Raw genomic sequence first — 57,671 nt, 5'->3', positions numbered from 1 at the left:
CCTTCGCGGATCTTGGCCTCGGCCACCTTGGCGTAATGCTCGGACGGCCAGCGCTTGGATTCGCCGAACTCGGCACCGGGGCATAGGGCCAACACCGGGCGGTCCAGGGTCAGGCCGAACTTGGCCAGCGCCGCGTCGCGGCTGACCGGGTCGATCTCAAGGCTTGGGCGTGGATACGGCTGTGGCAATTCGGCGCCCGGCTCATAGGCCAGGGCCATGAAGCGCTCGATCATCAGCGGGTAGCGCGCCTTGTCCAGGGTGCGCACGTCGTTGAGCAGCACGTAGCGAAACTCACCACGCCAGCCGGTGCGCTTGGGGATGCCAGCAAAATACGGCACCAGCGCCGACTTGAGCGAGTTGGGCAGCAGGATCGCCTGGTCGTACTGGCCGGCCAGGGATTTGCCGATGCGACGGCGGGTCGCCAGCTCCAGCGCGCCATGGCCGAGCGGAAAGCTCAAGGCCTTGCGCACTTCGGGCATGCGCTCGAGGATCGGGCGGCTCCACTCCGGGGCAAGCACGTCGATCTGGCAGTCTGGATGGCGCAGGCGCAGGCACTGGAACAGTGTCTGTGCCATCACCATGTCACCGACCCAACTGGGCCCAACGATCAGAATATTCATGTAGTTTCCACAAACGATACGGGGAGGCTAATGCCTCCCCGCCTCGATAATTTCTGTAGGAGACGAACAACCTGCAGGAGCCGGCTTGCCGGCGATGACGTCCGAAAGATCACCATGGATGCCAAGGGCCTCAATCGCCGGCAAGCCGGCTCCTACAGTTGACTCAACTTAACCCCAGTTCTTTCCAGATCCGCATCACCTGGCGCCGTTCGTCGGCGAAATGATCCCCGGCGACCGTGCCGGCCTCGTTTTGCAAGGCCTGGCGATGCGCGGCGGAACGGTAGGCCTTGTACACCTCACGCAGCAAGTGGGCATCGGCGGCGGGCATCAGCCCGACCTGCTCCAGGCCTTCCAGGATGCGGATATTGTCGGTATAGCGCAGCAACGACGGATGTTGTGCAGACCACGCCAAAGCCGCGTATTGCACCATAAATTCAATATCGACGATACCTCCGGCGTCCTGCTTGAGGTCGAACACCGCCGTGGGCTCGAAGGCATTGGCGCCGGTGCCGGCCGCCGTGGTCTTGGTGCCCAAGTTGTCACGCATCTTGGCACGCATCTCACTGACTTCCTGGCGCAGCGTCTCCAGGTCGCGCTCACGCCCCAGTACGTTGGCCCGCACCTGCTCGAATGCGCGGCCCACATCCTGGCTGCCCACCAGCACCCGCGCACGGATCAAGGCCTGATGTTCCCAGGTCCAGGCTTCATTTTGTTGATAGCGATCAAACGCACCGAGCGAACTCACCAGCAAACCGGAGGCACCGGAAGGACGCAGGCGCATGTCCACTTCATAGAGCTGCCCGGAGTTGGTCTGGGTCGTCAGCAAATGGATGATCCGCTGGCCCAGGCGCGTAAAGAATTGCGCACCGTCGATCGGCTTGGCACCGTCGGTTTCAGCCTGCGGGTCACCGTCATGGATAAACACCAGGTCCAGGTCCGAACCATGCCCCAGTTCGATCCCGCCGACTTTCCCATAACCGACAATGATGAAGCCAGGATCGCACAACGTCCCGTCCAGCCGTTGCGGCGAGCCGTGGCGCGCCACGGTCTGGCGCCAGGCCAGCGCCAGCACTTGCTCAAGGATGGCTTCGGCGAGCCAGGTCAGGTAGTCGCTGACCTTCATCAATGGCAGGCTGCCGGCGATTTCCGACGCCGCGACGCGCAGGCGGTGGGCCAGCTTGAAGTGGCGCAGGGCCTCCATCTGCTGCTCAAGGTCATCCTCGGGGATGCGCGTGAGGCGTTCGCGCAGTTCGGCGGCGAGTTCCGGCGCCAAGGGCGGCTTGAACAGGCGGCCTTCGTTGAGCAATTCGTCCAGCAACAATGGGAAACGCGTGATCTGCTCGGCGATCCACGGGCTGGCGGCGCACAGGGTCAGCAGCCGGCGCAGGGCGTCGGGGTTTTCCGTGAGCAGCACCAGATAAGCGGAACGACGGGCGACGGCCTCGACCAGCGGCAGCACGCGCTCCAACACCAGGTCCGGGTTGGCATGCTCGACGGCCTGGGCCAATAAACGCGGGATAAACGCATCCAGTCGCTCTCGGCCCAGGCGCTGCATAGCGCGCAACTGCGGACTGCTGCGCAGGCTGGTCAGGGCTTTCAGGGCTTTGGGCGCGTCGGTGAAGCCACCCTCGGCCAATTGGCGACAGGCAGCGTCTTCATCTTGGGATTCTTCCCACAGCGGCAACCACTCACCGCCCACAACCAGCTCGCTTTCTTCGCCCTCTTCTTCATCCGGGTCGGCGATGACCTGGCGGAAATGCCAGTCAATGCGACCGCGCCAGTCCATCAGGCGCTCATGGAAGCTCGCCCAATCGGCAAACCCCAGCATAAAGGCAATGCGCGCCTGGTCTTCCGGGCTGTCGGGGAGCATCTGGGTCTGACGGTCGGCAATCGCCTGGATAGCGTGTTCGGTGTAGCGCAGGAACTCATAGCCATTGCGCAACTCGGCGATCACCGCCGGCGGCAGGTAGCCCTGGCCTTCCAGGGTGCCGAGCACCTTGAGCAACGGCCGTTGCTGCAGGCTGAGGTCGCGGCCGCCGTGGATCAGCTGGAACGCCTGGGCGATGAACTCCACCTCGCGAATGCCGCCCGCCCCCAGCTTGATGTTGTCGGCCATGCCCTTGCGCCGCACTTCCTGCTGGATCAGCTGCTTCATGGTGCGCAGCGCTTCGATGGCGGAAAAATCCAGGTAACGGCGGTAGACGAACGGCCGCAGCATGTCGAGCAGCTGCGCGCCGGCCACCTGATCACCGGCCACTACGCGCGCCTTGATCATGGCGTAGCGTTCCCAGTCGCGGCCCTGGTCCTGGTAGTACTGTTCCAGCGCATTGAAGCTGAGCACCAGAGCACCGGCCGAGCCGTAAGGGCGCAGGCGCATGTCGACACGGAATACAAAGCCGTCGACGGTCATCGGGTCGAGGGCCTTGATCAGTTTTTGACCCAGTCGAATGAAAAATTCCTGGTTGTCCAGGGCGCGCTTGACCCCCACGGTTTCGCCGCCTTCGGGGTAGGCGAAGATCAGGTCGATGTCGGAAGAGAGGTTCAGCTCCACGGCGCCGAGCTTGCCCATGCCGAGGATGACCATGTGCTGCGCCTCGCCGCTGCGCCGCCCGGTGGGCGTACCGAACTGCACGCAGTGGCGCTGGTACAGCCATTGGTAGGCCTGGTCGATGCTGGCGTCGGCCATGTCGGAGAGGTCACGGCAGGTTTGCACCAGATCGACCTGGCGCGTCAGGTCGCGCCAGATGATGCGCACCTGCTGGCGGGTGCGCTGGCGGCGCAGCACGCGGCCCAGCTCCTCTTCTGTTTCGGCCTGTTGCACGGCGGCGGCGATCTGCCCGCACAGTTCGTCGGGCGCAAAGCCGCGATCCAACTCGCCCCAGGCCACCAGCTCGAGCAACATCAAAGGGTCACGAAGGCTCTGTTCAATGACGAAATCACTGGCGGCGCATACGCGGGCGAAGTCGGCCCACCGTTGCGGCGTCCACGCAGAAAGTCCATGATCGTCGTCCAGCGCGGCCACTGCGTCACGAAATGACTGCTCGGCCCGCTGGGCAAAAGGCAAGAGAACGGCCGGCAGTTCGGCCAGCGTGGGAAGGCTCATGGTCTATCCTTGTTCGGCGCGTAAAAGGCGTGTTGCCGTGAAGGCAAGAACCACGCTTGGTGAAGGACTGTCGAACAAAGGTGAGAAATAGCTGAAATTAATTTCATTTTGGCAGCCAGCATCAAACTTTCACCTTTTCTTGTTCGCAAAAGATCAACAATAACGATTATGCTCACCAGCCAGACCGAGCCATACGCTCAGTCTTGTGTAGTTTTACTACTCGTATATACATTCGAAAGGCTGAAATGGCCGACGATTTGTAGTAAAACTACAGGACGCCGAAGCAACCTTCGGCCATCCAAGAATTTATGTCGTCTGCCCACAAGGCCAGTCGCAAACTCAGGCAACCGATTCTGGTAGCCTTTCCGCCCTGGAGCAAGCCATGCAAGACCTCGATCCCGTCGAAACCCAGGAATGGCTGGACGCCCTGGAATCGGTTCTCGACAAAGAAGGCGAAGACCGTGCTCACTACCTGATGACCCGTATGGGCGAACTCGCGACCCGCAGCGGCTCGCAACTGCCCTACGCCATCACCACGCCATACCGCAACACCATCCCCGTTACCCACGAAGCACGCATGCCTGGCGACCTGTTCATGGAACGCCGCATTCGCTCGCTGGTACGTTGGAACGCCATGGCGATGGTAATGCGCACGAACTTGAAAGATTCGGACCTGGGCGGTCACATCTCCAGCTTCGCTTCCAGCGCAACCCTGTATGACATCGGCTTCAACTACTTCTTCCAGGCCCCGACCGACGAACACGGCGGCGACCTGATCTACTTCCAGGGCCACACCTCCCCAGGCGTCTACGCCCGTGCGTTCATGGAAGGCCGCATCACCGAAGAACACATGAACAACTTCCGCCAGGAAGTGGACGGTAACGGCCTGTCGTCGTACCCGCACCCTTGGCTGATGCCTGATTTCTGGCAGTTCCCGACTGTATCCATGGGCCTGGGCCCGATCCAGGCGATCTACCAGGCTCGCTTCATGAAGTACCTGGAAGCCCGTGGCTTCATCCCTGAAGGCAAGCAGAAAGTCTGGTGCTTCCTGGGCGACGGCGAGTGCGACGAGCCGGAATCCCTGGGTGCCATCTCCCTGGCTGGCCGCGAGAAGCTGGACAACCTGATCTTCGTCATCAACTGCAACCTGCAGCGCCTCGACGGCCCGGTTCGCGGCAACGGCAAGATCATCCAGGAACTCGAAGGCGTGTTCCGCGGTGCTCAGTGGAACGTGACCAAAGTCATCTGGGGCCGTTTCTGGGACCCACTGCTGGCCAAGGACGTCGACGGCATCCTGCAACGTCGCATGGACGAAGTCATCGACGGCGAGTACCAGAACTACAAGGCCAAAGACGGCGCGTTCGTGCGCGAACACTTCTTCAACACGCCTGAACTCAAGGCGATGGTTGCAGACCTGTCCGACGACGAGATCTGGAAACTCAACCGTGGCGGCCACGACCCGTACAAGGTCTACGCGGCGTACCACGAAGCGGTGAACCACAAAGAACAACCGACCGTCATCCTGGCCAAGACCATCAAGGGTTATGGCACCGGTGCCGGCGAAGCGAAGAACACTGCGCACAACACCAAGAAAGTCGATGTCGACAGCCTGAAGTTGTTCCGCGACCGCTTCGACATCCCGGTCAAGGACGAAGAGCTGGAGAACCTGCCGTTCTTCAAGCCGGAGCCGAACAGCGCCGAAGCCCGTTACCTGGCCGAGCGCCGCGCCGCACTGGGTGGTTTCGTGCCACAGCGTCGCGCCAACAGCTTCAGCGTACCGACGCCAGACCTGAGCACCCTCAAGGCCATCCTCGACGGCTCGGGCGACCGTGAAATCTCCACCACCATGGCTTTCGTGCGCATCCTGGCGCAGCTGGTCAAGGACAAGGACATCGGCCCGCGCATCGTGCCGATCATCCCGGACGAAGCCCGTACCTTCGGTATGGAAGGCATGTTCCGTCAGTTGGGCATCTACTCCTCCGTCGGCCAGCTCTACGAGCCAGTCGATAAAGACCAGGTGATGTTCTACAAGGAAGACAAGAAGGGCCAGATCCTCGAAGAAGGCATCAACGAAGCGGGCGCCATGAGCTCCTTCATCGCTGCCGGTACTTCGTACTCCAGCCACAACCAGCCGATGCTGCCGTTCTACATCTTCTACTCGATGTTCGGCTTCCAGCGCATTGGCGACCTGGCGTGGGCAGCAGGCGACAGCCGCACCCGTGGCTTCCTGATCGGCGGTACCGCCGGCCGTACCACGCTGAACGGCGAAGGCCTGCAACACGAAGACGGTCACAGCCACATCCTGGCTGCCACCATCCCGAACTGCCGCACCTTTGATCCAACCTACGGCTATGAGCTGGCGGTGATCATCCAGGACGGCATGAAGAAGATGACCGAAGAGCAGCAGGACGTTTTCTACTACATCACCGTGATGAACGAGTCCTACCAGCAGCCTGCAATGCCGGCTGGCGTGGAAGAAGGCATCATCAAGGGCATGTACCTGCTCGAAGAAGACACCAAGGAAGCAGCGCACCACGTACAGCTGATGGGCTCCGGCACCATCCTGCGCGAAGTGCGTGAAGCGGCGAAGATCCTGCGTGAAGAGTTCAATGTCGGCGCTGACGTGTGGAGCGTAACCAGCTTCAACGAACTGCGTCGCGATGGCCTGGCCGTAGAGCGTCACAACCGCCTGCACCCTGGCCAGAAGCCACAGCGCACCTTCGTTGAAGAGTGCCTGACCGGCCGTAAAGGCCCGGTGATCGCTTCGACCGACTACATGAAACTGTTTGCTGAACAAATTCGCCAGTGGGTCCCGTCCAAGGAATTCAAAGTCCTGGGCACCGACGGTTTCGGCCGCAGTGACAGCCGCAAGAAGCTGCGTCACTTCTTCGAAGTTGACCGTCACTTCGTGGTGTTGGCAGCCCTGGAAGCCTTGGCTGACCGTGGTGAGATCGAACCCAAGGTGGTGGCAGACGCTATCGTCAAGTTCGGGATCAACCCGGAAAAACGCAACCCACTGGACTGCTGAGGAGACTTTTTGTGAGCGAACTCATTCGCGTACCTGACATCGGCAGCGGTGAAGGTGAAGTAATCGAGCTGTTTGTGAAGGTCGGCGACACCGTCGAAGCCGACCAGAGCATCCTGACCCTGGAGTCGGACAAGGCGAGCATGGAAATCCCTGCTCCCAAGGCCGGCGTGGTCAAGAGCCTGAAAGTGAAGCTGGGCGACCGCCTGAAAGAAGGCGACGAACTGCTTGAGCTGGAAATCGAAGGTGCCGCTGATGCGGCCCCTGCGGCGGCTCCTGCTGCCGCTGCTGCACCCGCGCCTGCTGAAAAACCTGCTGCCGCCGAGGCCCCTGCGGCCCCGGCTGCTGCGCCGGCTGCAGCCTCTGTCCAGGACATCCACGTCCCGGACATCGGTTCGTCGGGCAAGGCCAAGATCATCGAGTTGCTGGTCAAGGTCGGCGACACCGTCGAAGCCGATCAGTCGCTGATCACCCTGGAGTCCGACAAGGCCTCCATGGAAATCCCTTCGCCGGCTGCCGGCGTGGTGGAAAGCATCGCCGTCAAGCTGGAAGACGAAGTCGGCACTGGCGACTTCATCCTCAAGCTGAAAGTACAAGGCGCTGCACCGGCTGCGGCCCCTGCACCTGCCGCCGCGCCGGCTGCCAAGGCTGAAGCGGCTCCGGCCGCTGCCGCTCCTGCACCGGCTGCAAAAGCCGAGGCCGCACCGGCCCCTGCTGCTGCCGCACCTGCGCCAAGCGGTGCCAAGGTTCACGCCGGCCCTGCCGTGCGTCAGTTGGCCCGTGAGTTCGGCGTTGAGCTGAGTGCTGTCGCGGCCAGCGGTCCTCACGGCCGTGTGCTGAAGGAAGACGTGCAGGCTTACGTCAAAGCCATGATGCAGAAAGCCAAGGAAGCGCCAGCTGCTGGCGGCGCTACCGGTGGTTCGGGCATTCCGCCGATCCGCACCGTCGATTTCAGCCGCTTCGGTGAAATCGAAGAAGTGCCGATGACCCGCCTGATGCAAATCGGCGCGGCCGGCCTGCACGCCAGCTGGCTGAACATCCCGCACGTGACTCAGTTCGACCAGGCCGACATCACCGACCTGGAAGCTTTCCGCGTTGCGCAGAAAGCCGTGGCTGAAAAAGCCGGCGTGAAACTGACCGTGCTGCCTCTGCTGCTCAAGGCGTGCGCACACCTGCTCAAGGAACTGCCGGACTTCAACGCCTCGCTGGCACCAAGCGGCAAAGCGATCATCCGCAAGAAGTACGTGCACATCGGCTTTGCCGTCGACACCCCGGATGGCCTGCTGGTACCGGTCATCAAGAACGTCGACCAGAAGAGCCTGCTGCAACTTGCCGCTGAGGCCGCTGCACTGGCTGCCAAGGCCCGCGACAAGAAGCTCACCCCGGACGACATGCAGGGTGCCTGCTTCACCATCTCCAGCCTCGGTCACATTGGCGGCACTGGCTTCACGCCAATCGTCAACGCGCCGGAAGTGGCGATCCTGGGTGTGTCCAAGGCCACTATCCAGCCTGTCTGGGACGGTAAAGCGTTCCAGCCGAAGCTGATGTTGCCACTGTCGCTGTCCTACGATCACCGCGTGATCAACGGCGCCGCTGCTGCTCGCTTCACGCAGCGCCTGAGCCAGCTGCTCAACGACATCCGCACCATCTTGCTGTAAGCCACAACGGGCCTCCCCTTCACCGGGGAGGCCCTGTTGCACCGATTTCCGAGCGCCACGCTCGTACCTCAACCCCGCCACTTGGCGGGGCTTTTTTTGCCTGTTTATTGGACAAGAAAAACAGGCTTGTACACCTTCCATCACCCCGATTGCAGAAATCCCCCGAGCAGCCGATAACCCCCTTATAGCACTTAGCCTTCATCCTCTCTTGTCAGCCCGCGCCGCATGATGCAACCTTGCCGCAGGCAACAGAAAAGAGGGCGTGAGCCCGGCGCCGTGCGCGTAATTTCAAGTGAGTTCCCCCCATGAAAAGCCAACCCGATGTCGCCCGTATGGCGGCCGAGGTCGTGACGCAGTTACCGGTGCCTTCGCGCCTCGGTATGCTGCGTTTCGAGCGGCTTAATGAGGCGAGTTGGGCCCTGCTGTACCTCGACCCCAATTGCGAGCGCCAATTCGGCCTGCCGGCAGTCGAGCTCTGCGCCCTGATCGGCACCCCCTACGCCAGCCTGATGGAACCCCAGGCGCGGTATCAGTTGCACGACACCATCCAGCAACAACTGACCCAGAGCCCCCATTACCTGGTGCGCTACACCCTGCACACCAGCGACGGCCCCCTGAGCCTGCTGGAAATGGGCGAAGCCTACAAACAGCACAATCGTCACTTGTTGCGCGGTTACCTGATGGTGGTTGACGGCCTGTTCAGCGAAATGCCCTACGTGGCCCCGAGCGCCGACCTGGAAAACCAGAACAGCCGCCTGCAGATCGCCCTGGAGCTCAACCAGCGCGCCCAACAGGAACAGCTGCAGCACCTGGAGCGGGTGCGCGCCCAGCAAGAGTTGATCCTGCTGCTGGCCCGCCAGCGCTACACCACCAACAATTCGCTGCAAGAAGCCGCCGAGCTGATCACCCGCAGCGCCTGCGATATCTATGAGATTGACTGCGCCAGCATCTGGAACCTCGAAGGCCAGCGCCTGGTACCGATCTCGGCCTATCGCCAGGCCGACCAGCAGTACCATTTGCCCGAAGCCATCGACGCCAGCGGCTTCCCGGATTACCTCGAAGCCCTGCAGACCAGTCGTGCCATCGACGCCACCAATGCCCTGCGTGACCCGCGCACCCGGGAAATGGCCGAGAGCCTGCGCGACAAAGACATCCACGCGATGCTCGACGCCAGTATCCGTGTCGACGGCCAGGTCGTCGGCGTGCTGTGCCTGGAACAGGCCGGCAGCCCACGCGCCTGGCAGGCGGACGAAATCGCGTTTGCCGGCGAGCTGGCCGACCAGTTTGCGCTGGTGATCAACAACCACAACCGCCGCACCGCCACCAGCGCCCTGCACCTGTTCCAGCGGGCGGTGGAGCAAAGCGCCAACGCCTTTCTGCTGGTCAACTGCGACGGCGTGGTGGAGTACGTCAACCCGAGCTTTACCGCGATCACCCAGTACAGCGCCGAAGAAGTGCACGGCCACCGCCTGGCGCAACTGCCGGCGCTGGAGAACCTCAGCGAGCTGCTGTTCGATGCGCCGTCAAGCCTGGCCAAGAGCAACAGCTGGCAGGGTGAGTTCAAGAGCCGGCGCAAGAACCTGGAACCCTACTGGGGCCAGCTGTCGATTTCCAAGGTGTACGGCGACAACCGCGAGTTGACCCACTACATCGGTATCTACGAAGACATCACCCAGACCAAGTTGGCGCAACAGCGCATCGAACGCCTGGCCTATACCGACAACCTGACCAACCTGGGCAACCGCCCGGCGTTCATCCGCAACCTTGATGAACGCTTTGCCCGCGACAGCGACAGCCCGATCAGCCTGCTGCTGGTGGACATCGACAACTTCAAGCGGATCAACGACAGCCTCGGCCACCAGACCGGCGACAAGCTGCTGATCAGCCTGGCGCGTCGCTTGCGCAACAGCTTGAGCGCGGGCGGCAGCCTGGCGCGTTTCGCCAGTAACGAATTTGCCGTGCTGCTGGACGACACCGACCTGGAAAGCGGCCAGCAAGTCGCCAGCCAGCTGCTGACGACCCTCGACAAGCCGATGTTTGTCGACAACCAATTGATCAGCGTCACCGGCTCCGTGGGTCTGGCCTGTGCGCCGCTGCATGGCCGCGACCCGCAGACCCTGATGCGTAACGCGGGCCTGGCCCTGCACAAGGCCAAGGCCAACGGCAAACACCAGGTGCAGGTGTTTACCGAAGCGTTGAACGCCGAGGCCAGCTACAAGCTGTTCGTGGAAAACAACCTGCGCCGCGCCCTGACGCAAAACGAACTGGACGTGTTCTACCAACCCAAGCTGTGCCTGCGCAGCGGTCGCCTGCTGGGCATGGAAGCGCTGCTGCGCTGGAACCATCCGGAAAAGGGCATGATCCGCCCCGACCAGTTCATCAGCGTGGCCGAAGAGACCGGGCTGATCATCCCCATTGGCAAATGGATCGCGCGCCAGGCCTGCCGCATGAGCAAGCAACTGAGCGCCGGTGGCATGGGCAATCTGCAGGTGGCGATCAACCTGTCGCCCAAGCAGTTCTCCGACCCTGACCTGGTGGCCTCAATCGCCACGATCCTCAAGGAAGAACAACTGCCGGCCAGTCTGCTGGAACTGGAATTGACCGAAGGCCTGCTGCTGGAAGCCACCGAAGACACGCGCCTGCAGCTTGATCAATTGAAGAGCTTTGGCCTGACCCTGGCCATGGACGACTTCGGCACGGGTTACTCGTCGCTGAGCTACCTGAAAAAATTCCCCATCGACATCATCAAGATCGATCGCAGCTTTATCCACGAGATCCCGGACAACCAGGACGACATGGAAATCACCTCGGCGGTGATCGCCATGGCCCACAACCTCAAGCTCAAGGTGGTGGCCGAAGGTGTCGAAACCTCCGAGCAGCTGGCGTTCCTGCGCCGACACCGTTGCGACGTGGGCCAGGGCTACCTGTTCGATCGCCCGATCCCCGGTGCAGAGCTGCTGGAGAAGCTTAAACGCTACCCACGCGGGCCAATTGCCTGACAGCGCTGTAACACTCGGGCACACTGCCTGTCTGAATATTTACCGCTAACCCAACCTGACGAGAGGACTGATCATGGTCTTGCGCTCGGAAATTCTGGTGAACAAAAACGTGCTGCCTACTCAAGAACAAGCATTGCCTGGCCGTGAAACGCCGATGGCACTGCCAGAGACACACTTCGTCAACGGCAACCCACTGCTCGGTCCGTTCCTCGATGACGTCGGCTTTGCCATCTTCGGTCTGGGCTGCTTCTGGGGCGCCGAGCGGCGGTTCTGGCAGCGCGATGGCGTGGTCAGCACCGTGGTCGGTTATGCCGGCGGCTACACGCCGAACCCGACTTATGAAGAAGTCTGCTCGGGCCTGACCGGCCACAGCGAAGTGGTGCTGGTGGTGTACGACCAGGCCAAGGTGAAATACGAAGACCTGCTGAAGATGTTCTGGGAACTGCACAACCCGACCCAGGGCATGCGCCAGGGCAACGACATCGGCAGCCAGTACCGCTCGGTGATCTACGCGACCACACCGGAACAATTGGCGGCAGCGCAGGCCAGTGCCGAGGCGTATCAGGGTGAATTGACCAAGGCCGGCCTGGGTGTGATCACCACGGAAATCGAAGAAGCGCCGACGGTGTACTTCGCCGAGGCGTATCACCAGCAGTACCTGGCGAAGAACCCGCAGGGCTATTGCGGGATTGGCGGTACGGGCGTGACCTGCCCGATCTGAAGCCAAAAGCATCGCGGGCAAGCCCGCTCCCACCTTGGAATGCATTCCAAATGTGGGAGCGGGCTTGCCCGCGATAGCGCTTCTGACGGGTAACTGTTTACTCGGCGATCAGCCAATCCATCTGCCACCCACCCTGGGTCTGGCCCAGCTTCTTGGACAGCCACGGCAGCAGCTCGCGCAATTCCTCTTCCAGGCCCCACGGCGGGTTGGCAATCGCCAGGCCCGAGCCGGTCAGGGTGTTGGGCGTGTCCAGGGGATGCACCAGCAGTTCCACGCGCAACAACTTTGGCGCACCGGTACCGGCCAGGTCCTGGTAGAAACGACGCAACATGCGCTGGTCCTTCACCGGGTACCAGATCGCCGCGACGGTCTGGCGCATGCGGCCGACCGCTTCCTTGAGCGATGCCGCGCACCGCTGCATCTCGTCGAGCTTCTCGAACGGCGGATCGATCAGCATCAACGCGCGTTTTTCCGGCACCGGCAGTAAGGCACGCGGCACATGCCAGCCTTCGCCCAGGTGCACTTTGACGCGACGGTCGCCCTTCATGTTGTCCTTGAGCAACACGCCGTCGTCCGGGTGTTTCTCATTGAGCAGCACACGGTCCTGAGGGCGTGTCAGCCGACGCGCCAGCTCCGGCGAGCCCGGGTAGTAGCGCAACTGGCCATCCGGGTTCATCTCGTGCAGCACGCGCATGTAGTCGGCGGTCAGGGGCGGCAGGTCGCTTTCGCCCCACAGGCGCGCAATGCCTTCCAGGTACTCACCGGTGCGGTTGGCCTGGTCACCCTGCAGGTCATACAGGCCGATGCCGGCATGGGTGTCGAGGTAGGCGAACGGCTGCTCCTTGCGCGACATCAGGGCGATGAGGCGGGTCAAGGTCAGGTGTTTGAAGACATCGGCGTGATTGCCGGCGTGAAAGGCGTGACGATAATTCATGGTTGCTCCTGCGCAGGGGGCGAAGTTTACCTTCTACAAGGGCAAAGGTGCAGGGCTGCGTGTCGGGCGGGGCATATGCCGTAAACGGAGGCGGAATGCTTAAAACGGTCTAATCGGTTATGGGGGAGCGGGCTTGCCCGTGATGCGGGTGGCGGGGTATTACCTGCACACCGCGCTGATGCTATCGCCGGCAAGCCGGCTCCTACGGTGTAGGGGCGCCCATGGAATCCAAGGAGGTCAGTCACCATCATGAAAGACGCTACCATCGCCCTGCACCACGGCTTCACGTCGGACCCGACCACCAAGGCCGTCGCCGTACCGATCTACCAGAACGTGGCCTTCGAATTCGATAACGCCCAGCACGGCGCCGACCTGTTCAACCTCGACGTGCCCGGCAATATCTACACACGCATCATGAACCCCACCAACGACGTGCTGGAGCAGCGTCTCGCCGCCCTCGAAGGCGGTATCGCAGCACTGGCCGTGTCGGCCGGCAGCGCCGCGATTCACTACGCGATCCAGACCCTCACCCGCGCCGGCGACAACATCGTCACCACGCCACAACTGTATGGCGGGACCTACACGCTGTTCGCCCATTTGCTGCCCAGCTTTGGCGTCGACGTGCGCTTCGCCCGCAACGACTCCGCCGAAGCCATCGCCGAGCTGATCGACGACAACACCAAGCTGGTGTACTGCGAAAGCATCGGCAACCCGGCTGGCAATATCATCGACCTGGAAGCCCTGGCAACGGTGGCTCACGCCCGTGGCGTGCCTTTGGTTGTGGACAACACCGTGGCCACGCCGATCCTGTGCAAGCCCATTCAGTTTGGCGCCGACATCGTGGTGCACTCGGTCACCAAATACATTGGCGGCCACGGCAACTCCCTGGGCGGTGTCATCGTCGACAGCGGCACCTTCCCCTGGGCCGACTACCCGGAGAAATTCCCCGGCCTCAACAACCCCGAGCCGGCCTACCACGGCGTGGTCTACACCGAAAAATTCGGCCCCGCCGCCTTCATCGCCCGCGCCCGCACTGTGCCACTGCGAAATACCGGCGCAGCCCTCGCCCCGATGAACGCCTTCCTGTTGCTGCAAGGCCTGGAAACCCTGGCCCTGCGCATGGAGCGTCACACCGAAAACGCCCTGAAGGTCGCGCAGTTCCTGCAAGGCCACGCCGGTGTGGAATGGGTCAGCTACGCCGGCCTTCCAGACCACCCTCACCACGAACTGGCGCAGAAATACCTGCAAGGCAAACCGTCGGCGATCCTGTCGTTCGGCCTCAAAGGTGGCTATCAGGCCGGCGTGCGCTTCTACGACGCGTTGCAGATCTTCAAGCGCCTGGTGAACATCGGGGATGCCAAGTCCCTGGCCTGTCACCCCGCTTCCACCACCCATCGGCAGATGAACGAGGCAGAGCAGGCCAAGGCCGGTGTGAAACCGGAAATGATTCGCCTGTCAGTGGGCATCGAGGCCATCGAAGACTTGATCGAAGACCTGCAACAGGCGCTGACTTCAACTCAGCTCTGAAGTCAGGAAGTCGGCCAGCGCTTCATGGCTGATACCCGGCGAGCGCACGAAATAGGCGACCTTGTGCTGCAGGGTCGTCGGCGTGAAGGCCGTGTAGAGGTCGGGGCGCTGCTCTTCGAGCCATTGCAGCAGGTTGTCGATCAGGGTGCGCGGTGATTGCTCGGCCAGGTGCTCCAGTAACAGCGCAGGCACTGTCCACCAAGGGCTGGTTTTCGCAGCGGTGTCCGGGCCAGTCGTCGTAGTCAGCGACTGGCCATTGATCAGGTAGCGCTGGAAAACCGGCAATATTTCAGCCCCACATTGCTGAATGATCGGCAAAGTCTGGGCCCCATCCCAGAAACGCAGGAACACCTCCTGGCCGTCGGGCAGGTAGACCTTCGTGAGGCTTTGCAAATGCGCAGCCACGGTTTGCAACGAGCTGGACGATACCGCCAACCAACCCCAGTCGGTTGAACCGGTAGTGGCTATCCAATCGAGGAAGGGGCTGCCGGGCTCTACGGCGACGACATACGGCATCACCTCACGCCACTCGGCATAGGCCGTGCCCGCCCAGATCGATTCTGGTGCCATCCCCTCTGACACTGTTCGCCAGGCCTCCAGAGGCTTGGCGTTGCTGGCATTGCCCAGCACCGCAAAGAGTTGTTCCTCAGGTTGCAGAGGATGTTGTGCCAGCCAAGCGCGGGGAGCCAAAGGTTGATCCATGGGGGTAAATTCCTTTTCGAGTTGGGTGGTTTGCTGTGTCATGGGATATCGCACTGCCCGTTCCTGCAACGCTCGCACTCCTCGCAAAACGGCGCACTGCGCTTCAGGCTGGCCACTTGTACCGCGCTGAGCGGTGCGGGTATCACCGCAAGCAGTTTCTCCGTGAGTCCAGGCTTCAACGGCGAAGCGCCCACGGCGGGCACCCCGCCCAGCATGATCGGCACGCTGCTGAATATCCCTGCCGCCGACAACGTGATCGACTGCCCCCCGGCCTGAATCGTCACGATGGCGCCCGCGTCAATCACGACGCTTTGCCCTGCACCGATCTGGATGGTTCGCCCCGCACGCATCTGCTGCGAACCGCCGATCACCAAGTGGTCATCCTGCTTGAGCTCAGTCAGGCGATTACCGTGGGTAATGCGCTGCTCCTCGCCCTGCAATTCATGGTGCGACTCACCACCCACCTTCACCTGGCGCCGGTTATCCACCTGCACCTGCTGGTCATTCAGCACATGCTGGGTCCAGTCCCGCTGGGCGCGCAGGTAGATTTCCTCGGCGCCTTTGCGGTCTTCAATGCGCAGTTCGTTATAGCCACCACCGCCAGGGCTGCTGTGGCTGCGCCAGATACTGCGGGTCTTTTCTGCAGGCAGGTCGAGGGGCACCGGGGTCGCCGCGTTGGGCAGGCACCCCATCACCACTGGCATGTCCAGGTCGCCATTGACGAAGCCCACCAGCACTTCCATCCCAACCCGTGGGATGAGCACCGAGCCGTAGCGGTCATGCGCCCACCCGGTGGCCACTCTCAGCCAGCAACTGGAATGTTCGTTGTGCTCCCCAGCGCGATTCCAAGCCATTTGCACTTTGACCCGGCCGAACTCGTCACAGTGGATCTCGCTGTCACCAGGGCCGGTGACCACGGCATGTTGATATCCGGCTACAGCCGGTCGCGGTTGCTCGGGCATCGGAGGACGAAAGATCACATCCCAAGGCGCGGCAACAAATTTATTGCGATAACCCTGGCGAAAATCACTGCCCGCTACTTCAGTCACCGCTTCTTCCAGCACCTGAGGCTGCTTGCCGTCGTGAGTGACCTGCGTCACCAGCCACAAGTCATTCCACGCTTCACGCGGGTGGCCCGCAAGCTTCAGAAAACGCCCGCACAGCAAGGCCGGTTCATCACCCTCGCCGCGGGCCACTTGATAGTCACGGCGGTGACGTTCAAGGCCACGTTGCGCGAGGTACTTGCCATGGGCGCGGTCGCTGAAATAACCGGGATAGTCCTGGGTTTCGAGGCTGGGAAGCTGCTCGCCCGCCACAGCGCTTTCCAGTGCCAGGCGCGGCTTGCGGAAGTCATAGTCCCTCAGGTTCAGCGCCGTGGTACGGGTTTCCATTTGCACCGCAAAACGCTTGATCGCCGGTGTATCGGCCACCATCCCTGAACCGGGCATGTAGGGCGTGGTGTGATCGGCCTGGGCAAATACGGCCTGGTCATCACCGAACACCAGCAAGTGCCGTTCGGCTGAATGCTGGAAGTGATAGTGAATGCCCAGCTCGGCACACAACCGCTGGATGAAGGCCAGGTCAGTCTCACCGAACTGCACGCAGTATTCACGCTCCAGGTAGGTGCCACTCAGGCGGAACTCGAAGCGGTCGCTCTGAATACCCTGGCCCGTCAAGACCTGCGCAATAATCTGCGGCACGGTCTTGTGCTGGAAAATACGTTGGCGGCTGCTGTGGGCCAAGTACGCCAATTGCGGCACAAGGCTGATCTGGTAACGCGTAAGGCGACGCCCGGAGTCGCCTTGCGCCACCCGGTAAACCTGGCCATGAACACCGTGCCCTCGGTCATCAAAGCCCAGGTACACCTGGCGATGCAGCAGGCTTTCAAGGTCAAGATCAGGCTGTTCGCTGACCAGTTCCAGGTCGAAACAGTAAGGCTGACTGATGGCTTCGGTGCCGGTGAACGCGAACACCTTGAGCTCACTGGGCTCTCCATCGACGGTCAGGGTAAAGGCACTTTGATTGGCAGGAGCGAACATCCGGTGTTTCTCTGCGAAGGGTGGGCGACCGATTCTGCACCAGCTTTGCCCGGGCCTGAGCGGGCTGCTGGAAAATCAGTTGCGTCCTACGTTTGGAGTGCCTAATTCTTCATGTGCGAGGCGTCGTAGACACCTCGACGCCGTGCTAGCGTAACTGCCCCTCTTCGCACAATTGCCGGTAAAGAACATGGGTACACGCTACGCAAAAATCACACTGGTCCTCGCCCTTGCCGCCTTCGCCAGCCTGGTGGCGTTCAACAACATCACCGACTACGGCTCCAACTTTGCCTTCGTCAAACATGTGTTGAGCATGGACACCACGTTTCCCGGCAACGCCGCCATGTACCGCGCCATCACCACGCCCTGGCTGTGGCACGGCGCCTACGGCCTGATCATCCTCGGTGAAGCCCTCACTGCGCTGATGCTCTCTTGGGGTGCGTTGGCGTTGTGGCGCACCCGCCAAGGCAGCGCTGCCGAATTCAACCGTGCCAAGGTACGCGCCACCACCGGCCTCGCCCTCGGCTTCGTGGTGTGGTTTTTCGGTTTCATGGTGGTGGGCGGTGAATGGTTCTTGATGTGGCAGTCCCACCAATGGAATGGCCAGGAAGCGGCCTTCAAGTTCTACATGGCGATTGTGGGCGTGCTGATCTTTCTCAACCAGCCGGACACGGATTGAACCGACCATAAAAAAAGGCCCGCCATCCGTAGGATGCGGGCCTTTTTTTCAACTCAACGGACGCTCGGCGCCCGAGGATTACTTGTTGAGGTTGTAGTCTTTTTCCGCAGCATCAAAACGCGCAACCATGCCCGCCGTCGGCGCGCCCAGCTTGCTCACGAAGTAGATCGCCAGGCTAGCAAAGATGAAGCCCGGGATGATTTCGTACAGCCCCAACAGGCTGAAGTGTTTCCACACGATCACAGTGATCGCACCCACCAGGATGCCGGCCAATGCGCCGTTGCGGGTCATGCCTTTCCAGATCACCGAGATCAGGACGACAGGGCCGAAGGCCGCACCAAAACCGGCCCAGGCGTAGCTCACCAGGCCCAGGACGCGGTTGTCCGGGTTGGCAGCCATGGCGATGGCGATCAGGGCAACCACCAGCACCATCGCACGGCCGACCCATACCAGCTCAAGCTGGGAGGCATTCTTGCGCAGGAAGGTTTTGTAGAAGTCTTCGGTCAGGGCACTGGAGCACACCAGCAGCTGGCAGCTCAAGGTGCTCATCACGGCAGCCAGGATGGCCGACAGTAGCACGCCGGCGATCCATGGGTTGAACAGCAGCTTGGCCAACTCGATGAACACACGCTCGTGGTTTTCGGTGACCGGGCCCGCCACTTCCGGATGGGCCGAGAAGTAGGCGATACCGAAGAAACCCACCGCGACGGTGCCGCCCAGGCACAGGATCATCCAGGTCATGGAAATGCGACGTGCATTGGCGATCGACTTCACCGAATCCGCCGCCATGAAACGCGCCAGGATGTGCGGCTGGCCGAAGTAACCCAGGCCCCAGCCCATCAGCGAGATGATGCCGATGAAGGTGGTGTTCTTCAGCATGTTGAAGTTGTCGGGGTTCTTGGCTTCGATGGCCAGGAACGTGGTGTCGACGCCACCAGTGGCCAGCAGCACGATGATCGGCGTGAGGATCAGCGCGAAGATCATCAGGGTGGCTTGTACGGTGTCGGTCCAGCTAACGGCCAGGAAACCACCGACAAAGGTGTAGGCAATCGTCGCCGCAGCGCCGGCCCACAGCGCCGTTTCGTAGGACATGCCGAAGGTGCTTTCGAACAGGCGGGCACCGGCCACGATGCCCGAAGCGCAGTAGATGGTGAAGAACACCAGGATCACGACGGCGGAGATGATCCGCAACAGGCCGCTTTTATCTTCGAAACGGCTGGAGAAGTAATCCGGCAGTGTCAGGGCGTCGCCGTTGTGCTCGGTCTGCACCCGCAGGCGACCGGCAACAAACAGCCAGTTGAGGTAGGCACCGACGATCAGGCCGATGGCGATCCAGCTTTCCGACAGGCCGGACATGTAGATCGCGCCCGGCAAGCCCATCAACAACCAGCCACTCATGTCGGAAGCGCCGGCGGACAAGGCCGTCACCACGCTGCCGAGGCTGCGACCGCCCAGGATGTAATCGGAAAGGTTGTTGGTGGAGCGATAGGCCATGAAGCCGATCAGCACCATTGCTGCGATGTAGATCACGAACGTGATCAGGGTTGGATTACTAACGCTCATAAGAGTGACGCCCTGGCTTTGTTTTTATGTAGCAGCGGTCTGTGAGACGGCCACCCACTGGAAGTAGGTAGACGTAACGGTGTGCCGCGCATTTATGACTGACGTTTCCCCAGGAAAGCCGTCAGCCGATGAACCGGCTCGTTGAGTCGGTTGCACCTAGGGCGCGAATGCTATTCAACAAAGCAAATAAGGTGCAACCAGTTTCGTGAGAATAAGTTGCACCTTGATGTGAAATACAGCAAACACCCCGTTTTTGCTCCTTTTCGGAGCAAGAACAGCCGATCTCAGAAGTAAACGCACCAAGGCAGAGCGGAATCCGTCGACGTCGCATTATTTTCCCGATCACGATCAAAAATTTCCTGAATAAAAAGGGTTGCACCCGGTTGCACCTCCTCATGGGCAAAGCTAATCTTGCCGCCAGCAGATGCCACTCGGTAGTGGCACCCATGAGGATAAGAAAATGGCGACAACCACCCTTGGGGTCAAACTCGACGACCCGACCCGCGAGCGCCTGAAAGCTGCCGCGGCCTCCATTGATCGCACGCCCCACTGGCTGATCAAGCAGGCGATTTTCAATTACCTGGAGAAACTCGAGGGTGGTGCAACCCTGACCGAGCTCAACGGTTTGAGCACCAAGGACGCCGACGACGCAGGCGAAGTCCAGACCGACCACGCCCACCAGTGCTTCCTTGAGTTCGCCGAAAGCATCCTGCCGCAATCCGTGTTGCGCGCCTCGATCACCGCCGCTTACCGCCGCCCCGAGCCGGAAGTGGTACCGATGCTGATCGAACAAGCCCGTCTGCCGGCACCGATGGCCGAAGCCACCAACAAGCTCGCCGCCTCGATCGCCGAAAAACTGCGTAACCAGAAAAGTGCTGGCGGCCGTGCCGGTATTGTTCAGGGCCTGCTGCAAGAATTCTCCCTGTCGTCCCAGGAAGGCGTGGCACTGATGTGCCTGGCCGAGGCGCTGTTGCGCATCCCGGACAAAGGCACCCGCGACGCACTGATCCGCGACAAGATCAGCACCGGCAACTGGCAGCCGCACCTGGGCAACAGCCCGTCGCTGTTCGTCAACGCCGCCACGTGGGGCCTGCTGCTGACCGGCAAATTGGTCGCCACCCACAATGAAGCCGGCCTGACATCGTCCCTGAGCCGCATCATTGGCAAGAGCGGCGAGCCGATGATCCGCAAGGGCGTCGACATGGCCATGCGCCTGATGGGCGAGCAGTTCGTCACCGGTGAAACCATCGCCGAAGCCTTGGCCAACGCGAGCAAGTTCGAAGCCAAGGGCTTCCGCTATTCCTACGACATGCTCGGTGAAGCTGCACTTACCGAACACGACGCACAGAAATACCTGGCCTCGTACGAACAAGCCATTCACTCCATCGGCAAAGCGTCCCACGGCCGTGGGATTTATGAAGGCCCGGGCATCTCCATCAAGCTGTCGGCATTGCACCCACGCTACAGCCGCGCGCAGTACGAACGCGTGATGGATGAGCTGTACCCACGCCTGCTGTCCCTGACCCTGCTGGCCAAGCAATACGACATCGGTTTGAACATCGACGCCGAAGAGGCCGACCGCCTGGAGCTGTCCCTGGACCTGCTCGAGCGCCTGTGCTTCGAGCCGCAACTGACCGGCTGGAACGGCATCGGTTTCGTGATTCAGGCCTACCAGAAGCGCTGCCCATATGTGATCGACTACGTCATCGACCTGGCGCGCCGCAGCCGTCATCGCCTGATGATCCGCCTGGTAAAAGGCGCGTACTGGGACAGCGAAATCAAGCGCGCCCAGGTCGAAGGCCTGGAAGGCTACCCGGTGTACACCCGCAAGGTGTACACCGACGTGTCCTACATCGCCTGTGCACGCAAACTGCTGTCAGTGCCGGAAGTCATCTACCCGCAGTTCGCCACACACAACGCCCACACCTTGTCGGCCATCTACCATATTGCCGGCCAGAACTATTACCCCGGCCAGTACGAGTTCCAATGCCTGCACGGCATGGGTGAACCGTTGTACGAGCAGGTTGTAGGCAAGGTCTCTGATGGCAAGCTGAACCGTCCGTGCCGCGTGTACGCTCCGGTCGGCACCCACGAAACCCTGCTGGCTTACCTGGTGCGTCGCCTGCTGGAAAACGGCGCGAACACCTCGTTCGTCAACCGTATCGCCGACCAGTCCATCTCGATCCAAGAGCTGGTGGCCGATCCGGTGGCCAGCATCGAACACATGGCCACGCTGGAAGGTGGCTTCGGCCTGCCGCACCCACGCATCCCGTTGCCGCGTGATCTCTACGGCAGCGACCGCGCCAACTCGGCCGGTATCGACCTGGCCAATGAACATCGCCTGGCGTCGCTGTCCTGTGCCTTGCTGGCCACCGCTCACAACAACTGGAAAGCCGCGCCAATGCTCGGTTGCGCCTCCAGCGAGCAACCGCCGGCACCGGTACTGAACCCGTCCGACCTGCGTGATGTAGTCGGCCACGTGCAAGAAGCCACCGTTCAAGACGTCGACAACGCTATCCAGTGCGCCATCAGCGCCGGCCCGATCTGGCAGGCCACCCCGCCCGCCGAGCGCGCCGCGATCCTCGAACGCGCCGCCGACCTGATGGAAGGTGAGATTCAGCCATTGATGGGCCTGCTGGCTCGCGAAGCTGGCAAGACCTTCGCCAACGCCATCGCCGAAGTGCGCGAAGCCGTGGATTTCCTGCGCTACTACGCAGTGCAGGCACGCAACGATTTCACCAACGATGCCCACCGCCCACTGGGCCCGGTGGTCTGCATCAGCCCGTGGAACTTCCCGCTGGCGATTTTCAGCGGTCAAGTGGCCGCCGCACTGGCCGCCGGCAACCCTGTATTGGCCAAGCCTGCCGAGCAGACTCCGCTGGTCGCCGCACAAGCCGTGCGCATCCTGCTGGAGGCCGGTATTCCGGAAGGCGTGCTGCAACTGCTGCCGGGCCAGGGCGAAACCGTCGGTGCCCGCCTGGTCGGCGATGATCGCGTCAAAGGCGTGATGTTCACTGGCTCCACCGAAGTGGCTCGCCTGCTGCAACGCAATGTCGCCGGCCGCCTGGATGCCCAGGGCCGCCCGATCCCGCTGATCGCCGAGACTGGTGGCCAGAACGCGATGATCGTCGACTCCTCGGCGCTGACCGAACAAGTGGTCATCGACGTGGTGTCCTCGGCCTTCGACAGCGCCGGCCAACGTTGCTCGGCCCTGCGTGTACTGTGCCTGCAGGAAGATTCGGCAGATCGTGTCATCGAAATGCTCAAGGGGGCCATGGCCGAATGCCGCCTGGGCAACCCGGAGCGCCTGTCGGTCGATATCGGCCCGGTGATCGACGCCGAGGCCAAGGCTGGCATCGAGAAACACATCCAGGCCATGCGCGACAAAGGCCGCAACGTTTATCAAGTTGCAATTGCCGACGGTGAAGAGATCAAGCGCGGCACCTTCGTGATGCCCACCTTGATCGAACTGGAAAGCTTCGACGAACTGCAACGGGAGATCTTCGGCCCGGTGCTGCACGTGGTGCGCTACAAGCGCAAAGAGATCGACCAGCTCATCGGCCAGATCAATGCGTCGGGCTACGGCCTGACCTTGGGTGTGCACACCCGCATCGACGAGACCATCGCCAAGGTGATCGACAACGTCAACGCCGGCAACGTCTACGTGAACCGCAACATCGTGGGTGCCGTGGTGGGCGTGCAACCGTTCGGCGGCGAAGGCCTGTCGGGTACCGGCCCGAAAGCCGGTGGCCCGCTGTACCTGTACCGCCTGCTGTCGACGCGTCCTACAGATGCCATCGAGCAATCCTTCGTCCGTGGCGATGCATTGGCCGCACCGGATGTGCGCCTGCGTGACGCCATGAGCCAACCGCTGACCGCCCTCAAAACCTGGGCCGACAGCAATAAGTTCAGCGACCTGAGCGCCCTGTGCAGCCAGTTCGCCGCACAGTCGCAAAGCGGGATCACCCGCCAACTCGCCGGCCCGACTGGCGAGCGCAACAGCTACGCCATCCTGCCCCGCGAGCACGTGCTGTGCCTGGCGGAAGTGGAAGGCGATCTGCTGACGCAACTGGCGGCGGTATTGGCCGTGGGGGGGTCGGCAGTATGGCCGGAGACTGACCTGACCAAGGCCTTGTTCCCACGTCTGCCTAAAGAGATTCAGGCGAAGATCAAGCGCGTGGCCGACTGGACCAAGGATGAAGTGGTGTTTGATGCGGTTCTGCACCACGGCGATTCCGATCAATTGCGCGCGGTGTGCCAGCAAGTGGCACAGCGTGGCGGTGCGATTGTCGGGGTGCATGGTTTGTCCCAAGGCGAGACAGCGATTGCGCTGGAGCGTTTGGTGATCGAACGTGCGTTGAGCGTCAACACCGCTGCGGCGGGCGGTAACGCCAGCCTGATGACCATCGGCTAACTGTAAAAACGCGGTAAACCCTGTGGGAGCTGGCTTGCCTGCGATAGCGGTGGGTCAGCGACAGAGATGTCGACTGGCACTGCCTCATCGCAGGCAAGCCCGCTCCCACATTTACTGCTCCCTGCCTCCCATCCGCGTTTTGCCCCTCCATCACCCAGATCAATCTTGCTATCCAGCCTCTATTCGCGCACTTAGACTCGGCCCTATTCCCACATAGGTAAGCCGCCATGTCCGAGACGCTGCTCAGTTCCCGCAATCTGGCTTTCGAGCTGTACGAAGTCCTCGATGCCGAGGGCCTGACCCGGCGCGAGCGGTTTGCCGAGCACAATCGCGAGACCTTCGATGCGGCCATCAGCACGGCGCGCAGCATCGCGGAAAAGTACTTCGCACCGCATAACCGCAAAAATGACGAGAACGAACCGCGCTTCGAGGATGGCAAGGCGGTCCTCATCCCTGAAGTGAAACCCGCCGTGGATGCCTTCCTCGAAGCCGGTTTCCTCAACGCTGCCCGCAGTTTCGAAGCCGGTGGCATGCAGTTGCCAACCTTGTTGTCCCAGGCCTGCTTCGCGCATTTCCAGTCGGCGAACGCCGCGTCCACGTCCTACCCCTTCCTGACCATGGGCGCCGCCAACCTGATCGAAAGCTTCGGCACCGACGATCAGAAACAACGCTTCCTGCAACCGATGATCGACGGCCGTTTCTTCGGCACCATGGCGCTCACCGAACCCCATGCGGGCTCGTCACTGTCGGATATTCGTACACGCGCAGAACCCGCGGCTGACGGCACTTATCGTCTCAAGGGCAACAAGATCTTCATCTCGGGTGGCGACCACCCGCTGTCGGAAAACATCGTGCACATGGTGCTGGCCAAACTGCCGGATGCGCCGCCCGGGGTCAAAGGCATCTCGCTGTTTATCGTGCCCAAGTTCCTGGTTAACGACGACGGCAGCCTGGGCGCACGCAACGATGTGTTGCTGGCGGGCCTGTTCCACAAGATGGGCTGGCGCGGCACCACGTCCACCGCGCTGAACTTCGGTGATAACGGCAACTGCGTCGGCTACTTGGTAGGCAAGCCGCACCAAGGCTTGAGCTGCATGTTCCAGATGATGAATGAGGCGCGCATTGGCGTGGGCATGGGCGCGGTAATGCTCGGCTACGCCGGCTACCTCTATTCACTGGAGTACGCCCGCGAACGCCCACAAGGCCGCCTGCCTGACAGCAAAGACCCTACTACGGCACCGGTCTCGATCATTCAGCACGCCGACATCAAACGCATGCTGCTGACCCAAAAAGCCTACGTCGAAGGCGCTTTCGACCTGGGCCTGTACGCCGCGCGCCTGTTCGACGACACCACCACACTCGAGACCGAAGCCGAACGCAAGCAAGCCCACGAACTGCTGGACCTGCTCACCCCTATCGTCAAATCCTGGCCGTCGGAGTTTTGCCTCAAGGCCAACGAGCTGGCGATCCAGATCCTCGGCGGCCATGGCTACACCCGCGAATACCCGGTGGAACAGTATTACCGCGACAACCGCCTGAACACGATTCATGAAGGCACCCACGGCATTCAATCCCTGGACTTGCTGGGGCGCAAACTGGCACAGAACGGCGGCGCAGGCTTGAAGCAACTGATCAGGCTGATCGCCGAAACCGGCGCCCGCGCCCAGGAATACCCGAGCCTCACCACGCTGAGGGAGCCGCTGGAACAGTTGGTCAACCGTCTGCAAAGCGTCACCCTCGGTCTGCTGACGGACCTGGCCCACGGCAAGGTCAACAGCAGCCTGGCGAACTCGGCGTTGTACTTGAAGGTATTCGGGCACACGGTGATCGGCTGGCGCTGGCTGGAGCAGGCGATCCGCGCCGAAGAAGGGCTGGCCAAGGGCAATGCGGCCGACGTGGCCTTCTATAAAGGCAAGCTCCAGGCCGCCCGCTACTTCCTGACCTGGGAAGTACCGGGCTGCCATCATGAACTGGCGATTCTGGAGGCACGCGACGATACGTGCCTGGGGATGCAGGATGAGTGGTTCTAAGGCTGTCCGATCGCCTTGGAAATCACATCGACCGTGGCGCTGACTTGCTCTTGGTAACGGTCGAGTTCCTGTTGGTGAGCCTGTTGCATTTCGATCTGCTCGGCGCACAGGTTCAGCGCGGCCAGTACCAATAATTTGTCACCGATCAGCGTCGGGTACTTTTTCTTGGTGGTGGCCAGGGAGGCCTTGAGCATGGTCACGGCGTGCATCAGGGTCAGTTCTTCCCCGGCTGGCGCCTTGATCGAGTAATCCTCTCCGAGAATCGAAACGACCTTTATCCCTTCGTTCATGCGCTGACAGGCCCTGCACTCACGCGCTCAACCAGCGCCTGGATGCGCGCGGCGGTGGCGCTGTGCTTTTCTTCCTGCTCCATCAGGTTCAGTTGCAGGCTGTCGTTTTCATCCTTGGCACGGGCCAGTTCGGCCTTGAGGGATTCGTTGCTGCCCAGCAGGTCCTGATTCTGCTGTACCAGGTCGCTGACCAGTTGTTCCAATTGGCTGAGGGATGCTTCTAACATTTTGATTTCTCGGGCTTTTTCAAAGGGCGGTGACGATAAAGAAAATTCACCTCGGATGCCAGGGTTATCCCCGGCGCACAGCCCGTTTTTTAAGGGCCGGGCCGTACTTTCGAGCCTTAGTGACTGCATTTACCGGATCTGGTTCCTGAATCCGCCCAACCCCTCGTCAGATGCGACAAAAGCGCGCGCCCCCTTAAGACTTTAGTCGTATGGCCGATACGACATGCACACCCCGTCTCATGGCCGCACGGATCGCGCTTCTCCCCAGGATTCCCGCATGTCACTTCGTAATATGAATATCGCCCCGAGGGCCTTCCTCGGCTTCGCGTTTATTGGTGCGTTGATGTTGTTTCTCGGTGTTTTCGCCCTGAACCAGATGAGCAAGATCCGCGCCGCCACCGAAGACATCACCCTGACCAGCGTGCCCAGCATTCGCGCCCTCGACGAGTTCACCCAACTGACCCTGCGCCTGCGGGTGCTGTCGTACCGCTTGCTGACCAACCGCGAACCGGACGTTCAGCAAAAGACCCTGGAAGCCTTCGATATGCGCAACCAGCAGATACGTGCTGCCCAGGGCATCTACGAGAAGCTGATCGACAGCAGCGAAGAGCGCGCGACCTACGATGAATACGTGCGCCTGCTCGGCCAATACCATCAGATCGAAGCGCGCATGAAGAGCCTGTCCCAGGCCAATCAAGTTGAAGAACTGCGCGCCTTGCTCAACAGCGAACTGCTGGCCAACTCCGAGCAGGTCAACGCTGTGCTGACGCGCTTGGTGGACATCAATAACAAGATGGCCAACGCCACCAACCAGCAAGCCGAAGACCAGTACAACATGGCCTTTGACCTGGTCGTGGGCCTGCTGATTGTTGCCACCGTGCTGACACTGCTGTTCGCCTGGCTGCTGACTCGTAGCATTACCCAGCCCATCTCCCAGGCGCTTGAAGCGGCGGAAGAAGTCGCCGAAGGTAACCTGACCCGTCCGATCAAGGTCGATGGCAACGATGAGGCCGGCCGCCTGCTCGCCGCCATGGCCAAGATGCAGGACAAGCTGCGCGACACCCTGCAACGCATCGCAGGTTCCGCCACGCAACTGGCGTCTGCCGCTGAAGAGCTGAACGCGGTCACCGACGAAAGCGCCCGGGGCCTGACCCAGCAGAACAATGAAATCGAACAGGCCGCCACCGCCGTCAACGAGATGACCAGCGCTGTCGAAGAAGTCGCACGCAACGCAGTGAGCACCTCCGAGGCATCGCGCAACGCCACCACCTCCGCCGGCGACGGTCGCGACCTGGTGCAGGAAACCGTCAGCGCCATCGAGCGCATGAGCGGCGATGTGCAAGCCACCGCGACCTTGATTGGCGACCTGGCCAACGAGTCCCGCGATATCGGCAAGGTGCTGGATGTGATTCGCGGCCTGGCCGACCAGACCAACCTGCTGGCCCTCAACGCCGCCATTGAAGCGGCCCGCGCCGGTGAAGCCGGCCGTGGGTTTGCCGTGGTGGCCGACGAGGTCCGTGCACTGGCCCATCGCACCCAGCAGTCCACCAGCGAAATCGAGCGGATGATCGGCAGCATCCAGGCCGGCACCGAACACGCGGTGGACTCGATGCGCAACAGCACCGAGCGTGCGGAATCGACGTTGAACATCGCCAAAGGTGCAGGGATGTCCCTGGACACCATCAACACGGCCATTGTCGAGATCAACGAACGCAACCTGGTCATCGCCAGCGCGGCCGAGGAGCAGGCCCAGGTAGCGCGGGAAGTGGACCGCAACCTGGTGAACATCCGCGACCTGTCGGTGCAGTCGGCCACCGGCGCCAGCCAGACCAGCGCGGCGAGCAGCGAGTTGTCGCGCCTGGCGGTGGACTTGAACGGGATGGTCGGACGCTTCCGCCTCTAACTGACACACCTCGGTCAAAAATGTGGGAGCGGGCTTGCTCGCGAATACGGTGTTTCAGTCAGCATATTTCTAGCTGATGTACCGCATTCGCGAGTAAGCCCGCTCCCACATTGGATCTACACGAATCAGAAAAAGCTTTTTGACAGCGCAGCAATTCAACAGGTTAGAATCGCTGGCACGCAGACTGCATGGTCAGTTTGCGTCTCGTCCTTATTGCTCATGGAGTACTGCCTTTGAATGCGACGACCATCAACAGCCTGTTCTTGATCGGCGCGTTGCTGGTGGGTGCGAGCATTCTGGTGAGTTCTCTTTCGTCCCGCCTGGGGATCCCGATTCTGGTGATCATCCTGGCCGTGGGCATGGTCGCCGGCGTCGACGGCGGCGGCATCATCTTCGACAACTACCCGACCGCCTACCTGGTGGGCAACCTCGCACTGGCCGTGATCCTGCTCGACGGTGGCCTGCGCACACGGGTGGCGAGTTTCCGCGTAGCACTCTGGCCGGCGTTGTCGCTGGCCACGGTGGGAGTATTGATTACCACCGGCCTCACCGGCATGGCCGCCGCCTGGTTGTTCAACCTCAATATCATCCAGGGCCTGCTGATCGGCGCCATCGTCGGCTCCACGGACGCCGCGGCGGTGTTCTCGTTGCTCGGCGGCAAGGGCCTGAACGAACGGGTCACCGCCAGCCTGGAAATCGAGTCCGGCAGCAACGACCCGATGGCGGTGTTCCTTACTGTCACCCTCATCGACATGCTCGCCAGCGGCCAGACCGGCCTGCACTGGAGCCTGCTGACCCACCTGGTGCGCGAGTTCGGCATCGGGGGCATCGTCGGCCTGGGCGGCGGCTGGCTGATGCTGCAGATGGTCAACCGCATCAACCTGGCCACCGGCCTGTACCCGATCCTGGTGATCGCCGGCGGCCTGGTGGTGTTCGCGCTGACCAACGCCCTGCACGGCAGCGGCTTCCTCGCCGTGTACCTGTGCGGCCTGGTGATCGGCAACCGCCCGGTGCGCAGCCGCCACGGCATTCTGCATATGCTCGACGGCATGGCCTGGCTGGCACAGATCGGCATGTTTTTGGTGCTGGGCCTGCTGGTCACGCCCCATGACCTGCTGCCGATTGCCCTGCCGGCGCTGGGCCTGGCGCTGTGGATGATCCTATTTGCGCGACCGCTGTCGGTGATGGTCGGCCTGCTGCCGTTCAAGGCGTTCCACGGTCGCGAAAAAGCCTTTATCGCCTGGGTAGGCCTGCGCGGCGCGGTCCCGATCATTTTGGCGGTGTTCCCGCTGATGGCCGGCCTGCCCCACGCACAGCTGTACTTCAACCTGGCGTTCTTTATCGTGCTGGTCTCCCTGCTGGTGCAAGGCACCAGCCTGCCGTGGGTGGCCAAGCTGCTGAAAGTGACCGTACCGCCAGACCCGGCGCCGATCTCCCGCGCAGCCCTGGAAGTGCACGTCACCAGCGAGTGGGAGCTGTTCGTCTACCGCCTGGGTGCGGAAAAATGGTGCATCGGTGCGGCCCTGCGCGAGCTGAAAATGCCCGAAGGCACTCGGATCGCGGCACTGTTTCGTGGCCAGCAACTGCTCCATCCGTCGGGTAGTACGGTGCTGGAAGTCGGCGATTTGCTCTGCGTGATCGGCCACGAACACAACCTGCCGGCCCTGGGCAAACTGTTCAGCCAGGCCCCGCAACGGGGTCTGGACCTGCGCTTCTTCGGCGACTTCGTACTCGAAGGCGACGCCCAGCTGGGCGCGGTTTCAGCCTTGTACGGCTTGAAGCTGGAGGGCATCGACCCGGACATGCCATTGAGCAGTTTCATTACCCAGAAAGTCGGCGGCGCGCCCATCGTCGGCGACCAGGTGGAATGGAACAACACCATCTGGACCGTCGCGGTCATGGACGGGAACAAGATCGGCAAAGTCGGCGTCAGATTCCCCGAAGGAAGTCGCCCGGGCCCCGGACTCTTCCTCTAAACTGCGGAGCGACAATTCGCTCCCTTTTCTTCATTTTGCTCGACCGGTCTCTATGCCAACCCTGCGCACGTTTCTCGCCACTGCCCTGCTGGGCCTGACCCTTTGTGTCGGCACCGTTCACGCGGCCGACCCGCCCAGCGCCGACGCTATCCAGCAAACCCTGGACAAGCTGCCCGACCGCAAGCTGCCCGACGCCGACATGAAGGCGCTGCAGACCATCCTGCAGCAGACCCTGACGTACCTGGGCAACAAGCAGGATTACGAGCAGCGCCTGGTCGACCTCAAGCGCCAGCTGGAAGATGCGCCGCGCCAGACCACCGAGAACCAGCGGGAGTTGGTAAGGCTCAAGGCCACCAAAGTCATTCCCGTCGCCCAGCGCTATGCCACCCTGCCGGTGCCACAGCTCGAACAATTGCTGGTGCAGCGCACCACCCAGCAAGGCGACCTGCAAAAAGACCTGGCCGACGCCAACAGCCTGACCATCGCCGCGCAGACCCGCCCGGAACGCGCCCAGACCGAAATCAGCAGCAGCCAGACCCGCATCCTGCAGATCAACTCGATCCTCAAGGTCGGCAAGGACAACGGCAAAACCCTCAGCGGCGACCAGCGCAACCAGCTCAACGCCGAACTCGCCGCGCTCAACGCGCTAATCCCACTGCGCCGCCAGGAACTGGCCGGCAACAGCCAACTGCAAGACCTGGGCAACAGCCAGCATGACCTGGTGGTGGAAAAAACCGCGCGCCTGGAACAAGAGATCCAGGACCTGCAAACCCTGATCAACCAGAAACGCCTGGCCCAGTCCCAACAGACCGTGACCCAACAGTCCATCGAGGCGCAAAAGGCCGGGGGCAGCAGCCTGTTGGCCACCGAAAGCGCGGCCAACCTGAAGCTGTCCGACTACCTGCTCAAAAGCACCGACCGCCTCAACGACCTGACCCAGAAGAACCTGCAGACCAAGCAGCAACTGGACACCGTGACCCAGAGCGATTCGGCCCTGGACGAGCAGATCAACGTGCTCAAGGGCAGCCTGCTGCTGTCCAAGATCCTCTACAAGCAGAAGCAGGCCCTGCCGCGCCTCACCGTGGACCGCGACCTGGCGGACGACATTGCCAACATTCGCCTGTACCAGTTCGAGGTCAACCAGCAACGCGAGCTGATCAGTTCGCCCAGTACCTATGTGGATAACCTGCTGGCCAACCAGCCACCGGATGACGTGACCCCGCAATTGCGCCGCACCCTGCTGGAACTGGCGATCACCCGCAGCGACCTGCTGGAGCGCCTGAGCCGTGAACTGAGCGCACTGCTCAATGAATCCATCACCTTGCAGCTCAACCAGAAACAATTGCTCAGCACCGCCACCACCCTGCGAGCGACGCTGGATGAGCAGATGTTCTGGATCCCCAGCAACAAGCCACTGGACACCGAGTGGCTGGAAACCGTGCCGGCGCACCTGAGCAAACAGGTCACCACCCTGCCCTGGGCCTCCAGTGTCAGCGAACTGTATGACGGCCTGACCCAGCGCCCACTGCTGTTCCTGCCACTGTTGCTGTTGATAGGTGCACTGTTGTGGCGGCGCAAGAACCTGTATCAGCGCCTGAACAAGGTCCACCAGGACATCGGCCACTTCAAGCGCGACAGCCAGTGGCATACGCCCCAGGCCATCCTGATCAACATCCTGCTGGCCATGCCGGTGGCCCTGGGCCTGGCACTGTGCGGCTACGCGCTGCAGATCGACGCCCGTGGGCAAAACGCCAACCTGGGCGCAGCGCTGCTGCAGATCGCCCAGGCGTGGATGGTGTTCTACACCGCCTACCGCATCCTCGCGCCGGGCGGCGTGGCCGAACTGCACTTCCGTTGGGAAAAACCCCAGGTCGAATTCCTGCAAGGCTGGGTGCGCAAGCTCGGCCTGGTGGTGCTGGCCCTGGTGGCCGTGGTAGCCATCGCCGAGCACCAACCGGCTGCACTGGCCGACGACGTGCTGGGCATCGGCGTGGTGCTGACCTGCTACGCACTGATGGCCTGGCTGCTGGGTCGCTTGCTGCTAAACAGCCCGACCCACGAAAAAGCCTCGTTGTTCCGCAAGGCCGTGGGCCTGCTGTTTACCGCCCTGCCCATCGCGCTGTTCGTCGCCGTGTGCTTCGGCTACTACTACACCGCGCTCAAGCTCAGCGACCGCTTGATCAATACCCTGTACCTGCTGATGTTCTGGCTGGTGATCGAAGCCACCTTCGTACGTGGCCTGGGCGTCGCCGCACGGCGCCTGGCTTATGCCCGCGCCCTGGCCAAGCGCCAGGCGGCCAAGGAAGCCGGCGACGGTGAAGCGGTGATCGAAGAACCGACCCTGGACATCGAGCAGGTCAACGAACAGTCCATGCGCCTGATCCGCCTGGCCTTGCTCGGCGGCTTTATCGCGGCGCTGTATTGGGTATGGAAAGACCTGATCACGGTGTTCTCCTACCTGGACAACGTGACCCTCTACGAATACACCAGCGGCACCGGCGCCAACATCAGCATGGTGCCGATCAGCATCGGCGACTTGCTCGGCGCGTCGATCATCGTCGGCATCACCTTTGCCCTGGCGCGCAACTTGCCAGGCTTGCTGGAAGTGTTGGTGCTGTCCAAGCTGGACCTGGCCCAGGGCAGCGCCTACGCGACCACCACGTTGCTGTCCTATGTGATTGCCGGCGTGGGCTTCGTGTCCACCCTGTCCACCCTCGGCGTGAGCTGGGACAAGCTGCAATGGCTGGTGGCGGCGCTGTCGGTGGGCTTGGGCTTCGGCATGCAGGAGATCTTCGCCAACTTCATCTCCGGCATCATGATCCTGTTCGAACGCCCGGTGCGCATCGGCGACACCATCACCATCGGCAACCTGTCCGGCACCGTGAGCAAGATCCGCATCCGCGCCACCACCATCACCGACTTCGACCGCAAGGACATCATTGTCCCGAACAAGACCTTCATCACCGGGCAGTTGATCAACTGGTCGCTGACCGACACCATCACCCGCGTCACCCTCAAGCTGGGTGTGGACTATGGCTCCGACCTGGACCGCGTGAAGGAACTGCTGCTCAAGGCCGCCCGCGACAACCCGCGTGTGCTCAAAGAGCCGGAACCTCATGTGTACTTCCTCAACTTCGGCGAAAGCACCCTCGACCACGAACTGCGCATGCACGTACGTGACCTGGGCGACCGCAACCCGGTGATCGACGAAGTGAACCGCTTTATCAACCGTGAGTTCAAGAAAGAGCACATCAACATTTCGTTCCGCCAGATGGAGGTCTACCTCAAGAACCTCCACGGCCAGGAATACAAGCTGGTGGAAGTCGACACCCCGGCCAAGCCCGCCAACGACGGCGGCGTGCAGGAACCACCGCCGAGCAAACTCGACTAACCGCGCTATCCCCAGCAGAATGCTCGGACATTCTGCTGGAGATGGCCGGTGAAAGCCCTCGACGAACTGACCTTCGACAACCGCTTCGCACGCCTGGGCGACGCGTTCTCGACCCATGTACTGCCTGAACCCCTCGACAACCCGCGCCTGGTCGTGGCGAGTGAGGCCGCCATGGCCCTGCTCGACCTTGACCCGGCTGTTGCCGAAACACCGGTATTTGCCGAACTGTTTGGTGGCCACAAGCTCTGGGCCGAGGCGGAACCGCGGGCGATGGTCTATTCCGGGCATCAGTTCGGCGGCTACACCCCGCAACTGGGCGATGGCCGTGGGTTGTTGCTGGGCGAGGTATACAACGCGGCCGGCGAGCACTGGGACTTGCACCTCAAGGGCGCCGGCATGACGCCTTACTCGCGTATGGGCGATGGCCGCGCCGTGTTGCGCTCCTCGATCCGCGAGTTCCTCGCCTCCGAAGCACTGCATGCACTGGGCATCCCCAGCAGCCGGGCGTTGTGCGTGATCGGCTCCGACACCCCGGTATGGCGCGAGAAACAGGAACGCGGCGCGATGGTGCTGCGCATGGCGCCCAGCCATGTCCGCTTCGGGCACTTCGAGTATTTCTACTACACCAAGAAACCCGAACAGCAGGCGCTTCTGGCCGAGCACGTATTGAACCTGCACTACCCCGAGTGCCGCGAACAGCCCGAGCCGTACCTGGCGATGTTCCGCGAAATCGTCGAGCGCAATGCCGAGCTGATTGCCAAGTGGCAGGCGTACGGTTTCTGCCACGGCGTGATGAACACCGACAACATGTCGATCCTGGGCATCACCTTCGACTTCGGGCCGTTTGCGTTTCTGGATGACTTTGACGCGCACTTCGTCTGCAACCATTCGGACCACGAAGGGCGCTATTCCTTCAGCAATCAAGTGCCAATCGGGCAGTGGAACCTCAGTGCGCTCGCTCAGGCGTTGACGCCATTCATCAGCGTCGACGCCCTGAAAGAAGCGCTGGGGCTGTACCTGCCGCTGTACCAGGCGAACTACCTGGACCTGATGCGCCGTCGCCTGGGGCTGACCACCGCCGAAGAGGATGACCAGCAGTTGGTGGAGCGGTTATTGAAGCTGATGCAGAACAGCGGCGTGGATTACACCCTGTTCTTCCGCCGCCTGGGGGATGAGTCGGCGGCGTTGGCCGTGGCACGGCTGCGCGATGACTTTGTCGACCTGGCCGGGTTTGACGCCTGGGCCGAGCAGTACAAGGCTCGCGTTGCACGGGACGGGGATTACAGCGAGAAACAGCGCCGTACACGGATGCAGGCGGTGAACCCGCTATATATCTTGCGCAACTACCTGGCGCAGAACGCTATCGCGGCTGCCGAGTCCGGGGATTACAGCGAGGTGCGGCGGCTGCATGAAGTGTTGAGCAAACCGTTTGAGGAGCAACCGGGGATGGAGCAGTACGCACAGCGGCCGCCGGATTGGGGCAAGCACCTGGAAATCAGCTGCTCCTCCTAACCCTGTAGTGAGCGGGCTTGCCCCGCGCTGGGTGGCGAAGCCGCCCCAAACTCAGGCACCTCGGTCCTTCTGAAACACGGCGGCGTCCTTATTGGGGCCGCTACGCAGCCCAGCGCGGGGCAAGCCCGCTCACTACAGCTTGATAAATACAGGCGCTGGCTCCAGATAGAGCCTATTGGCCATTTTCAGGAGCCTCACCATGTCCGAACCTCTTGTCATCCCCTGCCCCCATTGCAACGGCCTCAACCGCATCCCCGGCGAACGCCTGGGTGACGCGCCCAAGTGCGGACGCTGCAAGCAGCCGGTGTTACTGAACAAGCCGTTTGAACTGAAACAAGGCGACTACGCCAGCCAGATCAAGGGCGATTTGCCGCTGCTGGTGGATGTGTGGGCTGATTGGTGTGGGCCGTGTAAATCGTTCGCGCCGGTGTTTGAGCAGGCCGCTGGCCAGTTGGAGGGCAAGTGCCGGTTGGCCAAGCTCGACAGCGAGGCCAATCAGCAGCTTTCGGCGCAGTTGGGGATTCGCTCGATCCCTAGTTTGATTCTGTTCAAGAACGGCCGCGAAGTGGCTCGCCAGAGCGGGGCATTTCCGTTGCCACAACTGATGAGCTGGCTGCGTAGCCAAGGCGTTTAAACGCGATCAACTGTAGGAGCCGGCTTGCCGGCGATAGCGTTTTTGAGGCCGTCATCGCCGGCAAGCCGGCTCCTACAGGGGAATGGGTTGCCCTTGAGATCAGGCGTTTTCCAGCAGGTTATGCAACTCCACAAACTGCTGCGTAAGCTTGTGCCGTGGGTCCAGGTGGATCAGCGGCTTGCTTTCCTGGTGTGACTCGCGCATGCGCACGGAGCTGGCCAGGTACACCGGCAATACCGGCAAACCTTCTGCAATCAACTCATCAAGCATCTGCTGTGGCAGGCTCGCCCGGGCCTGGAACTGGTTGACCACAATGCCTTCCACTTCGAGGCCTTCGTTGTGGTCTTCCTTCAATTCTTCGATTTCCGCCAGTAGGCCATAGAGGGCCTGACGCGAAAAGCTGTCGCAATCGAAAGGGATCAGCACGCGATCAGCGGCAATCAGCGCCGATACCGCATAAAAATTCAACGCTGGCGGTGTATCCAGGTAAATCCGATCGTAATCCTCACTCAGATCATCCAGCAGCTTTCGCAGCTTGTTGATCTTGTGCTTGGCCTCGAGCTTGGGCTGCAGGTCTGCCAACTCCGGGGTCGCAGTGATGACGTGCAGGTTGTCGAACGGGGTTTCGTAGATATCAACCTTGTTCTTCTTGGAAAACGGCCCGGAAGACAGGGTTTGCTTGAAAAAATCCGCGATCCCCATGGGGATATCGTCGCCAGTCAAGCCAGTGAGGTACTGGGTTGAGTTGGCTTGTGCATCGAGGTCCACCAATAGGGTTCGATAACCTTCGCTGGCACTGACAGCCGCCAGGTTGCAGGCAATGCTGGACTTTCCAACGCCACCTTTCTGATTGAACACCACACGCCGCATGGAAAAACCTCCGTGTATCAATGAATGTCCGAGTGTAGAGGGCAAAAGCGCCTGATAGCTACCTCGTTCATCCATGCATTGCTGCATCAGCAGCCCCGTGCACGCGCTCTGTCATACGTCGCCGACACGTTAAAAGGAACGGTCCGACAATCCAGCCAGGCCCTTGGTAGAGGACAATCTGTAAATCTTTCCCTCCAAATTGTAATCAGCCGTGAACAATTCTTTACCAAAGTTTGCTAGAACCCCACGGCACCGGGATAATGCGCGCCATTCGGCTATTGCTCCCTGTCCCGGTATTCGGGGCCAAAAGCCGCACATGGAAGCCCGCAGGGGCGGGATAACGTCTCAGTGATCACTTTCAACATCGCCCAATGGCGCGCCTGGGCCCCTGGGCTCGAAAGCGCGGACGACTGGCACGCCTGGTGCCGGAACCCGGTGTTGCTGCAAGACAGCCAAGCCTGCCCCGACGTGTCGTTCCTGCCAGCTATGCAGCGCCGCCGCCTGAGCCGCCTGGCCCGCATGGCGTTCAGCGTGGGCTGGCCACTGGCCGACGGCCTGCTGAACCTGCCGCTGGTGTTCATTTCCCGCCACGGCGAAACCCCACGCACCCTCGACATCCTCACGGACCTGGCCAACGACCAGCCGCTGTCGCCGACCCAGTTCAGCCTCTCGGTGCATAACGCGGTGATCGGCCTCTGGTCGATCCTGCGCAACGAAACCAGCGAAATGACCGCCCTCGCCGCCGCAGGCGACGGCCTGGAACACGGCATGCTGGAGGCCGCCGCCCTGCTCAACGACGGCGCCCCGGCCGTCTTGCTGGTGATCACCGAAGAACAGCCGCCCGAGGCCTATGCCAGTTGGATCCACGATGTGCCGTTCCCCTACGCCCTCGGCCTGCTGCTCACACCGGGCGACGAGTGGCAGCTGGAACTCGGCACTGGCACTGTCCAACCCACTCAAGCCCAGTGGCCCCACGCCCTGAACCTGCTGCGCACCCTGCTCACCGAACAGGTCGCCTGCCAACATGCCTGGAAGAACCGTGTATGGAACTGGCAACGCAAGCCCTGAACGAGAAACCACGGGACGCCTACTATTGGCGCCTGTTCGCGACCGCTGCCAGCTTCTTCCTGTTCGGCGTCGGCGGGCTGTGCCTGCGTTTGCTGGTGTTCCCGCTGCTCAGTTGCCTGCCGGGGGACGCTGCAAAACATCGAAGCCGCGCCCGCCACACGATCAGTTGGCTGTTCTGGCTGTTCATCCGCCTGATGCAGCGCGCCGGCGTGTTGACCTACAGCGTCGAAGGCGCGGAAAACCTCGGCCGCCCGGGCCAGATGATCATTGCCAACCACCCGTCGCTGATCGACGTGGTGTTCCTGATCGGCCTGGTGCGCCAGGCCAACTGCGTGGTCAAGCAGAGTTTGTGGCAGAACCCCTTTACCCGCGGCCCCGTGCGCGAGGCCGGCTATATCAGCAACGACGGCAGCGCCGAGATGCTCGACGCCGCCGCCGACGCCCTGCTCACGGGCCAGACCCTGATCATCTTTCCCGAAGGCACCCGCACCACGCCCGGCGCAGCGCCTGCCTTTCATCGTGGCGGTGCCGCCATCGCGCTGCGGGGTGCGACAATCATCACCCCCGTGGTGATCAAGGTCAGCCCCACGACGCTGACCAAGGCCGAACCCTGGTATCGCATCCCAAAATGCCGCGTGCACTTCAGTTTGCGGGTGGGTGCCGATATAGAACCACAGGCGTTCGCCGCAATGGGCCCCGCGCCCCAGGCTTCACGCAAGCTCAACGATTACCTGCATCACTATTTTATTAAGGAGCTCGCCGAAGATGAGCGACAGACACCGCCTTGAGCACGACATAAAGACGCTGATCATCGAGGCCCTGGGCCTGGAAGACATCAGCGCCGACGACATCGGCAGCGAGCAGACCCTGTTCGGCGAAGGCCTGGGCCTGGATTCGGTAGACGCCCTGGAGTTGGGCCTGGCGATCCAGAAAAAGTACGGCATCAAGATCGATGCCGACGCCAAGGACACTCGCAATCACTTCACCAACGTGGCCAGCCTCGCGGCATTCGTCACGGCCAGACAGGCAGCTTGAGACCGGACCATGCAAACTCGTGACGATATTTTCAACACCCTGCGCGATGCCTTGGTGGAACTGTTTGAACTGCCTCCGGAACGCGTCACCCTTGACGCCAACCTGTACCAGGACCTGGAAATCGACAGCATTGATGCCGTGGACTTGATCGACCATATCAAGCGCCAGACCGGCAAGAAGATCGCCGCCGAAGAATTCAAGGCCGTGCGCACCGTGAACGACGTGGTTGAGGCGGTGTACCGTCTGGTCCAGCCTGCCGCATGAGCCGGCTGATCGGCCTGGGCTTGCTGCTGGCGGGCCTGCTGTACCCCTTTGCGGTGTATTACGGCACCGAGCACTTCGCACCGTGGCAATTCGGCCTGCTGCTGGGCAGCCTGTGGCTGTTGCGCGCGCTTATCGGCGCACGCCGCCCCGGCAGCCGCTGGATGGCCGTGGCGATCATCGTGTTCTGCCTGCTACTGGCCTGGTTCGACAACCCGCACCTGCTGCGCTGGTACCCGAGCCTGGTCAGCGCGTTCATGTTGTCGCTGTTCGGCTTGAGCCTCAAATACGGCCCGCCGATGGTGGAGCGCCTGGCACGCATGACCGACCCGGTGCTGCCACCCCACGCCATCGTGTACACCCGCCAGGTTACGGTGGTGTGGAGTGTGTTCTTTCTGTGTAATGGCCTGCTCGCCGCCGCCCTCACCCTGTGGGCGCCGCTGAGCTGGTGGACGTTGTACAACGGCCTGATCGCCTACGGGTTGATGGGGCTGTTGTTTGCCGTGGAATGGCTGGTACGACAAAGGGTTCGAGGCCGCGTATGAATGGGTTGAAACTTGAGCACTTGCTGCTTGAGCCACTGGAACAGCGTCCGGTCACCACCGAACCTGACATGAATCATGCCCAGCTCTGGGCCCACGCCCTGAGCCTGGCTGCAGGCCTGCAAGCGCGCGGTATCCAACGCCTGGCCGTGTACCTGGAAGACGCCGGCCAGTTGGCGATTGCCCTGCTCGGCGCGTGGCGGGCCGGGGTCAGCGTACTGCTGCCTGCCGACCTGCAACCGCAGACCCGTCAACGTTGGGACGAGGCGGTCGACGGCTGGCTGACCGAAGCCGCCGACCTGGACGCGCTATACCAGGCACCCTTAAGCGCCGCCGCCCTTGACCTGGACGCCTGCCAACTGAGCCTGTGCACCTCCGGTTCCAGTGGCGAGCCCAAGCGCATCGACAAGACCCTGCGCCAACTGGCCAACGAAGTAGAGGCGCTGGAAACCCTGTGGGGCCCGGACCTCAAGCGCGCCTGCATCATCGGTAGCGTCGCCACGCAGCACATCTACGGCTTACTGTTCCGCGTGCTGTGGCCGTTGTGCGCCGGCCGCACCTTTGTACGCAAGCAACTGGCCTTCCCCGAAGACTTGCAGCGCGCCAGCCGCGAACACGCGCAGTTCGCCTGGGTCGCCAGCCCTGCGTTGCTCAAGCGCATGGGCGACAACCTCGACTGGCCGGCGCTGAGCCAGGTATCCCGGGTGTTTTCGTCGGGCGGCGCCTTGCCCGTTGAAGCGGCGGGCGAGCTTTACGACCGCTTGCAGCAATGGCCGACGGAAATCCTCGGCAGCTCCGAGACCGGCGGTATCGCCTGGCGCCAAGGTGCACAACCTTGGCAGCCGTTTGCCGACGTGGTGCTGAGCCAGGACGCCGACGGCGCCCTGCGTATCGCCTCCCCTTACCTGCCCGCCGGCCATGTCGAGCAGACCGCTGATGCTGCGCGCATTCACTCCGATGGCCGTTTCGAGCTGCTCGGGCGCCTGGACCGCATCGTCAAGCTGGAAGAAAAACGCATCTCCCTGCCCATGCTGGAACAGGCGTTGATAGCCCACCCATGGGTCGCCGACACCCGCCTGGGCGTGGTCCAGGAAAACCGCGCCTCCCTCGGCGCGCTGGTGGTACTCAGCGCCGACGGCCTGCACGCCTTGCGCAATCAGGGCCGTCGCGCCCTCACTCAAACCCTGCGCCAGCACTTGAGCCAGCATTGCGAGGCGCTGGCCTTGCCCCGTCGCTGGCGTTTGCTGCGCCAACTGCCGCTGAACAGCCAAGGCAAACTGCCCCAGGCGCAGGTCGAGGCGCTGTTGCTGGCACCCCGCCTGAAAGCCCCGGAAGTGCTGGAGCAGGTGGAATCCGATGGCGAATGGACCTTGCAACTCAGCGTCCCGCCGGACCTGGCCTATTTCAGCGGCCATTTCCCGGTCACCCCAGTATTGCCGGGCGTGGTGCAGGTGGAATGGGCGTTCAATCTGGGCCAGCAATTGCTCGACTTGCCTGCAACCTTCGCCGGGATGGAAGTGCTCAAGTTCCAGCAACTGGTGCGCCCGGGCGATGCGATCGAACTGCACCTGCGCTTCGACCAGGAACGCGGCAAGTTGTACTTTGCCTATCGCAATGGCGTCGCGGCCTGCTCCAGCGGGCGCATCGTGCTGGAGACACCAAGTGAATAGGCCTTTGTGGCGAGCGGGCTTGCATAACCCCTGCGCCCTGATCCCGGTCTACAACCACGAAGCCGCCGTGCCGGCCGTGGTCCACAGCCTGTTGGGCAGTGGGCTGCCGTGCCTGTTGGTCGATGACGGCAGCAGCCCGGCCTGCGCAGCGGTATTGGCACAGTTGGCCACCCTGGATAACGTCACCCTGCTGACGCTGCCCAGCAATCAGGGCAAAGGCGGCGCCGTCATGGCCGGCTTCCGCGAAGCCGCGCGCCTGGGCTACAGCCACGCCTTGCAAGTGGACGCCGACGGCCAGCACGACCTGCGCGAAGTCGAAACTTTCCTCGACACCTCACGCCGTCACCCCGATGCGATCATCTGCGGCTACCCCGAATACGACGACAGCGTGCCCAAGGGCCGCCTGTATGCGCGCTACCTGACCCACGTGTGGGTGTGGATCAACACCCTATCGCTGCAGATCCGCGATTCGATGTGTGGCTTTCGCGTGTACCCGCTGGCACCGGTGCTGGCGTTGATGGACTCGGCGTGCATCGGCACGCGCATGGATTTCGACTCGGACATCCTGGTGCGCCTGGCCTGGCGCAACCAGCCGATGCGCTGGCTGCCGACCCGGGTGCATTACCCCGCCGACGGTTTGTCGCACTTTCGCTTGTTCCGCGACAACGTGCGCATCTCGGCCATGCACACCCGGCTGTTCTTCGGCATGCTGGTGCGTGCGCCGATGATCCTGTGGCGACGGTGGCAAGCATGAGCGACAGCACCAAGCACTGGGCCGACCGCGAGGAGCGCGGCAGTTTCCTGTTGATGAAACTCACGGCCATCGCCGCCAAAGTGCTGGGCCGTCGCCTGCTGAGCCCGGTGCTCTACGGCATCGTGTTGTACTTCTTCGTGTTCGGTCGCACCGCACGCCAGAGCGCCTGGCAATACCAGCAGCGTCTGGCCGACTGGAGCGGGCAAGACGCGCTGCGCCCCACCCACACAAGCGTCTTTGGCCAGTTCATGGCCTTCGCCGATTCCTTACTCGACAAGCTCGACGTGTGGAACGGCAAGCTGCGCATCGAACAGATCGAAATCAACGACCCGGCGCAATTGCGCAACCAACTGCGCGGTGAGCGCGGGCAGATGCTGGTGGGCGCCCACTTGGGCAACCTCGAAGTGTGCCGCGCCCTCGCCGAGCTGGGCGAGCAGGTCACCATGAACGTGCTGGTGCACACCAAGCACGCCGAACAATTCAACCGCTTGCTGGGCGAAGCCGGAGCCACCCATCTGCGCCTGATCCAGGTCAGCGAGCTGGACCCGGCCACCATGCTGCTGCTCAGCCAGCGCCTGGACGAAGGCGAGTGGCTGGCCATCGCGGGTGACCGCGTGCCGCTGCATGGCGGACGCACGGTACACGTGGATTTCCTCGGGCACAGCGCCGCCTTCCCGCAAGGCCCGTGGTTGCTGGCCGGGTTGCTCAAATGCCCGGTGAACCTGCTGATGTGCCTGAAACACAATGGCCGCTATCGCCTGAGCATTGAGCCTTTCGCCGAATTGATCGAATGGAAGCGCACCACCCGCGAGCAGGTCATCGCTCAGTGGACCGAGCGCTACGCCGCCCGCCTGGGCCAGTTTTGCCTGGAAGCGCCCCAACAATGGTTCAACTTTTACCCTTTCTGGAAGACCGATGACGACGCATCTTGAGCCGGTAACCTTTGGCGAACGCCCCCTGCGCATTGAAGACGTGCTGGCCCTGGCCAACCGTCAGGCGCCTACCCGATTGCAGGGCGACGCGGCGTATCGCCAGCGCATCGCCAAGGGCGCGCAGTTCCTCGACTCGCTGCTGGACAAGGAAGGCGTGATTTACGGCGTGACCACCGGCTACGGCGACTCCTGCGTGGTGGCCGTGCCGTTGCAGCACGTCGAAGCGCTGCCGCGTCACCTGTACACCTTCCACGGTTGCGGCCTGGGCAAGTTGCTCGACGCCCAAGCCACCCGCGCGGTGCTGGCAGCGCGGCTGCAGTCACTGTGCCACGGCGTGTCCGGGGTGCGCGTGGAGCTGCTGGAGCGCCTGCACGCGTTCCTCGAACACGACGTGCTGCCGCTGATCCCGGAAGAAGGCTCGGTGGGCGCCAGCGGTGACCTGACGCCGCTGTCCTACGTGGCCGCGACCTTGTCCGGCGAGCGCGAAGTGATGTTCCGTGGCGAACGCCGCCAGGCGGCCGACGTGCACCGCGAACTGGGTTGGAACCCGCTGGTGTTGCGTCCCAAGGAAGCCCTGGCGTTGATGAACGGCACCGCGGTGATGACCGGCCTGGCCTGCCTGGCGTTTGCCCGTGCCGACTATCTGCTGCAACTGGCCACGCGCATCACCGCGTTGAACGTGGTGGCGCTGCAAGGCAACCCGGAACACTTCGATGAACGCCTGTTCGCCGCCAAGCCGCACCCGGGGCAGATGCAAGTGGCTGCCTGGCTGCGCAAGGACTTGGCCATCGACGCGCCGACCGCGCCGCTGCATCGCCTGCAAGACCGCTACTCGTTGCGTTGCGCACCGCACGTGCTGGGTGTGCTGGCCGACAGCCTGGGCTGGCTGCGTTCGTTCATCGAAACCGAACTGAACAGCGCCAACGACAACCCGATCATCGATGCCGAAGAAGAACGCGTGCTGCACGGCGGTCACTTCTACGGCGGCCACATCGCCTTCGCCATGGACAGCCTCAAGACCCTGGTGGCCAACGTGGCCGACCTGCTCGACCGCCAGCTCGCGCTGCTGGTGGACGTGCGTTACAACCACGGCCTGCCGAGCAACCTGTCCGGCGCGCCGGCCGACCGCGCGATGATCAACCACGGCTTCAAGGCCGTGCAGATCGGCACCAGCGCCTGGACCGCCGAAGCCCTGAAAAACACCATGCCGGCCAGCGTGTTCTCGCGCTCCACCGAATGCCATAACCAGGACAAAGTGAGCATGGGCACCATCGCCGCCCGCGATGCGATCCGTGTGCTGGAGCTGACCGAACAAGTCGCGGCCGCCACCCTGCTCGCCGCCAACCAAGGGGTGTGGCTGCGCGCCCAGGCCGACGACGCTCGCCCATTGCCTCCGGCCCTGGCCGCCATGCATGAAGAGCTTGCCAAAGACTTCCCGCCGGTGATCGAAGACCGCGCCCTGGAAGGCGAACTGCGTCTGTGCCTGCAACGCATTGCCGAACAACACTGGAGGCTGCATGCGTAGCCAGGGCGTGCTGCACTGCGACACTGAAATCCTCGTGCCTTTTTTCGACGTCGACACCATGAACGTCGTCTGGCACGGGCACTACGTGAAGTACCTGGAAGTGGCGCGCTGTGCGTTGCTGGACAAGCTCGGCCATAACTACACGGCGATGCTGGAATCCGGCTATGCGTGGCCGGTGATCGACATGCAGCTGCGCTACGTGCGCGGCGCCGTGTTCGGCCAGACGATCAACGTGCGCGCCAGCCTGGTGGAATGGGAGAACCGCTTGAAGGTCAATTACCTGATCACCGACCTGGCCAGTGGCGAGCGCTTGACCCGTGCCAGCACGGTGCAGGTCGCGGTTGAGGTCGCCAGTCGAGAGATGCAGCTGGTCTCCCCCAGAGTTTTCACCGACGCCGTAGAAAGGGCCTTGAAATGCTGACCACTGTGGGAGCGGCGGTGCGACGATTCGACTTGCTCGCGAAGATCGTCAACGATATCACTGTGTACCTGACACGCCGCAGCGCTCTCAGGTCATTCGCGAGCAAGCCCGCTCCCACATGGATCGCGTTTATTCTGCTGCTCAGCGTTGCAGGCACGGCCCACGCTTTTGACCTGCAGCAACTCAGCGATCAACTCGCCAAACCCTCCGTGATCCACGGTGCCTTCACCCAGGAAAAACACCTGCGTGCCCTGCCCCAGCCCCTGGTCAGCAAAGGCACCTTCGTGCTGGCCAAGGACCACGGCCTGCTCTGGCTGCTCAAGACCCCGCTGCAACAGGACTACCGCATCAGCGCCCAAGGCATTGCCCGCCGTGACGCCAATGGCTGGCAGTTGCTGCCAAACAAGAGCGCCGGCGCCGAGCAGAATCGCCTTTTCCTCGCCGTGCTCCAAGGCGACAGCAGTGGTTTGCAGCGTGATTTCGAGTTGCAGCTGCAAGGCGAAGCCAACGGGTGGAAGCTCACGCTGATCCCACGCTCGTTGCTGTTAAAACAGGTCTTCACCCAGATCAATATCGACGGCGGCGAGCTGGTGCAGAAGATCGAGCTGCTGGAAACCCAGGGCGACAGCACCGTGCTGCGCATGCAGGACAGCCGTGCCGACCAGCCCCTGAGCGATGCGGAGAAACACGACTTTGCCCAGTGAGCGTCTGCTACCGCGCCTGTTCCTGATCCTGCTGGTGGCCGTGCTGGCCCTGGCCGGCTGGCAGTGGCGCCATGGCGCGCCGTTGTCGGCCAACTTGATGGAACTGGTGCCGGGCAACACGCCGGACGCCTTGGAACAGCAAGCCGAACAGCGCATGCAGGAACCCCTGAACCGCGAGATGCTGGTGCTGGTCGGGCACGCCGACCGCCAACAAGCGGTGGCCGTGGCGCAGCAGTTAGGCGAGCGCTGGCAGGCCAGCGGGCTGTTTGAAAAAGTGCAGTGGAACCTGCAAGCCGACCTGCCGGCGCTGCGCGAGCAATTGCTGCGCGGGCGCCTGGCGATGCTCTCGGCCAAGGACCGCGAACAACTGATCGACCACCCCGACACGTTTATCCAGCAGCGCGTGCAAGCGCTGTTCGACCCCTTCACCGGGTTCAGCCTGGTGCCGAGCCAGGACGACTGGCTGGGTTTGACCGGGCGCATCCAGAACAGCCAGCCGCAGCACGGTTCAGTGCAACTGGACATTGGCAGCGGTGCCCTGATTGCCGATGCCGACGGTAAAAACTGGGTGCTGCTACGCGCGCGCACCACCGGCAATGCTTTCGATATGAAGCTGCCGCTGCAAGTGGCAGATTTGCTCAAGGCCAGCCGTGAACAGGCCAGCGGGCAAGGTGCGCAACTGCTCGCTGCCAGCGGCCTGTTGTATGCCGCCAATGGCCAACAGCAGGCCACGCGGGAAATCACCTGGGTCGGCGGCGGCGCCACCGTGGGCATTCTGTTATTGCTGTTGTTGGCGTTTCGTCGCTGGCGTGTGCTGCTGGCGTTTGTGCCGGTGCTGGTGGGCATGCTGTTTGGCGCGGTGGCCTGTGTGGCGCTGTTTGGCCACATGCATGTGATGACCTTGGTGCTGGGCTCGAGCCTGATTGGCGTGGCGGTGGATTACCCGCTGCATTACCTGTCCAAGAGCTGGAGCCTGCAGCCGTGGCGCAGTTGGCCGGCGCTGCGCATCACGCTGCCGGGGCTGAGCCTGAGCCTGGCCACCAGTTGCATCGGCTACCTGGCGCTGGCCTGGACGCCGTTCCCGGCGCTGACCCAGATCGCAGTGTTCTCCGCTGCCGGCCTGGTGGGCGCGTACTTGTCGGCGGTGTGCCTGTTGCCGGCCCTGCTCAAGGGCGTGGAACTGCGCCCGGCGCAATGGCCGCTGCGTATCGCCGAATGCCTGTGGCGGATGCGCACCTCGTTGCTCAAGCGCGTGCCAAGTTCGGTGTTGCTGGTGCTGGTGCTGCTGTTTTGCGCCGGTGGCTTGTGGCACTTGAACACCAAGAACGATATCCGCCAGTGGATCGGTGCCCCGCCGCAGTTGCTGCAAGAAGCGCAGGCCGTGGCGCGTATCACCGGATTCCAACCCACCAGCCAGTTTTTCCTGGTGCGGGCCGACAACCAGCAGCAGTTGCTGGAGCGTCAGGCCGCACTGGGCCAGCGCCTGGATCAGTTGGTGAACATGGACAAGCTCCAGGGCTACCTGGCGCTGAATCAACTGGTCAGCCTGCCCGCCGAGCAACAGCAACTGCGGGATGCGCTGAACGCATTGCCACAACACTGGCAACCGCTGCTCGACCTGGGCGTTCCTGCTGCGGCCTTGCAAGCCGAAGTCGCGCACCTGCAAGCGCTGCCCACCCAAGACATCGACGCCGCGCTGGCAGGCCCGCTCGCCGAGCCCTGGCGCACACTGTGGCTGGGCCAGGTGGACGGCGGCGTGGCCGCCATGGTCAGCCTGCAAGGCTTGAACAACCCCGCCTTGCTACGGGTGCAGGCAGTGGACTTGCCGGGAGTGCAATTGGTGGATCGCCTCGGTGATTTGAACCGGGTATTCGCCGACACGCAGATCAGCGCCGCCGAATTGAAGTTGATGTCGTGCGTACTGATCGTGTTGCTGCTGATCCTGCCCTTCGGTTTCGGCGGTGCCTTGCGCATCGTCGCACTGCCCTTGCTGGCCGCACTGTGCAGCCTGGCCAGCCTCGGCTGGCTGGGCCAACCGCTCACACTGTTCAGCCTGTTCGGCCTGCTGCTGGTCACCGCCATCAGCGTGGATTACGCGATCCTGATGCGCGAGCAGATCGGCGGCGCAGCGGTCAGCCTGCTGGGGACGCTGCTGGCCGCGCTGACCACCTGGCTGTCGTTCGGCCTGCTGGCGGTCTCAAGTACGCCAGCGGTGAGCAATTTCGGCCTGTCGGTCAGCCTGGGCCTGGCTTTCAGCTTTATGCTGGCGCCCTGGGCCGGCCATCAGAAGCACGCCTCATGAACCCGATTATCGCCAACGCGGCAAGGAGCCCTCGTGCCCACAGTTGAAATGGAACGTCGCCAGGTCGTGGTGATCGGTGCCGGGCCGTCCGGCGCCATCGCGGCAGCTCTGCTCAAGCGCAAAGGGCATGACGTACTGGTCATCGAGCGCCAGCATTTTCCACGTTTTTCCATCGGCGAAAGCCTGTTGTCCCACTGCATCGACTTCATCGAAGAAGCCGGTATGCTCGACGCGGTGCAGGCCGCGGGGTTCCAGCTGAAAACCGGCGCCGCGTTCGCCTGGGGCGAGCGCTACAGTGCGTTTGATTTCAGCGATACCTTCAGCAACGGCAAGCCCACCACCTTCCAGGTGCAGCGCGGTGACTTCGACAAGTTGCTGGCTGACCAGGCCGCGCTGCAAGGGGTGGAGATCCGCTACGGCGAAACCCTCGTCGGCGTGGACTTCAAAGGCGATTGCCGCTACCTGCACGTGCGCCGCGAGAACGGCAGCGAGTACCACCTCAAGGCCACGTTCGTGTTGGATGCCAGCGGTTACGGCCGCGTGCTGCCGCGCCTGCTGGACCTGGATGTACCGTCGGATTTCCCGGTGCGCCAGGCGGTGTTCACTCACGTCGAAGACCGCATCGAACACCCGGGCTTTGACCGCACCAAGATCCTCGTCACCACGCACCCGACGCAGCGCGATATCTGGTTCTGGACCATCCCGTTCAGCAACGGTCGCTGCTCGGTGGGGGTGGTCGCGGCCAAGGAACATTTCGACGGCCGCGACGGTGACCTCGATGCGTGCCTGCGCGGCTTTATCGACGAAACCCCAAGCCTGTCCAGCGTGCTGAAAAACGCGGTGTGGGACACCCCGGCGCGCACCATCGGCGGTTACGCGGCCAACGTCAAAAGCCTGCACGGCCCAGGCTTTGCGCTGCTGGGCAACGCGGCGGAATTCCTCGACCCGGTATTCTCTTCCGGCGTGACCATCGCCATGCGTTCGGCGAGCATGGCCGCAGGCCTGTTGCATCGCCAATTGAACGGCGAGACGGTGGACTGGCAAACCGAGTTTGCCGAGCCGTTGAAGCGCGGTGTCGACACCTTCCGTTGCTACGTCGAAGGCTGGTATGCCGGCACCTTCCAGGATGTAATCTTCCATCCTGGCAGTTCGCCGGAGATTCGCCGGATGATCAGCTCGATCCTCGCCGGCTATGCGTGGGACGAGCGCAACCCGTTTGTCAGTGAGCCCAAGCGACGGCTACGGATGTTGTCGCAGATTTGTGCAGGGGATGCCGCGTGAGCACTCAATACCTCAGTAAAAACTACGTCGAGGAAACCAAGTTCGGTTTCTGGTTTCTGCGCAGCCACACCTGGCAGCACCATGTACTGCGCGTAGCGATCAACGACCTGCGCAGCCTGTTCAGCGAGCCGCTGCCGGTGGCGCCAGTGCTGCTGGATGCCGGCTGCGGCCAGGGCAAATCCTTCAAGCTGTTGCAGCAGGTGTTCGCCCCTGCCCGCTTGATCGGCCTGGACGCCGACCCTCACAGCCTGGCATTGAGCAAGGCCGAAGCTGCGCGCCAGGGCCTGGATGTGGAGCTGATCGGCAGCGACTGCGCCACCCTCGAGGTGCCGGACGCAAGCGTCGACATCCTGTTCTGCCACCAGACCTTCCACCACCTGGTGGAGCAGCATCGCGCGCTGAAGGAGTTTTACCGCGTGCTCAAGCCGGGCGGTTATCTGCTGTTTGCCGAATCCACCGAAGCGTACATCGACACCTGGGTGATTCGCTGGCTGTTCCGCCACCCCATGCACGTGCAGAAAAGCGCCGAGGAATACCTGGAGATGCTGAGCGATCAGGGCTTCGAATTTGGCCCGCAGAACGTCTCCTACCCGTACCTGTGGTGGAGTCGCTCCAGCGACTTTGGCCTGCTGGAGCGCTGGGGCCTGCGCAACCCGCCGCCGGTGGGGCAGCGTGAGGAAACCCTGGTGAACTGCGTGGCACGCAAACCCTTGGCGGGCCCGGCACTATGATGCGTCTGCTGCTGATCGGCTGCCTGTTGCTGCTGAGCGCTTGCGCCAGCCAGCCACCGCTGCCCGAGAAAATCCCGACCCTGACGCTGCCCATGCAACTGCATGTTCAGCGCCAGGCAGACGGTCAAAGCCAGGACTGGCTGCTGGTGATCCAGCGAGAAGGCGGTGCGATTCGCTGGTCGATGATGGACCCGCTGGGCATTCCCCAAGCCCGGCAGAAGCTGGTCGATGGCCAGTGGCAGGCCGACGGCTTGCTGCCGCCCAACCCCCAGGCGCGGGAGTTGTTCGCCGCCCTGTTATTCGCCCTGACGTCGGCGGACGATGTGCGAAAGCTGTATCCCACCGCGCAGGCCATGGACCTTACCCGCACGCTGCCCGGCCACTGGCAGATCGTGTACCAGTCGTCTGAGGTCTTCAGTGTGAACATGAGCGGGCAACCGTTGAGCTACCGCGTCAGCCCGCTGGGGGCCGCACGATGACCGCCTACCTCAACGCCCTCGGCGTAATCTGTGCCCTCGGCCGTGGCCAGGACGAAGTCAGTCGCAGCCTGTTTGCCGGCGACTGTTCCGGCATGCGCGCCGAAAGCGGCTGGGTACCGGAGCGTGTGCTGCCGGTGGCCGGCGTGCCCGGTGAATTGGCGACCATCCCAACGGAGCTGAACCAGCAAAGCAGCCGCAATAACCAGCTGTTGCTGGAAGCGGCGCTGCAGATTGAGGCACAGATCCGTCAGGCCATTGAAACGTATGGCGCCTCGCGGGTCGGCATTGTGCTCGGCACCAGTACGTCGGGCATTGACGAGGCGAGCCGTGGTATTGCGCATTACCTGCGCGACAACCAGTTCCCCGGTGATTACGACTACCAGCAACAGGAACTCAGCGCACCGGCCAACTTCCTCGCCGACTGGCTGCAAGTGAGCGGCCCGGCGTATGTGATTTCCACCGCCTGCACCTCCAGCGCGCGCGCACTGATGAGTGCCCAGCGCCTGCTGGACCTGGGGGTGTGCGATGCGGTGATCTGCGGCGGCGTCGACAGCCTGTGCAAGCTGACCCTCAACGGCTTCACCTCGCTGGAAGCCGTGTCGAGCCAGCGTTGCAACCCGTTCTCGGTGAACCGCAACGGCATCAACATCGGCGAAGCCGCAGTGCTGTTCCTGATGAGCCGCGAGACCGCGCCCATCGCGCTGCTGGGCAGTGGCGCCAGCTGCGACGCGCACCATATCTCCGCGCCGGAACCCACCGGCAAGGGCGCGCTGCAAGCGATGCGCAAGGCGCTGGCCAGCGCCAAACTTGCGCCCGAGCAGATCGGTTACCTGAACCTGCACGGCACGGCGACCCAACACAATGACGCCATGGAAAGCCTGGCGGTTGCCCAACTGTTCCCCCAAGGCGTGGCCTGTTCGTCGACCAAGCCCATGAGCGGCCACACCCTGGGCGCCGCCGGTGCACTGGAGGCCGCGTTCTGCTGGTTGAGCCTGGCCCACGGCGTGGTGCCGCCCCATGTCTGGGACGGCCAGGCCGACCCGGCGCTGCCGGCCCTGCACTGGGCGCAAGCCGGTGACACCTTGAAAAAACGCTGCCTGATGAGCAATTCGTTTGCCTTCGGCGGCAACAACGTCAGCCTGATAATCGCAGAGGCCCCATGATCGATTGGCCACTCGCTGAACTGCTGCCCCACGCGGGCGACATGATCCTGATCGACCAAGTGTTGTCGTTCGATGAAGAGCAGGTTCACACCCGCGTCACCGTCAAGCCCGGTGGCCTGTTCAGCCACGACGACGGCAGCCTGCCGGCGTGGGTCGGTATCGAGCTGATGGCGCAAAGTGTCGCGGCCTACGCCGGCTGCCGTGCGCGCCAGAAAGGCGAAGCCGTGGAACTGGGTTTCCTGTTGGGCACACGCAAGTACGAATGCAATGTGGAACACTTCCCAGCCGGCGCCGAGCTGACCATCCACGGCCTGCGTTCCCTGGAAGACGACAATGGCATGGGTGTGTTCGAATGCCACCTGACCGGTGATGGCATTTTGGCTAGCGCCCGCTTGAACGTATTCCGACCGCCCCAGGCGGCCAACTATTTAGATGAATCGAAGGACGTAACGCCATGACTGAATCCGTACTGGTCACCGGCTCCAGCCGTGGCATCGGCCGCGCCATCGCCTTGCGCCTGGCCCAGGCCGGCCATGACATCGTGCTGCATTGCCGCAGTGGCCGCGCCGAAGCCGACGCAGTGCAAGTCGAAATCCAAGCCCTGGGCCGCAAGGCGCGGGTGCTGCAGTTCGATGTGGCGGACCGTGCCGTGTGCAAGGCAATCCTCGAAGCCGACGTGGAACAGCACGGCGCCTACTACGGCGTGGTGCTCAACGCCGGCCTGACCCGCGACGGTGCATTCCCGGCCCTGTCGGAAGACGACTGGGACGTGGTGATGCGCACCAACCTCGACGGGTTCTACAACGTGCTGCACCCGGTGATGATGCCGATGATCCGACGTCGCGCGGCCGGGCGTATCGTGTGCATCACGTCGGTGTCCGGCTTGATCGGCAACCGTGGCCAGGTCAACTACAGCGCCTCCAAGGCCGGTTTGATCGGCGCCGCCAAGGCCCTGGCCATCGAGCTGGGCAAGCGCAAGATCACGGTCAACTGCGTGGCGCCCGGCCTGATCGACACGGCGATGCTTGATGAGAATGTGCCGGTGGAAGAGCTGATGAAGATGATCCCCGCGCAGCGCATGGGCACTCCGGAAGAGGTGGCCGGCGCGGTGAATTTCCTGATGTCGGCCGAGGCCGGCTATATCACGCGCCAGGTGCTGGCCGTAAACGGAGGCCTGTGCTGATGAAGCGCGTCGTAGTCACCGGCATGGCCGGCATGACCTCCCTGGGTGGCGATTGGGAGACCATCGCCGCCAACTTCCGCGCCAACCGCAGCGGCATCCGGCGCATGGACGAGTGGGACCGTTTCACTGAATTGAACACGCGCCTGGCCGGGCCGATCGACGACTTCGTCGTGCCCGCCCACTGGACGCGCAAGCAGCTGCGCAGCATGGGCCGTGTTTCGCGCCTCGCCGTATGGGCCGCAGAGCAGGCGCTGCAGGACGCCGGCCTGCTCGGCGACGAGTCGATCAAAGACGGGCGCATGGGCGTGGCCTGCGGTTCGTCCACCGGCAGCACCGACGAGATCAAAGCGTTCGGCAATATGCTGCTGAACTCAGTGGCCGAGGGGCTGAACGCCAACTCCTATGTGCGCATGATGCCGCACACCACGGCGGCGAATATCAGCATCTTCTTCGGCCTCACCGGGCGGTTGATCCCCACCTCCAGCGCCTGCACCAGCGGTAGCCAGGGCATCGGGTATGCCTACGAGGCAATCAAGTTCGGACGTTTGCCGTTGATGCTCGCCGGGGGTGCCGAAGAGCTGTGCCCGACCGAAGCCATGGTGTTCGATGCGCTGTACGCCACCAGCCTGAAAAACGACGCCCCCCAGACCAGCCCGCGCCCCTACGACAGCGGCCGCGATGGCTTGGTGATCGGTGAAGGCGGCGGCATGCTGGTGCTCGAAGAACTGGAGCACGCGCTGGCCCGTGGGGCGCATATCCACGCCGAGCTGGTCGGCTTCGGCAGCAACGCCGACGGCCAGCACACCACTCGCCCCGAGCAGAAAACCATGCGCCGTGCGATGGAATTGGCGCTGGAAGATGCCGGACTGGAACCCTCTGCGATCGGCTACGTCAACGGTCACGGCACGGCTACCGACCAGGGCGACATCGCCGAGACCCTGGCCACCAGCAGCCTGTTCGGCAGCCGCATGCCCATCAGCTCGCAGAAGAGTTTCCTTGGCCACACCCTGGGGGCCTGCGGGGCGCTTGAGTCGTGGTTCAGCATCGAGATGATGAACCGCAACCAGTACGTGCACACCTTCAACCTGGATTCAGTGGACCCGCAGTGCGGCGAACTGGATTACCTGCAGGGTGAATTTCGCGAGATGCACCACGACTACGTAATGAACAACAACTTTGCCTTTGGCGGCGTCAACACGTCGCTGATCTTTCGCCGCTGGTCCTGACTGTTAAATCGATTGGAGAATACGGAATGTCTTCCTTGCTACGCGCTACCCTGATCACCCTGGCCCTGTTGGTCACCGCCGGTTGCACCAACAAACCGATCCTCAACACCCAGCACGACCTGCCGGCCAACACCCAGGTCAGTGAAGAGAAAATGAAGGTGATCATCGTCAACGCCCTGCAAAAGCGCGAATGGACGGTCCAGCGCCTGAGCCCGCAACTGGTGCAGGCCGAGATCAACGTGCGTAACCAGTTTTATGCCGCCATCGACATCCGCTACACCCGCAACAGCTACGCCATCACCTACCGCGACAGCCGCGACCTGGGCTACAAGGACGGTACGATCCATCGCAACTACAACCGCTGGGTGAGCATGCTCGACCGCGACATCATGGCGGCGCTGCGCAGTAATGGCATGAACTAAGTCATGTAGTGAGCGGGCTTGCCCCACGCGGCGGTGTGTCAGGTTCGTTTGAGCCGACTGACACGCCGCCGCACGGGGCACCAGACGCCTCAACATACCTGACACGCTGCCGCGCGGGGCAAGCCCGCTCACTACAAGGTTGCTTTGCGGGTCAGCAGTTCGACAAACGCTTGGGCCATTGGCGTTTGCGCGCCTTTTCGTTGCACCAGCCACACGGCTGTCATCGCTTCTTCATCCAGCAGCGTGCGATACACCACCCCGTCGATCCGGATGCGCTGGTAAGACGCCGGCAGCACCGATACGCCCAGCCCCGCCGCCACCAGGCCGATGATGGTCATGGCCTCCCCGGCTTCCTGGGCGAAGTGCGGGCTGAAACCGGCGTCTCGGGCCAGGTTGATCAGTTGCGCATAGAGGCCGCTGCCGTAGCTGCGTGGGAAAAACACGAACGGCTCCTGCGCCAGCTGCGCCAGGTGCAGGCCTCGTTCACTGCCGTGTGCCAGTGGGTGGCCGGCGCTCAATACAGCCACCAGTGGCTCGCGCATCAGTTCGACCACACTCAGGGAATCCGGCAGCGGCAGCGGGCGCATCAGGCCGACCTGGATCGACTCATCCACCAGCGAGTCAGCCACCTCGGTACTGCTCATTTCCTGCAGGTTCAGATGCACCGCCGGGAATGCCTGGCGAAACGCGAAGATCGCCTTGGGGATGCTGGCGTTGAACGGTGCCGAGGAGGTGAAGCCGATCTTCAGCTCACCCAGTTCGCCCAATTGCGCACGCCGTGCCACATCGGAAGCCTTGTCGACCTGGGCCAGCACCAATCGCGCCTCGTGCAGGAACAGTCGTCCCGCCTCGCTCAGCTCGACCCGACGATTGGTACGCTCGAACAACCGTGCACCGACTTCTTGCTCCAGCGCCTGGATCTGCTGGCTCAGCGGAGGTTGCGAGATGCCCAGCACCTGCGCGGCGCGGCCGAAATGCAGTTCTTCGGCGACGGCGATGAAGTACCGCAAGTGACGCAATTCCATGCAAGCCTCATTAGGTCGTAAAAGCTCTTAAACAGGTCGAACAATATATTGGAAAGAATCATTAGCCAGCTATATTCTTTTTTGCAGTGCCGGTCCTGGCCTGCTCTTCCTCCCCGAGGTCCCCGTGAAAGCTGCTGTCGCTCCACTCGCTCAAGAAGTCCCGCCTACCGCCCTGGACGAAGTCGTCGCCCAGCTCAACGAGCAGTACATCGAAAAAGGCACGCCGATGTTCATGCGCACGGTGCTGGCGCTGTTCTCCGGCGGTTTCGCCACTTTTGCCCTGCTGTACTGCGTGCAACCGATGATGCCGGCGCTGTCCCACGAATTTTCCATCAATGCGGCACAAAGCAGCCTGATCCTGTCGGTGGCGACCGCGATGCTGGCGCTGGGTCTGCTGATCACCGGGCCGATCTCCGACACCCTGGGGCGCAAGCCGGTGATGGTGTCCGCACTGTTCTGCGCCGCCCTGGCGACCATTGCCAGCGGCCTGATGCCGACCTGGGAAGGCATTCTGTTCATGCGCGCATTGGTGGGCCTGTCGCTGAGCGGCCTGGCCGCCGTTGCGATGACCTACCTGAGCGAAGAGATCCACCCGCAGCACATCGGCCTGGCGATGGGGCTCTACATCGGCGGCAATGCCATTGGCGGCATGAGCGGGCGGCTGATCATCGGCGTGCTGATCGATTTTGTGAGCTGGCACACCGCAATGCTGATCATCGGCGCCCTGGCCCTGATCGCCGCCACGGTGTTCTGGAAAATCCTCCCCGAATCGCGCAACTTCCGCGCCAGCAGCCTCAAGCCGCGCACCTTGCTCGATGGTTTTGTCATGCACTTCAAGGACGCCGGCTTGCCGTGGCTGTTTCTTGAAGCCTTCTTGCTGATGGGCGCGTTCGTGACGATGTTCAACTACATCGGCTATCGCCTGCTCGCCGACCCGTATGGCCTGAGCCAGGCCGTGGTGGGCTTGCTGTCGCTGGTGTACCTCTCGGGCATTTACAGTTCGGCCAAAATCGGCTCCCTCGCCGACCGCCTAGGCCGCCGTCGCGTGCTGTGGGGCACCATCGTGCTGATGCTCGCCGGCATGGCCCTGACGCTGTTCACCCCACTGTGGCTGGTGGTGCCAGGCATGCTGATCTTCACCTTCGGCTTCTTCGGCGCCCACTCGGTGGCCAGCAGCTGGATCGGCCGTCGCGCGGTGAAAGCCAAGGGGCAGGCGTCGTCGCTGTACCTGTTCTGCTACTACGTGGGGTCGAGTATTGCCGGGACAGCGGGCGGGTTCTTCTGGCACTTTGCCGGGTGGAATGGGATTGGGGCGTTTATCGTGGCGCTGTTGATTGGCGCGTTGCTGGTGGCGTTGAAGCTGGCGAAGTTGCCGCCGTTGGGAGACGTGAAGGTCTAAGGCTATTTGCTTTTATGTGGGAGCTGGCTTGCCTGCGATAGCGGCGGTGAATTCAATGCAGCTATCGCAGCGGTGCGACGATTCGACAAGCCAGCTCCCACATTTTGACTTGTGTTCAGGCATGAAAAAGCCCGGTATCAAACCGGGCTTTTTTTATTCGTGATATTGCGCCGACAGCTCATGCACCGCACGCAGGAACGCGCCCGCATGTTCCGGGTTCACTTCCGGCGTGATGCCGTGGCCCAGGTTGAACACGTGCCCGGTGCCCTTGCCGTAGCTGGCCAGGATGCGGCCGACTTCGGTGCGGATCGCTTCCGGCTTGGCGTAGAGCACGGTCGGGTCCATGTTGCCTTGCAGCGCGACGCGGTTGCCCACGCGCTGGCGGGCTTCGCCCAGGTCGCAAGTCCAGTCCAGGCCCAGTGCGTCGGCACCGGCGTCGGCGATGCTTTCCAGCCACAGGCCGCCGTTCTTGGTGAACAGGATGACCGGCACTTTACGGCCTTCGTGTTCGCGGATCAGGCCGCTGACGATCTTGCGCATGTAGGCCAGGGAAAACTCCTGGTACGCCGCCGCCGACAGGTTGCCGCCCCACGTATCGAAGATCTGCACCGCTTGCGCGCCGGCCATGATCTGGCCGTTGAGGTAGGAGGTGACCGACTGCGCCAGCTTGTCCAGCAGCAGGTGCATGGCTTGCGGGTTGTCGTAGAGCATGGCTTTGGTCTTGCGGAAGTCTT

Annotated in this window: 45 protein-coding genes and 1 pseudogene (2 of these 46 only partly in view); 35 read left to right on the top strand and 11 right to left on the bottom strand. The window is 62.5% G+C overall.

Annotated elements, in window-relative coordinates; all coding sequences use genetic code 11:
• Positions 1–620: the 5' portion of a lipopolysaccharide heptosyltransferase II gene (gene waaF / locus HX803_RS01560; RefSeq protein WP_178918630.1), read on the bottom strand. The gene continues 415 nt to the left of window position 1, outside the view; the window shows 620 of its 1,035 coding nt (coding positions 1–620); its start codon is at positions 618–620; the stop codon falls past the left edge of the window.
• A 163-nt stretch (positions 621–783) separates the two neighbouring features.
• A complete protein-coding gene (gene glnE / locus HX803_RS01555; protein ID WP_178918629.1) occupies positions 784–3,723 on the bottom strand; it encodes a bifunctional [glutamate--ammonia ligase]-adenylyl-L-tyrosine phosphorylase/[glutamate--ammonia-ligase] adenylyltransferase in 2,940 nt (979 codons plus the stop codon).
• Between the two features lie 382 nt (positions 3,724–4,105).
• On the opposite strand from glnE, the gene aceE reads away from it, so the two are divergent.
• From aceE to msrA, 4 genes are all read left to right on the top strand, one after another.
• On the top strand, positions 4,106–6,751 hold the full coding sequence (gene aceE, locus HX803_RS01550; protein WP_176997185.1) for a pyruvate dehydrogenase (acetyl-transferring), homodimeric type: 2,646 nt from the start codon (positions 4,106–4,108) through the stop codon (positions 6,749–6,751).
• 11 nt (positions 6,752–6,762) lie between these two features.
• Positions 6,763–8,406 carry a dihydrolipoyllysine-residue acetyltransferase gene (gene aceF / locus HX803_RS01545; protein WP_178918628.1) on the top strand — a complete coding sequence of 548 codons (1,644 nt, stop codon included), beginning with the start codon at positions 6,763–6,765 and terminating at the stop codon, positions 8,404–8,406.
• 305 nt (positions 8,407–8,711) lie between these two features.
• Positions 8,712–11,405: a bifunctional diguanylate cyclase/phosphodiesterase gene (locus tag HX803_RS01540; protein WP_178918627.1), complete on the top strand. Its 2,694-nt coding sequence runs from the start codon at positions 8,712–8,714 to the stop codon at positions 11,403–11,405.
• Positions 11,406–11,478: 73 nt separating this feature from the next.
• Positions 11,479–12,126, top strand: coding sequence for a peptide-methionine (S)-S-oxide reductase MsrA (gene msrA / locus HX803_RS01535; protein WP_178918626.1), 648 nt, complete (start codon positions 11,479–11,481; stop codon positions 12,124–12,126).
• Between the two features lie 97 nt (positions 12,127–12,223).
• Here msrA and HX803_RS01530 read toward each other — a convergent pair whose 3' ends face one another.
• A complete protein-coding gene (locus HX803_RS01530) occupies positions 12,224–13,060 on the bottom strand; it encodes a 23S rRNA (adenine(2030)-N(6))-methyltransferase RlmJ (protein ID WP_060755160.1) in 837 nt (278 codons plus the stop codon).
• Between the two features lie 249 nt (positions 13,061–13,309).
• On the opposite strand from HX803_RS01530, the gene HX803_RS01525 reads away from it, so the two are divergent.
• Complete coding sequence (locus tag HX803_RS01525; RefSeq protein ID WP_178918625.1) at positions 13,310–14,587, top strand: O-acetylhomoserine aminocarboxypropyltransferase/cysteine synthase family protein; 1,278 nt, start codon at positions 13,310–13,312, stop codon at positions 14,585–14,587.
• Here the strand turns inward: HX803_RS01525 and HX803_RS01520 are convergent.
• Together HX803_RS01520 and HX803_RS01515 are read right to left on the bottom strand one after the other, a co-directional pair.
• Positions 14,573–15,289 carry a DUF4123 domain-containing protein gene (locus HX803_RS01520; RefSeq protein ID WP_178918624.1) on the bottom strand — a complete coding sequence of 239 codons (717 nt, stop codon included), beginning with the start codon at positions 15,287–15,289 and terminating at the stop codon, positions 14,573–14,575. The two genes, HX803_RS01525 and HX803_RS01520, sit on opposite strands and share 15 nt — an antisense overlap.
• A gap of 38 nt (positions 15,290–15,327) precedes the next feature.
• A complete protein-coding gene (locus HX803_RS01515; RefSeq protein ID WP_178918623.1) occupies positions 15,328–17,328 on the bottom strand; it encodes a type VI secretion system tip protein VgrG in 2,001 nt (666 codons plus the stop codon).
• Positions 17,329–17,515: 187 nt separating this feature from the next.
• On the opposite strand from HX803_RS01515, the gene HX803_RS01510 reads away from it, so the two are divergent.
• The gene (locus HX803_RS01510) at positions 17,516–18,004 is read left to right on the top strand and encodes a DUF2165 family protein (protein ID WP_178918622.1); all 489 of its coding nucleotides are present in this window, start codon (positions 17,516–17,518) and stop codon (positions 18,002–18,004) included.
• 78 nt (positions 18,005–18,082) lie between these two features.
• On the opposite strand, the gene putP is transcribed toward HX803_RS01510, so the two are convergent.
• On the bottom strand, positions 18,083–19,567 hold the full coding sequence (putP, locus tag HX803_RS01505) for a sodium/proline symporter PutP (RefSeq protein WP_178918621.1): 1,485 nt from the start codon (positions 19,565–19,567) through the stop codon (positions 18,083–18,085).
• 460 nt (positions 19,568–20,027) lie between these two features.
• Here putP and putA point away from each other — a divergent pair, with 460 nt between their 5' ends.
• Together putA and HX803_RS01495 are read left to right on the top strand one after the other, a co-directional pair.
• Positions 20,028–23,981, top strand: coding sequence for a trifunctional transcriptional regulator/proline dehydrogenase/L-glutamate gamma-semialdehyde dehydrogenase (putA, locus tag HX803_RS01500; protein ID WP_178918620.1), 3,954 nt, complete (start codon positions 20,028–20,030; stop codon positions 23,979–23,981).
• A gap of 227 nt (positions 23,982–24,208) precedes the next feature.
• On the top strand, positions 24,209–26,011 hold the full coding sequence (locus tag HX803_RS01495) for an acyl-CoA dehydrogenase (RefSeq protein WP_178918619.1): 1,803 nt from the start codon (positions 24,209–24,211) through the stop codon (positions 26,009–26,011).
• Here HX803_RS01495 and HX803_RS01490 read toward each other — a convergent pair.
• The gene (locus HX803_RS01490; protein WP_176997197.1) at positions 26,008–26,301 is read right to left on the bottom strand and encodes a cell division protein ZapA; all 294 of its coding nucleotides are present in this window, start codon (positions 26,299–26,301) and stop codon (positions 26,008–26,010) included. The two genes, HX803_RS01495 and HX803_RS01490, sit on opposite strands and share 4 nt — an antisense overlap.
• Positions 26,298–26,528, bottom strand: a complete 231-nt coding sequence (locus tag HX803_RS01485) for a hypothetical protein (RefSeq protein WP_176997198.1) — start codon at positions 26,526–26,528, stop codon at positions 26,298–26,300. Before HX803_RS01485 ends, HX803_RS01490 begins: the two co-directional genes overlap by 4 nt.
• 223 nt (positions 26,529–26,751) lie before the next feature.
• Here HX803_RS01485 and HX803_RS33035 point away from each other — a divergent pair.
• From HX803_RS33035 to trxC, 6 genes and pseudogenes are all read left to right on the top strand, one after another.
• Positions 26,752–27,528: pseudogene (locus tag HX803_RS33035) on the top strand (MCP four helix bundle domain-containing protein); the annotation flags it as partial.
• Between the two features lie 30 nt (positions 27,529–27,558).
• A complete protein-coding gene (locus HX803_RS33030; protein ID WP_370694346.1) occupies positions 27,559–28,431 on the top strand; it encodes a methyl-accepting chemotaxis protein in 873 nt (290 codons plus the stop codon).
• A gap of 233 nt (positions 28,432–28,664) precedes the next feature.
• Positions 28,665–30,407, top strand: a complete 1,743-nt coding sequence (locus HX803_RS01475) for a potassium/proton antiporter (protein ID WP_176997200.1) — start codon at positions 28,665–28,667, stop codon at positions 30,405–30,407.
• A 52-nt stretch (positions 30,408–30,459) separates the two neighbouring features.
• On the top strand, positions 30,460–33,798 hold the full coding sequence (mscK, locus tag HX803_RS01470; protein WP_176997201.1) for a mechanosensitive channel MscK: 3,339 nt from the start codon (positions 30,460–30,462) through the stop codon (positions 33,796–33,798).
• Between the two features lie 48 nt (positions 33,799–33,846).
• Positions 33,847–35,310: a protein adenylyltransferase SelO gene (gene selO, locus HX803_RS01465; protein ID WP_178918617.1), complete on the top strand. Its 1,464-nt coding sequence runs from the start codon at positions 33,847–33,849 to the stop codon at positions 35,308–35,310.
• A 199-nt stretch (positions 35,311–35,509) separates the two neighbouring features.
• Positions 35,510–35,944 carry a thioredoxin TrxC gene (trxC, locus tag HX803_RS01460; RefSeq protein WP_034105847.1) on the top strand — a complete coding sequence of 145 codons (435 nt, stop codon included), beginning with the start codon at positions 35,510–35,512 and terminating at the stop codon, positions 35,942–35,944.
• Positions 35,945–36,043: 99 nt separating this feature from the next.
• On the opposite strand, the gene HX803_RS01455 is transcribed toward trxC, so the two are convergent.
• On the bottom strand, positions 36,044–36,814 hold the full coding sequence (locus tag HX803_RS01455; protein ID WP_028615448.1) for a ParA family protein: 771 nt from the start codon (positions 36,812–36,814) through the stop codon (positions 36,044–36,046).
• A 348-nt stretch (positions 36,815–37,162) separates the two neighbouring features.
• Between HX803_RS01455 and HX803_RS01450 the strand changes: the two genes are divergently transcribed.
• The 20 genes from HX803_RS01450 to HX803_RS01355 are packed head-to-tail and all read left to right on the top strand — an operon-like array spanning position 37,163 to position 54,513.
• Positions 37,163–37,882 carry a beta-ketoacyl synthase chain length factor gene (locus tag HX803_RS01450; RefSeq protein WP_178918616.1) on the top strand — a complete coding sequence of 240 codons (720 nt, stop codon included), beginning with the start codon at positions 37,163–37,165 and terminating at the stop codon, positions 37,880–37,882.
• Positions 37,858–38,670: a 1-acyl-sn-glycerol-3-phosphate acyltransferase gene (locus HX803_RS01445; protein WP_178918615.1), complete on the top strand. Its 813-nt coding sequence runs from the start codon at positions 37,858–37,860 to the stop codon at positions 38,668–38,670. Before HX803_RS01450 ends, HX803_RS01445 begins: the two co-directional genes overlap by 25 nt.
• Positions 38,648–38,917, top strand: a complete 270-nt coding sequence (locus HX803_RS01440; protein WP_176997206.1) for a phosphopantetheine-binding protein — start codon at positions 38,648–38,650, stop codon at positions 38,915–38,917. The genes HX803_RS01445 and HX803_RS01440 overlap by 23 nt, the downstream gene beginning before the upstream one ends.
• Before the next feature lie 9 nt (positions 38,918–38,926).
• On the top strand, positions 38,927–39,181 hold the full coding sequence (locus tag HX803_RS01435) for an acyl carrier protein (protein WP_003187949.1): 255 nt from the start codon (positions 38,927–38,929) through the stop codon (positions 39,179–39,181).
• Positions 39,178–39,723 (top strand): hypothetical protein, encoded by a 546-nt coding sequence (locus HX803_RS01430; protein ID WP_178918614.1) that lies wholly within the window; start codon positions 39,178–39,180, stop codon positions 39,721–39,723. The genes HX803_RS01435 and HX803_RS01430 overlap by 4 nt, the downstream gene beginning before the upstream one ends.
• Positions 39,720–41,390, top strand: coding sequence for an acyl-CoA synthetase family protein (locus HX803_RS01425; protein ID WP_178918613.1), 1,671 nt, complete (start codon positions 39,720–39,722; stop codon positions 41,388–41,390). The genes HX803_RS01430 and HX803_RS01425 overlap by 4 nt, the downstream gene beginning before the upstream one ends.
• A 19-nt stretch (positions 41,391–41,409) precedes the next feature.
• Positions 41,410–42,144, top strand: coding sequence for a glycosyltransferase family 2 protein (locus HX803_RS01420; RefSeq protein WP_178918706.1), 735 nt, complete (start codon positions 41,410–41,412; stop codon positions 42,142–42,144).
• The gene (locus HX803_RS01415; RefSeq protein WP_178918612.1) at positions 42,141–43,076 is read left to right on the top strand and encodes a glycosyl transferase; all 936 of its coding nucleotides are present in this window, start codon (positions 42,141–42,143) and stop codon (positions 43,074–43,076) included. Before HX803_RS01420 ends, HX803_RS01415 begins: the two co-directional genes overlap by 4 nt.
• A complete protein-coding gene (gene hutH, locus HX803_RS01410; RefSeq protein WP_178918611.1) occupies positions 43,060–44,601 on the top strand; it encodes a histidine ammonia-lyase in 1,542 nt (513 codons plus the stop codon). Before HX803_RS01415 ends, hutH begins: the two co-directional genes overlap by 17 nt.
• Entirely contained in the window at positions 44,594–45,022 is a 429-nt protein-coding gene (locus HX803_RS01405; protein WP_178918610.1) for a thioesterase family protein, read from the top strand. The genes hutH and HX803_RS01405 overlap by 8 nt, the downstream gene beginning before the upstream one ends.
• Complete coding sequence (locus HX803_RS01400) at positions 45,016–45,726, top strand: outer membrane lipoprotein carrier protein LolA (RefSeq protein WP_178918609.1); 711 nt, start codon at positions 45,016–45,018, stop codon at positions 45,724–45,726. Before HX803_RS01405 ends, HX803_RS01400 begins: the two co-directional genes overlap by 7 nt.
• Positions 45,716–48,028, top strand: a complete 2,313-nt coding sequence (locus HX803_RS01395) for an MMPL family transporter (protein ID WP_178918608.1) — start codon at positions 45,716–45,718, stop codon at positions 48,026–48,028. Before HX803_RS01400 ends, HX803_RS01395 begins: the two co-directional genes overlap by 11 nt.
• Before the next feature lie 33 nt (positions 48,029–48,061).
• Entirely contained in the window at positions 48,062–49,309 is a 1,248-nt protein-coding gene (locus HX803_RS01390) for a tryptophan 7-halogenase (protein ID WP_178918607.1), read from the top strand.
• A complete protein-coding gene (locus HX803_RS01385) occupies positions 49,306–50,040 on the top strand; it encodes a class I SAM-dependent methyltransferase (RefSeq protein ID WP_178918606.1) in 735 nt (244 codons plus the stop codon). Before HX803_RS01390 ends, HX803_RS01385 begins: the two co-directional genes overlap by 4 nt.
• A complete protein-coding gene (locus HX803_RS01380) occupies positions 50,037–50,519 on the top strand; it encodes a hypothetical protein (RefSeq protein ID WP_178918605.1) in 483 nt (160 codons plus the stop codon). The genes HX803_RS01385 and HX803_RS01380 overlap by 4 nt, the downstream gene beginning before the upstream one ends.
• Complete coding sequence (locus HX803_RS01375; protein WP_178918604.1) at positions 50,516–51,682, top strand: beta-ketoacyl-[acyl-carrier-protein] synthase family protein; 1,167 nt, start codon at positions 50,516–50,518, stop codon at positions 51,680–51,682. Before HX803_RS01380 ends, HX803_RS01375 begins: the two co-directional genes overlap by 4 nt.
• On the top strand, positions 51,679–52,140 hold the full coding sequence (locus HX803_RS01370) for a hotdog family protein (protein WP_178918603.1): 462 nt from the start codon (positions 51,679–51,681) through the stop codon (positions 52,138–52,140). Before HX803_RS01375 ends, HX803_RS01370 begins: the two co-directional genes overlap by 4 nt.
• Positions 52,137–52,865, top strand: coding sequence for a 3-oxoacyl-ACP reductase FabG (gene fabG / locus HX803_RS01365; RefSeq protein ID WP_178918602.1), 729 nt, complete (start codon positions 52,137–52,139; stop codon positions 52,863–52,865). The genes HX803_RS01370 and fabG overlap by 4 nt, the downstream gene beginning before the upstream one ends.
• Positions 52,865–54,091 carry a beta-ketoacyl-ACP synthase gene (locus HX803_RS01360; protein WP_176997219.1) on the top strand — a complete coding sequence of 409 codons (1,227 nt, stop codon included), beginning with the start codon at positions 52,865–52,867 and terminating at the stop codon, positions 54,089–54,091. Before fabG ends, HX803_RS01360 begins: the two co-directional genes overlap by 1 nt.
• Positions 54,092–54,117: 26 nt before the next feature.
• Positions 54,118–54,513 carry a hypothetical protein gene (locus HX803_RS01355; RefSeq protein WP_178918601.1) on the top strand — a complete coding sequence of 132 codons (396 nt, stop codon included), beginning with the start codon at positions 54,118–54,120 and terminating at the stop codon, positions 54,511–54,513.
• A 131-nt stretch (positions 54,514–54,644) separates the two neighbouring features.
• Here HX803_RS01355 and HX803_RS01350 read toward each other — a convergent pair whose 3' ends face one another.
• Positions 54,645–55,538 (bottom strand): LysR family transcriptional regulator, encoded by an 894-nt coding sequence (locus tag HX803_RS01350; protein ID WP_178918600.1) that lies wholly within the window; start codon positions 55,536–55,538, stop codon positions 54,645–54,647.
• Positions 55,539–55,662: 124 nt separating this feature from the next.
• Between HX803_RS01350 and HX803_RS01345 the strand changes: the two genes are divergently transcribed.
• Positions 55,663–56,937: an MFS transporter gene (locus tag HX803_RS01345; RefSeq protein ID WP_178918599.1), complete on the top strand. Its 1,275-nt coding sequence runs from the start codon at positions 55,663–55,665 to the stop codon at positions 56,935–56,937.
• A 153-nt stretch (positions 56,938–57,090) separates the two neighbouring features.
• On the opposite strand, the gene hemE is transcribed toward HX803_RS01345, so the two are convergent.
• Positions 57,091–57,671: the 3' portion of a uroporphyrinogen decarboxylase gene (hemE, locus tag HX803_RS01340; protein ID WP_176997225.1), read on the bottom strand. It continues 487 nt past the right edge of the window; only the last 581 of its 1,068 coding nucleotides appear in the window; the start codon falls outside the window, past its right edge — the gene reads right to left on this strand; its stop codon occupies positions 57,091–57,093.

The sequence above is a fragment of the Pseudomonas sp. P7548 genome (assembly GCF_013386585.1).
Taxonomy (GTDB): Bacteria; Pseudomonadota; Gammaproteobacteria; order Pseudomonadales; family Pseudomonadaceae; genus Aquipseudomonas.
Note: the sequence above shows the minus strand (reverse complement) of the source record. Positions and strands in the feature narration are given on the sequence as shown.

What these genes read in the sequence shown, in the direction of transcription:
- HX803_RS01355 (WP_178918601.1), top strand. Translation starts at nt 54,118, where the DNA reads ATGTCTTCCTTGCTACGCGCTACCCTGATCACCCTGGCCCTGTTGGTC.
- HX803_RS01415 (WP_178918612.1), top strand. Translation starts at nt 42,141, where the DNA reads ATGAGCGACAGCACCAAGCACTGGGCCGACCGCGAGGAGCGCGGCAGT.
- HX803_RS01515 (WP_178918623.1), bottom strand. Translation starts at nt 17,328, where the DNA reads ATGTTCGCTCCTGCCAATCAAAGTGCCTTTACCCTGACCGTCGATGGA.
- HX803_RS01360 (WP_176997219.1), top strand. Translation starts at nt 52,865, where the DNA reads ATGAAGCGCGTCGTAGTCACCGGCATGGCCGGCATGACCTCCCTGGGT.
- HX803_RS01485 (WP_176997198.1), bottom strand. Translation starts at nt 26,528, where the DNA reads ATGTTAGAAGCATCCCTCAGCCAATTGGAACAACTGGTCAGCGACCTG.
- HX803_RS01510 (WP_178918622.1), top strand. Translation starts at nt 17,516, where the DNA reads ATGGGTACACGCTACGCAAAAATCACACTGGTCCTCGCCCTTGCCGCC.
- HX803_RS01445 (WP_178918615.1), top strand. Translation starts at nt 37,858, where the DNA reads ATGGAACTGGCAACGCAAGCCCTGAACGAGAAACCACGGGACGCCTAC.
- HX803_RS01435 (WP_003187949.1), top strand. Translation starts at nt 38,927, where the DNA reads ATGCAAACTCGTGACGATATTTTCAACACCCTGCGCGATGCCTTGGTG.
- HX803_RS01405 (WP_178918610.1), top strand. Translation starts at nt 44,594, where the DNA reads ATGCGTAGCCAGGGCGTGCTGCACTGCGACACTGAAATCCTCGTGCCT.
- HX803_RS01380 (WP_178918605.1), top strand. Translation starts at nt 50,037, where the DNA reads ATGATGCGTCTGCTGCTGATCGGCTGCCTGTTGCTGCTGAGCGCTTGC.
- HX803_RS01520 (WP_178918624.1), bottom strand. Translation starts at nt 15,289, where the DNA reads ATGGATCAACCTTTGGCTCCCCGCGCTTGGCTGGCACAACATCCTCTG.
- aceE (WP_176997185.1), top strand. Translation starts at nt 4,106, where the DNA reads ATGCAAGACCTCGATCCCGTCGAAACCCAGGAATGGCTGGACGCCCTG.
- HX803_RS01430 (WP_178918614.1), top strand. Translation starts at nt 39,178, where the DNA reads ATGAGCCGGCTGATCGGCCTGGGCTTGCTGCTGGCGGGCCTGCTGTAC.
- putP (WP_178918621.1), bottom strand. Translation starts at nt 19,567, where the DNA reads ATGAGCGTTAGTAATCCAACCCTGATCACGTTCGTGATCTACATCGCA.
- HX803_RS01455 (WP_028615448.1), bottom strand. Translation starts at nt 36,814, where the DNA reads ATGCGGCGTGTGGTGTTCAATCAGAAAGGTGGCGTTGGAAAGTCCAGC.
- HX803_RS01540 (WP_178918627.1), top strand. Translation starts at nt 8,712, where the DNA reads ATGAAAAGCCAACCCGATGTCGCCCGTATGGCGGCCGAGGTCGTGACG.
- HX803_RS33030 (WP_370694346.1), top strand. Translation starts at nt 27,559, where the DNA reads ATGGCCAAGATGCAGGACAAGCTGCGCGACACCCTGCAACGCATCGCA.
- mscK (WP_176997201.1), top strand. Translation starts at nt 30,460, where the DNA reads ATGCCAACCCTGCGCACGTTTCTCGCCACTGCCCTGCTGGGCCTGACC.
- HX803_RS01375 (WP_178918604.1), top strand. Translation starts at nt 50,516, where the DNA reads ATGACCGCCTACCTCAACGCCCTCGGCGTAATCTGTGCCCTCGGCCGT.
- trxC (WP_034105847.1), top strand. Translation starts at nt 35,510, where the DNA reads ATGTCCGAACCTCTTGTCATCCCCTGCCCCCATTGCAACGGCCTCAAC.
- HX803_RS01370 (WP_178918603.1), top strand. Translation starts at nt 51,679, where the DNA reads ATGATCGATTGGCCACTCGCTGAACTGCTGCCCCACGCGGGCGACATG.
- HX803_RS01490 (WP_176997197.1), bottom strand. Translation starts at nt 26,301, where the DNA reads ATGAACGAAGGGATAAAGGTCGTTTCGATTCTCGGAGAGGATTACTCG.
- HX803_RS01440 (WP_176997206.1), top strand. Translation starts at nt 38,648, where the DNA reads ATGAGCGACAGACACCGCCTTGAGCACGACATAAAGACGCTGATCATC.
- HX803_RS01530 (WP_060755160.1), bottom strand. Translation starts at nt 13,060, where the DNA reads ATGAATTATCGTCACGCCTTTCACGCCGGCAATCACGCCGATGTCTTC.
- HX803_RS01525 (WP_178918625.1), top strand. Translation starts at nt 13,310, where the DNA reads ATGAAAGACGCTACCATCGCCCTGCACCACGGCTTCACGTCGGACCCG.
- fabG (WP_178918602.1), top strand. Translation starts at nt 52,137, where the DNA reads ATGACTGAATCCGTACTGGTCACCGGCTCCAGCCGTGGCATCGGCCGC.
- msrA (WP_178918626.1), top strand. Translation starts at nt 11,479, where the DNA reads ATGGTCTTGCGCTCGGAAATTCTGGTGAACAAAAACGTGCTGCCTACT.
- HX803_RS01495 (WP_178918619.1), top strand. Translation starts at nt 24,209, where the DNA reads ATGTCCGAGACGCTGCTCAGTTCCCGCAATCTGGCTTTCGAGCTGTAC.
- HX803_RS01350 (WP_178918600.1), bottom strand. Translation starts at nt 55,538, where the DNA reads ATGGAATTGCGTCACTTGCGGTACTTCATCGCCGTCGCCGAAGAACTG.
- HX803_RS01400 (WP_178918609.1), top strand. Translation starts at nt 45,016, where the DNA reads ATGCTGACCACTGTGGGAGCGGCGGTGCGACGATTCGACTTGCTCGCG.
- putA (WP_178918620.1), top strand. Translation starts at nt 20,028, where the DNA reads ATGGCGACAACCACCCTTGGGGTCAAACTCGACGACCCGACCCGCGAG.
- HX803_RS01425 (WP_178918613.1), top strand. Translation starts at nt 39,720, where the DNA reads ATGAATGGGTTGAAACTTGAGCACTTGCTGCTTGAGCCACTGGAACAG.
- glnE (WP_178918629.1), bottom strand. Translation starts at nt 3,723, where the DNA reads ATGAGCCTTCCCACGCTGGCCGAACTGCCGGCCGTTCTCTTGCCTTTT.
- hutH (WP_178918611.1), top strand. Translation starts at nt 43,060, where the DNA reads ATGACGACGCATCTTGAGCCGGTAACCTTTGGCGAACGCCCCCTGCGC.